This is a genomic window from Ochrobactrum sp. XJ1 (assembly GCF_024701725.1).
Lineage (GTDB): Bacteria > Pseudomonadota > Alphaproteobacteria > Rhizobiales > Rhizobiaceae > Brucella > Brucella anthropi.
The window spans coordinates 1-51,378 of record NZ_VDGD01000019.1; the positions used below are offsets into that span (position 1 = coordinate 1).

Here is a 51,378-nt window from a genome sequence, read left to right on the forward strand (position 1 = left end):
AATTTGATCCCGACCGCGACCTAAGAATCTCATCCAGATTGTCGCAAGCGTCTCATCCTGATTGTCGCGCTATAGCTCAGGAGTAAAAACAGGCCCAATTTTCCGTACATGATCGAAACCTCACTTCTGATGGTTACACGAATGTTTCAATTGCTGGGGGGCTAGGCTGGCGGTGTTTCAGCGCGCCGCCAGTGTGATGGAAAGTACCGCTTGCTGATGCTGCGCTATGAGCGCCGAGGGTGTTTCTTCCACATGGTCAATGGCAGCACAGGCCCGACGAATGGCGCTGGCGGTTTCTTCGCTGACGCCAACCAACGGCAGCCGTACATCTGGCGAGAAACCGCGCCGATGGTGCAAGGCGTACTTCACCGGAACGGGATTGATATCCTGTTCCATGGCAGTCAGAAGAGGCTTCAATTTGAAGCCGAGCGTTCTGGCAGCGCAGGCATCGGCTCGCTTACAGGCTTCGTAAAGTTCGACAGTGGTTGCTGGAAGCACATTCGATATGACTGAAATCATTCCGTCTCCCCCCTCAAGATTGAAGGAAACGGCGGTCGCGTCATGTCCTGATAGTTGTATCAGCCGATCGTCTATACGACGAACGATGCGTTTGGGCCGGTCGAGTTCACCAGTCGCGTCCTTGATACCAATGACGGTCGGGAGTTCACTCAGCCGTTCGATAGTTTCCAGAGAAAGATCGACGCCGGTTCGCTTCGGGACATTATAAAGGATGATTGGTATCTGAACATTGCGAGCCACGGCTTCGAAGTGGCGATACAAGCCTTCCTGAGACGGACAGTTATAGTATGGCGTCACAATCAGGGCGGCGTCAGCACCGCAGGCAGCTGCAGCGCTCGTCAATGCAATTGTCGATACAGTATCGTTGGTGCCTGTTCCTGCAACAATGGGTACACGTCCTGCAGAGACGTCAACACAGGTTTTGATGAGGCTGATCTTTTCCGCCGTATTGAGAGTTGGGGCCTCCCCGGTCGTGCCACAGGGAGAAAGAGCATGGATGCCTTCTCCAATCTGCCACTCCACCAACTCGGCGAAAGCCTTGTGCGCCACTTCTCCGTTTTCAAATGGGGTAACAAGAGCGGTTGTTACTCCGCGCAATCTGGTTCTGAGTTCGTCATAAGCCATTGTTCTGGATCTCCGTTACCCGAACCTTCGACCGCAAACGAACCTCGCATATGTCGCAGAAGCCATTCAGAACGCAGTCTTGCCGGGCGTGAACAAGCTATGAGTCCCGGCGTATAAATTCGAGATCGGGAACAGACCCGGAGTATTAGAAAGTCGTATATTGCCTCAGGGCATGATGTGACCGCGCTGGCCGTTATAGCGACTAACGTTTTTATTCTCAGGTCCTTGCCCGCTCAGACAGAGGAGTATCCGCAAAAAAGCCGGGCACTGGGCCCGGCTTCCAATAACTCTCTTTGCCTGCCGCTTATTCAGCAGCCTCTGAACTGCGCTTGGGGCGGCGTTCCAGCAGTTCCTTGAGGAAGTGGCCGGTGTAGGAGCGTTTCTCCTGCACGATGTCTTCCGGACGGCCCACGGCAACAATCTCGCCGCCGCCATCGCCACCTTCCGGTCCAAGGTCGATCACCCAGTCGGCAGTCTTGATGACTTCAAGATTATGCTCGATCACTACGACCGTGTTGCCCTGTTCGACCAGCTCGTGCAGCACTTCCAAAAGTTTCGCCACATCGTGGAAGTGCAGGCCGGTTGTCGGTTCGTCCAGAATATAGAGCGTGCGGCCCGTTGCGCGGCGTGACAGTTCCTTGGCAAGCTTCACACGCTGCGCTTCACCACCCGAAAGCGTCGTCGCCTGCTGGCCGACCTTAATATAGCCGAGACCCACCTTGACGAGCGTTTCCATCTTGTCGCGAACGGCAGGCACAGCTGAGAAAAACTCCGCGCCTTCCTCGACTGTCATATCCAGCACATCGGCGATGGACTTGCCCTTGAACAGGACTTCCAGCGTTTCGCGGTTGTAGCGTTTGCCGTGACAGACATCACAAGTCACATAGACATCCGGCAGGAAGTGCATCTCGATCTTGATGACGCCATCGCCCTGGCAAGCCTCGCAGCGTCCGCCCTTCACATTGAACGAGAAGCGCCCCGCCTGATAACCGCGCGCCTTGGCTTCCGGCAGACCCGCAAACCAGTCGCGGATCGGCGTGAAGGCGCCGGTATAGGTTGCCGGGTTGGAACGAGGCGTACGACCAATCGGCGACTGGTCGATATCGATCACCTTGTCGAGGAATTCCAGCCCCTCAATACGATCATGCTCCGCCGGATGCTCACGTGAACCCATGATGCGGCGCGAAGCGGCCTTGAACAGGGTTTCAATCAGAAAGGTGGACTTGCCGCCGCCTGAAACGCCGGTGACAGCGGTAAAGGTTCCAAGCGGAATATCCGCCGAGACATTTTTCAGATTGTTGCCGCGCGCGCCGACGACCTTGATGCGCTTGGACTTTGAAATCTTGCGGCGTTCCGCAGGAACGGCAACTTCCATCGCGCCTGACAGATATTTGCCGGTCAGCGAGTTCGCATTGGACATCACGTCCTGCGGCGACCCTTGAGCGATGATCTTGCCGCCATGGACACCTGCCGCAGGGCCGATATCGACCACATAGTCGGCAGTCAGGATCGCATCTTCGTCATGTTCGACCACGATGACCGTGTTGCCGAGATCGCGCAGATGGCGCAGCGTGTCGAGGAGACGCGCATTATCACGCTGATGCAGGCCGATGGATGGTTCATCCAGTACGTAAAGCACGCCGGTCAGGCCAGAGCCGATCTGCGAGGCAAGACGGATACGCTGGCTTTCACCGCCCGACAGCGTGCCGGAATTGCGCGCCAGCGTCAGATAGTCGAGGCCGACATCGTTGAGGAACTGCAGGCGCTCTCGGATTTCCTTGAGGATGCGGGCGGCAATCTCGCGCTGCTTGTCGTTAAAGCTGCTATCGATGTCGCGGAACCAGGCGTCGGCCTTGCGGATCGACATTTCCGTGATCTCGCCGACATGCTTCATGCCCACCTTGACCGCAAGCGCTTCCGGCTTCAGGCGGTAGCCGTTACAGGAAGGGCAGGGAGTCGAGGCCATGAAGCGCTCAATATCTTCGCGCGACCAGGCGGAATCGGTTTCCTTCCAGCGGCGTTCCAGATTGGGGATCACGCCCTCAAAAGGCTTCGTCGTCTGGTAGGAACGCAGGCCGTCATCATACTGGAAGGTGATTTCCTTGCCCTTGGTGCCATAGAGAATGGCCTGCTGGGCTTCTTCCGAAAGATCAACCCAGCGCGCACCGATCTTGAAGCCATAGGCTTTGCCAAGCGCTTCCAGCGTCTGATTGTAATAGGGCGACGAAGACCGCGCCCATGGGGCAATCGCGCCGTCCTTCAACACTGCCGTTTCGTCGGGAACGATCAGGTTCGGATCAATGGCCTGCTGCGTGCCGAGACCATCACAGGTTGGGCAGGCGCCGAACGGGTTGTTGAACGAGAACAGGCGCGGCTCGATTTCTGGAATGGTGAAACCGGAAACCGGGCAGGCAAACTTTTCCGAAAACAGAATGCGCTCATGCGTTTCGTTGGCCGACTTGTTGGCAGCACCACCTTCAGCCGTTTCTTCAGGTGGCAGCGGCTTGTCAGCAAACTCGGCGACGGCCAGACCTTCGGCAAGCTTGAGGCAGGTTTCAAGACTGTCGGCGAGGCGGGTCGACAGGTCAGGCCGCACCACGACACGGTCGACTACGACATCGATGTCGTGCTTGTACTTCTTGTCCAGCGCCGGAACATCGGCGATTTCATAGAAGGTACCGTCCACCTTGACGCGCTGAAAGCCCTTCTTCTGAAGCTCTGCCAGCTCCTTCTTGTACTCGCCCTTGCGGCCACGAACGATGGGCGCGAGGATATAAAGGCGCGTGCCTTCTTCCAGCGCCATGACCCGATCAACCATCTGACTGACGGTCTGGCTCTCGATGGGAAGGCCGGTTGCAGGCGAATAGGGTACGCCTACGCGCGCAAAGAGCAGGCGCATATAGTCGTAGATTTCGGTGACGGTGCCGACCGTCGAACGCGGATTGCGGCTCGTCGTCTTCTGCTCGATGGAAATGGCAGGAGAGAGGCCGTCGATCTGGTCGACATCCGGCTTCTGCATCATTTCGAGGAACTGGCGCGCATAGGCCGAAAGACTTTCGACATAACGGCGCTGGCCTTCCGCATAGATCGTATCAAAGGCAAGCGAGGATTTGCCCGAGCCGGAAAGCCCCGTCATCACGATCAGCTTGTCGCGAGGCAGATCGAGATCGACATTTTTCAGATTGTGTTCGCGCGCGCCACGTATGGAAATGAATTTCTGATCGCTCATTCCGCGTCCTGCCTGCTCATGATGCCATGGATAACGGGCGCCGAATGGTAAAACACGTCGCGCCGGTGTCTAATATGGGGTGAAACCCTCCAATAAGAAGGGGGCTCCGGTCATTCATCGGTGCACTCTTATCATTAGAACAAATATCGAACAACCAGCCTTCTGATAGGCGATACGAAATGTGAACGCAAGAGCGTTGACTGTCACTCCTGACAGGAGCAGACTACCCTTACTCGCTGATAGCGGAGAGGTGCCGCGGTGGGATGACACGGCATCGGCAAGAGGTCCGCAGGAGGCGGGGAGACCCAGTAGGGAGGTAAAGGAGCATGAGTCCACCTGACTACAGTGCCTAGCTTTCACAGAGATGAAAGCACAATCCGTTTCGGTTGCGGCAGCATCTTTTCGCAAGGAATGATGCCTCGTTGATCGAAAGTGTGATTGCCGACAATTTGAATTTGCGCGGAATGCAAATGGCCGTGCGCCTTTGTGATCCGAAAAGACCTGCCGACGAATTAATGTCGACACATGAGCATTGCTCAAACCCCAAGCCCTGCGCGCCAAAGATACAGTGAGCGGCAGGGCTTTTCCTTGGAAGCTGATCCCGTTTGCCAAGCGCAGGCAGCTATTGCTTTATGAAGGTTGTCGGCAAGGCTGTTTTGAAATTAAGGCAGATGCAGTTTCAGCCCCTGAAATGAGGCAAACTGCATTATCAGCGCGGTAAACGGTGCAGAAACCCACTGAAATTTATGGCGAACGCAAGGCTTTTTAATGTCGGAAGGTTGCATTTTGAACAAAACAAGAACATAAACTCTGTGGACATTGAAGAATTCACCGGCCCGGATTGAGCGCGCTTTGAGCCAGTCCTGTAAGGTGAACATATGAGTTTCTGGTGATGGCGCATTGTTGCGCCTGATCTTTCATTTGAAAAGTGCCTCTTGTCCGCGCGAAGCAGTGCGGAAAGAGTGTGCATGCAAGACCCGGAGTAATTTTCGATGGCTGGTAGTGTCAATAAAGTCATTCTGGTCGGCAATCTTGGTGCCGATCCGGAAATTCGTCGTCTGAATTCCGGCGACGTGGTTGCCAATCTGCGCATTGCAACGTCGGAAAGCTGGCGCGATCGCCAGAGCGGCGAACGCAAGGACCGCACCGAATGGCACAGCGTTGTCATCTTCAATGAGAACCTCGCCAAAGTGGCTGAACAGTATCTGAAGAAGGGCGCCAAGGTTTACATCGAAGGCGCGCTCCAGACCCGCAAGTGGCAGGATCAGAACGGCAATGACCGTTATTCAACGGAAGTTGTGCTGCAAAAGTTCCGTGGTGAATTGCAGATGCTTGATAGCCGTGGTGAAGGCGGCGGTGAAGGCCGTTCGTTCGGCGGCGGTGGCGGCAACCGTAACCAGATGTCTGATTATTCCGGTGGCGGCGGTGATTTCGGCTCGTCCGGCCCATCCAATCAGGGTGGCAGCAGCGGTGGCTTCTCGCGCGATCTGGACGACGAAATTCCGTTCTGAGAACGAATATAATCCAGTTTATAAGTGAATTACGATAAGGCGCTGTTTTACAGCGCCTTTTCTATTGGATCACACTTCCGATTCTCTAGGAAAAATGATGTCTGATCGCGAGCTCGTCAGCGCGACTTGCCCTCAGATTTAACCTGCTCACCGTCCTCTTTGGTGAATGATGCGACGGGGTTTTCCAGAAGCGGCAGAACCAGCTCAGAGGGACGGCAAAGCCTGGTGCCGCGCGGCGTTTCGACGATGGGCCGGTTGATCAGAATCGGATGAGCCATCATGAAATCGATCAGCTCGTCATCAGTCCATTTCGGATCGGACAGCCCGAGTTCGGTATAGGGTGTGCCTTTCTCGCGCAGTAGTTCGCGTGGTGTCATGTTCATTGCTGCCAGCAAACCGAGCAGACGTTCCCGCGTGGGTGGATTCTGCACATATTCGATGATGACGGGCTCTTCGCCACTGGCACGGATCATTGCCAGCGTGTTGCGCGAGGTGCCGCATTTCGGATTATGAAAAATGGTAATGTTCATCGGGATTCCCTGTCTGCATTGAAAGCACCATACGTGGTTGGCACCAGCACGATTCAGTTCATGTCGTTCATCTGCGGGTCACCGGGATACGTGTCGATAGAAAACTCCATATTATCCGCTGAAAACCGTGTCAGCGAATACTGGATCGGCACTCCATTGGTGTTCACATTGATTGCCTTGGCCGTCAGTACAATAGCGCCGGGCGAAAGCTTCAAATGTTTCAGATCATCCGAATCCGCATGGCGGGCGGATATGATTGTCGATTTACGGAAGTAATCGGCAATACCTGCTTTTCGGAAAGCCACGGTGATGGAACCGCTTTCCGCATAATCCTCGGCAATTTCCGGAAATTGTTCGGCACTGATCCAGAGCGTTGCGCGCGACACAGGGCGTCCGTCAGCGCTGTGCAAGGTTTCGAGCCGCAGGACCGGTGAACCAGGCTCGATCTCTAGCGCCTCGGCTATATCCGGAGAGGCAGGCGCTGTGCCGGAAGCGAGCAGCGCGCCCTTCATGTCGCGCACCTGCGAAGCGAGCGATTGCGAAATGCGGGTGCGACGTCCGATCTGGTAGGTGAGGCGCTTTGCATTGGCAACGAAGGTGCCGCGCCCTTGCTCGGCACGCAGTACGCCCTCCTGCGTCAGCGCGGCGATGGCGCTGCGCACCGTATGGCGATTGACTCCAAACCTGTCGGCAAGTTCCATCTCGGCGGGCATACGCGCACCGGACTGAAGCCTGCCAGCCCTGATCTCACCGCGTATCTCGTCGGCAATCTGCCTCCAGATCGCCACGCCGCTGTTTCTCTCAATTCGTCTGGTCTTTGTCATCAACTGTCATCGTCCTGTCATTGGCAGGGTGTATTCATTCTGGTATTGTATAGTTGTCTATATAACTAGACAATTTGAGAGATGAAGTCAACGGGAGCGCATCCCGAAAAACATGAAACGGTTTTCGGACAAGATGCGCCTCAAAACAAACTCCAGAGCATTGATCTGATGCAATCAGGTCAAAGCGCGCTCTGGAACTAACAGGGCAGGGAAGCTCATGTACGGTACGGAGCAAAGTGCGAAGGGAGGCGGAGCCGGTTCCGCCACTGAAAGCGGAACGGTGCCGGATGCAGTGCCAGATTCAGTTCAAGCCGCACGGCAGGCAAGCATGGCAGTTCTTGCACGTGCAAGCGGCGAAGAGCTGCAAGCTTTCTGGCAGGCATGGTCCAACAAGCCGGAATTTGAAGTTCTGCGCGGACCGGAAACCGGTCTCGTAATGCTGCGTGGCCGCATTGGCGGCGGCGGCGCACCCTTCAATGTCGGCGAGGCAACGGTGACGCGCGCTACGGTGCGGCTCTCCGACGGATCGGTCGGCCACTCTTATGCGCTCGGTCGCGATCAGGAAAAGGCGCGGCTTGCCGCTGTCTTTGATGCATTGTGGCTCAATGAAGGCCATCGCGATGCCGTGGAGGCACAAGTGCTGAATGTCTTGCGCAAGCGGCTGGACGATGCCGACGTCAAGCTGCGCGGCGAAGCCGCCGCTACCAAGGTCGATTTCTTCACAATGGTCCGGGGAGACAATTGATGCTTCCTTTTTCTCTCGAAAACAGCACTTCCTCTGCGTTTGAAGGTGGCTTTGACGATCCGGTGACGGATGCGCAGTCGGCTTTTCATGCCGTCATGCACGCCATGGCTAATCCCGGTCGCATTTATCCATTGGCGCGCACAGCCACGCCACCGCAGCCGCTGACGCCTGAACTGGGCGTTATTGCAGCAACCCTGCTCGATCACGATGCAACTGTCTGGTGCGATGCAGCGATAGCAGCTGATGAAAGCGCAACCGCCTGGCTTACTTTCCACACGGGCGCACCGCGTGTCGAAAGTGCGGATGCCGCACAATTCGCTCTGGCCAGCAATGTTTCGCTGCTGCCGTCTCTGGCAGGGTTTTCGCAGGGTGATGCCGAATTTCCCGACCGTTCGACAACCGTTGTTCTCGCTGTTGCGTCGCTGACAAGCGGACAGGGCTTTGTGCTGAAAGGCCCCGGTATTGATGGCGAACGTGCACTTCAGGTTGATGGCCTGCCGCAGGATTTCATCCAGCAATGGCGTGAGAACGGCGCACAATACCCGCTCGGCGTTGATCTTGTTCTGGTCAGCGACGGCGCTGTTGCAGCGCTTCCCCGCACAACCCGCGTTTCCGCTCTGGAGGGCTGAAAATGTATGTTGCCGTAAAGGGTGGCGAAACGGCCATCCATAATGCACACCGTCTTCTCGATGATCGTCGTCGCGGCGATCGTTCGGTTCCGGCTCTGCGTCTCGACCAGATTGCCGAACAGCTGGCGCTGGCGGTTGATCGCGTCATGGCCGAAGGTTCGCTCTATGACCGCGAACTGGCGGCACTTGCTGTGCGCCAGTCGCGCGGCGATCTGATCGAAGCGATCTTTCTGGTGCGCGCCTACCGCACCACCTTGCCGCGTTTTGGCTATTCGCGGCCGATGGAAACCGCTGAAATGCTGATCGAACGCCGCATTTCTGCGACCTACAAGGATTTGCCGGGCGGTCAGCTTTTGGGACCGACCTTCGATTACACGCACCGTCTGCTCGACCCAGATCTGGCCGGTGATGTTGCCGTTCCGGAACCCGAAATGCGGGAAGCCGTGAAGGAAGAGACGCCGCGTGTAACCGATATTCTTGGCGCGGTCGGCATGATTGAGGATGATGGTTCCCTGCCGGAAGGTCACGAACCGGGCGACCTGACCCGCGAACCGTGGACATTCCCGATGGAGCGCGATCTGCGCCTTCAGGCATTGGCACGCGGTGATGAAGGTTTCCTGCTGGCACTCGGCTATTCCACCCAGCGCGGCTATGGCAATAACCATCCTTTCGTCGGCGAAATCCGCATTGGCGAAGTGGATGTCGAGTTCGACGTGCCCGAACTTGGTTTTGCCGTCTCGCTCGGCCGCGTGCAGCTGACCGAATGCCAGATGGTCAACCAGTTCAAGGGATCGGCCAAGCAGCCGCCGCAATTCACGCGCGGCTACGGTCTGGTGTTCGGCCAGAGCGAACGCAAGGCCATGTCCATGTCGCTCTGCGACCGTGCGCTGCGCGTGCGGGAATTCGATGCGGATGTGACGGCACCTGCCGAGGACGAGGAATTCGTCATCTCGCATTCCGACAATGTGCAGGCGACGGGTTTCGTCGAGCATCTGAAACTGCCGCATTACGTGGATTTCCAGGCAGAACTCGACCTCATCCGCCGCATGCGTGCGGAATATGACCAAGCGCACAATGAGACTGAAGGCGTAACGAAGGAGGCCGCAGAATGAGCGATCTGGCCAATTATAACTTCGCCTATCTGGACGAACAGACCAAGCGGATGATCCGCCGCGCCATCCTGAAGGCCATCGCAATACCGGGCTATCAGGTGCCTTTTGCCAGCCGTGAAATGCCGATGCCTTATGGCTGGGGCACCGGCGGCGTGCAGGTGACGGCTGCCATTCTGGGGCCGGATGATGTGCTGAAGGTCATCGATCAGGGTGCCGATGACACGACCAATGCCGTTTCCATCCGCGCCTTCTTCCAGAAGACTGCCGATGTCGCTGTAACAACCCATACGGGCGAGGCGACCATCATCCAGACCCGCCACCGTATCCCGGAATATCCGCTGACAGAGGGGCAGGTGATTGTCTATCAGGTACCGATCCCCGAGCCACTGCGTTTTCTGGAGCCACGCGAAACCGAAACCCGCAAGATGCACGCGCTCGCTGAATATGGCCTCATGCATGTTAAGCTTTATGAAGACATTGCGCGTCACGGTCATATCGCCAAGACCTACGATTATCCGGTGATGATCGAAGGCCGCTATGTGATGGCGCCTTCGCCGACGCCGAAATTCGACAATCCGAAAATGCATATGTCTCCGGCATTGCAGCTGTTCGGTGCCGGTCGCGAAAAGCGCATCTATGCCGTCCCGCCCTATACGCAGGTGGTCAGCCTCGATTTCGAGGATCATCCGTTCGAAGTGCAAAAGTTCAAGGAACCCTGTGCGCTGTGCGGTGCCAAGGGTGTCTATCTGGATGAAGTCGTGCTCGATGATCGCGGCGGCTCGATGTTCGTCTGCTCCGACACTGATTTTTGCGAAGACCGTCAGGCCAACGGCCATTTCGGTCATCTGGCTGCAAACAAGGAGGCCGCGGCCAAGGAGACCGTAAAATGAACAGCGAACCCCTGCTGAGAGTAAACAGCCTGTCGAAGTTTTACGGCAATCGCCGTGGCTGTGCAGACATTTCCTTCAATCTGTGGCCAGGCGAAGTGCTGGCCATCGTCGGCGAATCCGGTTCGGGCAAGACGACGCTCCTGAACAGTCTGGCAACCCGTCTGGAGCCGACTTCCGGCACCGTCGAATACCGGATGCGTGACGGTGAATTCCGCGATCTCTACAAAATTGGCGAAGCGGAACGCCGTTTCCTGATGCGGACCGACTGGGGTTTTGTGCATCAGAACCCGGCAGACGGATTGCGCATGACGGTTTCGGCTGGCGCCAATGTCGGTGAACGTCTGATGGCTGTTGGTGAACGTCATTACGGTAATATCCGCTCGACGGCCACCGAATGGCTCGGTCGTGTCGAAATCGCTTCTGACCGTATCGACGATCAGCCGCGCGCCTTCTCTGGCGGCATGCGCCAGCGCTTGCAGATTGCCCGCAATCTGGTGACCGCTCCGCGACTGGTTTTCATGGATGAACCGACCGGCGGTCTTGATGTGTCTGTGCAGGCGCGTCTTCTCGATCTGTTGCGCGGCCTCGTCAGCGATCTTGGTCTGTCGGTGATCATCGTTACTCACGATCTTGCCGTAGCCCGGCTTCTGTCCCATCGCATCATGGTCATGAAAGACGGCCATATTGTCGAACAGGGCCTGACCGACCGCGTTCTGGATGACCCGCAAGCGCCTTATACGCAGCTGCTCGTGTCGTCTATTCTGCAGGTTTAGTAAATTAAAACAGATGTTTGCAGCGTGTTGTTCGTAAATTAGCGAAACTTCATGCGTGAGGTGAGAAATGACACAAGTTAGAACATCCTCTCCGCTGGCGGTGTCGGGTCTGGCGAAGACGTTCACGATGCACTTGCAGGGTGGCATTCAGTTGCCAGTCGTAAGTAACGTGGACTTCAATCTCGAAGCAGGTGAATGCGCCGTGCTTGGCGGACCTTCCGGTGCCGGTAAAAGCTCCATTCTCAAGATGGTCTATGGCAATTATGCCGTGAATGCAGGTTCGATCCTCATTCGTCACGAAGACCGTATGGTGGATCTGGCAACAGCCGATCCACGTGAAGTGCTGGCGGTACGGCGCGATACGATTGGCTATGTCAGCCAGTTTCTGCGCACATTGCCGCGCGTCGCGGCAATTGATGTAGTTGCCGAGCCTCTGGTTGCGCGTGGCGTCGATCGCGAAGTGGCGCTGAACCGCGCTCGCGAGCTTCTGTCACAGCTCAATCTGCCAGAAAGGCTTTGGGCCTTGCCGCCTGCGACTTTCTCGGGTGGCGAACAGCAGCGCGTGAACATCGCGCGCGGTTTCATCACGGATCATCCGGTGTTGCTGCTTGATGAGCCGACCGCCTCACTCGATGCGAAGAACCGTGCGGTCGTGGTTGATCTCATCAAGACCAAGAAGGAGCAGGGCGTCGCCATGCTAGGCATCTTCCACGATGAAGATGTGCGTACGGAGGTTGCGGACCGGATTATCGACGTGACAGCTTTCTCTCCGAGGGCCGCCGCATGACCAAGCTATCGGTAGAACCGCTGGTGCATGAAACCGCCATCGTCAGCGGTTGCACAATCGGTCGCTACACAGAGATAGGCGAGCGCAGCCGCGTTTCGGAGACTGTGCTCGATGACTATTCCTATCTCGGTGTCGATTGTGAAATCTGGTGTGCGGAAATCGGCAAGTTTTCCAATATCGCCAGCCATGTGCGCATCAACGCCACCAACCATCCGACATGGCGTCCGACGCTGCATCATTTCACCTACCGTGCCGGTGATTACTGGCCGGAAGAAAAGGATGAGACGGAGTTTTTCGAGTGGCGTCGCGGCAATGCCGTGAAAATCGGTCACGACACATGGCTCGGCCATGGCTCCACCATTTTGCCGGGTGTGACGGTTGGCAATGGTGCGGTTGTCGGGGCCGGAGCAGTGGTGAGCAAGGACGTGGCACCCTATACGATTGTGGGCGGTGTGCCTGCGCGTCTCATTCGCGAACGTTTCGATGCCGCGACCGGCAATCGTCTGGATCGGCTGGCCTGGTGGCACTGGAGCCATGATCGTCTGCATGAGGCGCTCGATGATTTCCGTGCGCTCGATATCGAAGCTTTCCTCTCAAAATATGAAACGGCCGCCAACACAAATGCGGTCATGAAAGAGCTATCCAATGGCTAATGAAATCGTTCTGAAAAATGCGCAGATCGTGCTCGCTGACGAGATTGTTTCCGGTTCTATCCTGATCCGTGACGGCAAAATTGCAGCCATCGATCAGGGCTATGCCAATGGCGGCGATGACATGGATGGCGATTATGTCATTCCGGGCCTCATCGAGCTGCACACCGACCAGCTCGAAAGCCATTACGCGCCGCGTCCGAAAGTGCGCTGGAATGTCGACGCTGCGGTTCAGGCCCATGATGCGCAGGTTGCAGCATCGGGCATCACGACGGTTTTCGATGCGATGCGTGTCGGCTCCGACTATGACCGCGACTTCGTTGGTAAGGATATGCGGATGCTTGCGGATGCCATTGAAAGCGGTGTTCGCGAAAATCGCCTGCGTGCAGACCACTTTCTGCATCTGCGCTGCGAAGTGTCATCTGCGGATTGCCTTGAAACATTCGAGCTTTTTGCGGGCGATGACCGCGTCAAACTCGCTTCGCTGATGGATCATGCGCCGGGACAGCGTCAATTCGTTGATCTTGAGACCTATCGCACTTATTACATGCGCAAGATGAAGCTCACGGATGAGGAGTTCCGGGTGCATTGTGAGAAGCGCATGGCGGATTCGGACGCCTATTCGGCCAATCATCGCCGCGCCATTGCCGAAATGGCTGCGACACGTGGCATCGTTCTGGCCAGCCATGACGATGCGACCAGTGAGCATGTCGATGAATCGCTCGACCATGGCGTGCGGATTGCCGAGTTTCCGACCACGATGGAAGCGGCCAATGCTTCGAAAGGCGCAGGCCTCTCGATCCTGATGGGCGCGCCGAACATCGTTCGCGGTGGCTCGCACTCCGGCAATATCGCCGCACGCGATCTCGTCGATAATGGCAGCCTCGACATCCTGTCTTCGGACTATATTCCGTTCAGCCTCATTCAGTCGGCTTTCGGCCTTGCTTCGGGCGAACGTCCGATTGCGCTGCCACAGGCTGTCCGCCTCGTGACCAAGAATCCTGCCGACGCCATGGCCATGGATGATCGCGGCGAAATCGCCATCGGCAAGCGCGCCGATCTCGTTCGCGTGCGCCCGAAAGGTGCAATCCCGGTTGTCCGCACGGTCTGGCGCGAAGGTGATCGGGTGCTTTGATGCAGATGCAATCCGATATGCCGAAAGGCCGTTTCGTCGCCGTCGTCGGCCCCAGCGGGGCCGGCAAGGATACGATCATGGATGCAGCGCGTGTGGCTCTTGCGGGCGACACGCGTTTTCATTTTGTGCGCCGCATCATCACCCGCCCGCAAATGCCGGGCACGGAAGATCATGACAGTCTGGATGAAGCATCTTTTGCAACAGCTGCAGGCGAGGGAGCCTTCGCCCTGCACTGGCAGGCACATGGCCTGAGCTATGGATTGCCGAAATCGCTTGAGGATGAAATCGCTGAGGGCACGGTGGTGATCGCCAACGTTTCACGGCGAGTGCTTGGCGATATTCGCAGGCTCTACAAATCACGTTCTGTGGTCGTGATAACAGCCCGACCGGACGTTCTGGCAGAACGGCTTGCGTCGCGTGGTCGTGAAAGCCGGGAAGAAATCACCGCGCGGCTTGCGCGTGAAGTGAGCTTCGATGACGATGCCGGAGATGTTGTCACAATAGACAATTCAGGTGATGTCAATGCATCCACAGAGACCTTCCTTCGTCATTTGAAGGAAATAACTGTTAAAACAATTGCTTAGGTGAAATCCCTATAGCGGTGTGTAAATTTACACAAACGTCATTATGCTTTCATTGCAGTGTCATGGAAGCAATTCAAAGTGAGCATGAATGGAGACGAATTCATGCTTCAACTGAACAACATAACGCGCCGCTATAATGACAAGGTGGCGGTTTCGGGCGTGGACCTCGAAATCGAGCCGGGCACGTTTGTGGGAATTATCGGGCGCTCAGGCGCAGGCAAGTCGACGCTTCTGCGTATGATCAATCGCCTTGTCGAGCCGTCCGAGGGAACAATTCACTGGGATGGTCGTGATGTTACGGGCCTTAAAGGCTCGGGATTGCGTGACTGGCGCGCGCAATGTGCGATGATTTTCCAGCATTTCAATCTGGTTGATCGTCTTGATGTTCTGACCAATGTTCTGATGGGGCGTCTCAACTATGTTTCGACGCCCAAGTCGCTCCTGCGTATCTGGAGCGACGAAGAACGCCTGATCGCGCTTTCCGCTCTGCAGCAGTTCGATATTGCGCATCTTGCGGCGCACCGCGCCGATGAACTTTCGGGTGGCCAGCAACAGCGCGTGGCGATTGCCCGCGCGCTCGTGCAGCAGCCACGCATTATTCTTGCCGACGAGCCTATTGCATCGCTCGATCCGCGCAACACCCGCAGCGTCATGGACGCCCTGCGCCGCATCAATCGCGAATATGGCATCACGGTCCTCTGCAATCTACACTCGCTCGATATTGCGCGCAGCTATTGCGACCGCCTCGTCGGCATGTCTGCCGGCAAGATCGTATTCCGTGGCACACCGTCGATGCTGACAGATATGGCATCACGCGACCTATACGGCATGGAAGCCGCTGACGTCATCGACGCCGATGAACAGGCTGAAACAATGCCAATGCCAGTTCCGCAGTCGGCTGAAGCCGTTCTGCGCCAGCTTTCCGCCTGAGCGCATAAAGCTCCGGAAAAAAAAACACGCTCCAAACTCAGGATTAACAGGAGATACCTATGCTTAACCGTAGAAACTTTCTGGCGGCTGCTGCGCTTACCGCAACGCTGACCATGCCAATGATGGCCTCCACCGCTCAGGCTGCTGACTGGAGCAAGGATTATCCGGAAATCGTTCTGGGCGTTATCCCGGCTGAAAACGCCTCGACCACTTCCGACCGTTATGCGCCTCTGGCCGCCTATCTCGGCAAGGAACTTGGCACCAAGGTCACGCTGCGCGTCGCCAACGACTATGCCGCTGTCATTGAAGGCCAGCGCGCCGGCAACATCCAGATCGCATTCTATGGCCCGGCTTCTTATGCCCGTGCCGTCATGACCGGCGTTGAAACCACACCGCTCGTCAACCAGCGCCATGACACCGGCGTCAACGGCTACTACTCGGTCGTTTATGTTCGCGCCGACAGCCCATACCAGAAAATGGATGACCTGAAGGGCAAGACCATTGCTCTCGTTGATCCGAACTCCACGTCGGGCAACAATGCTCCGCGCTTCTTCCTCAACCGCGAAGGCTATAGCGTCGATACGTTCTTCGGTAAGAACTTCTTTGCTGGCAGCCATGAAAATGCAGTTCTTGCTCTTGCGCAGGGCACCGCTGACGCCGCTGCCAACTCCTGGAACTCGGAAAACGATTCCAACCTGACCCGCATGGTCAGCCGCGGCGTGCTGAAGGATGCTGACGGCAAGGCAATGACGAAGGACGATTTCCGCGTCATCTTCAAGTCGGACTTCCTTCCAGAAGGTCCGTTCGCTGTTCTCAACACTCTGCCAGACCAGCTGAAGGCCGACATCAAGCAGGCTTTCCTCGACATGCCGAAGAAGGACAAGGCAGGTTTTGACGCCCTTTCCGATGGCAAGGATCAGGAATTCGTAGCGACCGAAGCCAAGGATTTCGAACCAATCATCGAGATGCTCAAGTTCAACGACAAGGCTCGCAAGTCCTAATCCGTAGAACAATTGAAGTGCCCGAAGCCGCAAAAGCTTCGGGCATTTTTTTAGAGCATGATCCCGAAAAGTGGGAACCGGTTTTCGGACAAGATCATGCTTGATTAAAGGAATCTCGCATGACGGTATCCTCACTCGACGACAACGGTGCAAAAACTCTGCTTGCCGATTATCGAAGAGAAGTCGGCAAACGGCGTCTCTACGGTATCGCGCTGCTCCTCGCGCTTGTCGTTGTCGCCATTGCTGCCTCCGTCGTTGCCGATGTTCGGCCGGGCACACTGGTCGAAAATCTCTTTCGCTTTACAAGCTACCTCGGTCGCATTCTGCCGGATCTGACCATCGCCAATTTCTGGGGCGACCTCGCTGCCTGGTACTGGAACCTCGGCGGCTGGCTCAAGATGCTGTTTGAGACGCTGTTGATCGCCTATCTGGCGACGTTGATCGGTGCTGTGGTCGCTTTTGCGGCTTCTTTCGCAGCATCATCCAACATGGCTCCCAATTCGACCGTGCGTTTCATCGTTCGTCGCGGGCTGGAGCTGTTGCGTACGGTTCCGGAAATCGTCTTCGCGCTGCTGTTCGTTATCGCCTTCGGTCTTGGGCCGATGGCCGGTGTGCTGGCACTGATGCTTCACACGACAGGGGCACTGGGCAAGCTGTTCTCCGAAGTCGTCGAGAATATCGACATGCGCCCGGTAGAAGGTATTCGCGCATCGGGCGGCTCCGGCCTGCAGGTCATCCGCTTTGCCGTGCTGCCACAAGTGGCCGCAAATTTTGCTTCCTATGGCCTGCTGCGTTTTGAAGTCAACGTGCGCGGTGCTTCCGTCATGGGTTTTGTGGGGGCAGGCGGTATCGGGCAGGAACTGCTCACCTCGATCCGCCAGTTCTATTACAGCGATGTCAGCGCCATTCTGCTTCTGATCATCGTGACGATCGTCGTGATCGATCTTGTCACCCAGCGCGTGCGTCACGCACTGCTTGGCCGTATTGGTTGAGGAGAGAATTATGACCGACATTGCACAAAGTCTCTCCCGCGAAGCACATGCGCACGAAAAGGAACTCAGAGCCGAATATGCCGATCTGTTCGGCAATGGGCGCACATGGCGCAATCTGGCGATTTTAACCGTAGCGCTTATCGCTTCGGTCTGGTTCGCCTTCTACTGGCTCGATTTTTCACTGCTGCGCATTCTAAACGGCCTCGGTCGCCTCGGTGATTTCGCCTTGATGATGATGCCGCCATCGTCCGGCGGTCGTTTCAGTCTTTATCTGTGGTCGATGATGGAAACGCTGGCGATTGCCTATCTCGGCACATTGCTGGCAGCGATCCTTGCCTTCCCATTCGGCTTTCTGGCTGCGAAGAACATCATTCCGAATGTATTCCTGCATTTTGGCATTCGCCGCTTCCTCGATACCATTCGCGGCGTCGATACGCTGATATGGGCACTGATCTGGGTGTCGGTTGTGGGGCTTGGACCTTTCGCCGGTATTCTCGCCATTGCCTGCTCGGATTTCGGCGCATTCGGCAAGCTGTTCTCGGAAGCCATTGAAGGGGCGGACAAGAAGCCGGTCGAAGGCGTGGTCTCATCAGGTGGCGGCAAGCTGCACGGCTATCGCTTCGGCGTGCTGCCACAGGTTCTGCCTCTGATCGGCAGTCAGGTGCTTTATTTCTTCGAGTCAAATACCCGTTCGGCGACGATCATTGGTATTGTCGGGGCAGGCGGTATCGGCGCGCATCTGGCGGAACAGATCAAGGTTCTCAATCTTCAGGACGTTTCATTCCTGATTCTGATGATCCTCGTGGCTGTTGCCGTGATCGACTGGTTCTCATCCAAGCTTCGTCACGCGATGATCGGCAAGAAGGCGCAGAAGTCTGCTTAACCACTGATAAGTGTCTTGATGCCATCGGCAACGAACTGAACCGCAAGCGCTGCCAGAATGACGCCGAGAAGGCGTGTCAGGATGGAACGGCCGGTTTCGCCGAGAAACCGGTCGACCCGCTCTGCCAGCAGCAGCACGAGATAGGTAATCAGCAGGCAGACGAAAATTACGCCAAGAAGGGCCAAACGCGGCCCGATGCCATGGAATGAGTCCGAGGTCAGAACGATAGCCGAAATTGCGCCCGGACCGGCAATCAGCGGAATGGCGAGCGGGAAGGCGGCTATATTGCGGATATGGTCCTTGGTGATGGCCACCTCGGCGCTCTTTTCCTTGCGCTCCGTCCGCTTCTCGAAAATCATCTCAAATGCGATCCAGAACAGCAGCAGGCCACCGGCGACGCGGAACGCGCCGATAGTAATGCCGAACATGCCGAGTATCTGTGCGCCTGCAATGGCAAAGAGCGCCATCACGATAAAACCGATGATGGAGGCGCGAAGCGCCACCTGTCCGCGGTGGTGCCGCTCCATGCCCGGCGTCAGTGCCAGAAACAATGGCGCCAGTCCGGGCGGATCGATTGTAACAAGCAGGGTGACGAACGCGCTGAAAACCGTATCGTAGAACCCCATACTGCACGCGCCCTTCTTGTTGGCATGTTATGCTCAATCGGATACATGGATTGTAGACGATCAGTGGCACATGGTCGACGCAAAGCGCCAGTACGGGCAACATCGTTGCTCAATCTTTATGTGAATATCTTTTAAGTCATTGAATTAACAGACGGAAATAGCCCGCCGAAACGGTCGTGAAATTGGCGTTTTTTGCTGGTTTCCGTTATAAAGTGACTTTATCGATTCTGTTGAGAAAGAAATCTGAATAGTGTCAGATCAAACGCCTCCACCCGGTTCCGACGATATGAATGGTGGCCCAAACGGCGGCCCTAGCGGTATCGAACCGATTTCCATTATCGAGGAGATGCAGCGCTCCTATCTCGATTACGCGATGAGCGTTATCGTGAGCCGTGCGCTGCCCGATGTGCGCGACGGCCTGAAGCCCGTACATCGCCGCATTCTCCACGCCATGAACGAGATGAACCTCGCCTATAACCGCCCGTACCGTAAGTCGGCGGGTGTGGTCGGTGAGGTCATGGGTAAGTATCACCCGCATGGCGACGCTTCTATTTATGACGCTCTCGTGCGTATGGCGCAGGATTTCTCCATGCGCGATCCGCTTGTCGACGGGCAGGGCAATTTCGGCTCCATCGACGGCGATCCGCCGGCAGCGATGCGTTACACCGAATGCCGTCTGGAAAAGCTTACCGAATCCATCCTGTCGGACATCGACAAGGACACGGTCGACTTCCAGGACAATTATGACGGCCGCGAGCAGGAACCTGTGGTTATGCCTGCACGCTTCCCGAACCTGCTCGTCAACGGTTCGGGCGGTATCGCTGTCGGCATGGCGACCAACATTCCGCCACACAATCTCGGTGAAGTCATTGACGGCTGCGTAGCGCTCATTGAGAATCCGGCTATTCAGCTGGAAGAAATGATTGAGATCATCCCTGGTCCGGATTTCCCGACCGGTGGCATCATCCTCGGACGCGCAGGCATCAATTCCGCCTACACGACTGGGCGCGGTTCGGTGATCATGCGCGGACGCGCCACCATTGAGCCGATGCGCAGTGACCGCGAAGCCATTATCATCACCGAGATCCCGTATCAGGTGAACAAGGCTTCGATGATCGAGAAAATGGCCGAACTGGTGCGCGACAAGCGCATCGAAGGTATTTCCGATCTGCGTGACGAATCCGACCGCGAAGGCTATCGCGTTGTGGTCGAACTCAAGCGCGACGCCGTTGCCGATGTCGTTCTGAACCAGCTCTATCGTTACACGCCGCTGCAGACCTCGTTCGGTTGCAACATGGTGGCGCTGAACGGCGGCAAGCCGGAACAGCTCAATCTGCTCGACATGCTGCGCGCTTTTGTTGCCTTCCGCGAGGAAGTCGTGACGCGCCGCACAAAGTTCTTGCTCAACAAGGCGCGCGACCGCGCGCATGTGTTGGTCGGCCTTGCAATTGCGGTCGCCAATATCGATGAGGTGATTGCACTCATCCGTCGTGCGCCCGATCCAACGACGGCCCGCGAGCAGTTGATGGAACGTCGTTGGCCTGCAGCCGATGTGGCTCCGCTGATCCGTCTCATCGACGATCCGCGCCATCGTATCAATGAAGACGACACCTATAACCTCTCCGAAGAACAGGCTCGTGCCATTCTCGATCTGCGTCTGCAGCGCCTGACCGCGCTCGGTCGCGACGAAGTGGCGGACGAACTGAACAAGATCGGCGAGGAAATCCGCGATTATCTCGACATTCTCTCGTCGCGCCTGCGCGTGATGACGATCGTCAAGGATGAGATGATTGCGGTTCGTGACGAGTTCGCCACACCACGCCGCACCGAAATCGGTTTCGGTGGCGCCGAAATGGATGACGAAGACCTGATCGCCCGTGAGGATATGGTCGTCACCGTCAGCCATGCAGGCTATATCAAGCGCGTTCCGCTGACGACCTATCGTGCGCAGCGCCGTGGCGGCAAGGGCCGCTCCGGCATGGCCACGAAGGACGAGGATTTCGTCACCCGCCTGTTCGTCGCCAATACGCATACGCCGGTTTTGTTCTTCTCCTCGCGTGGCATTGTCTACAAGGAGAAGGTCTGGCGTCTGCCCGTCGGCACGCCGCAGTCGCGCGGCAAGGCGCTCATCAACATGCTGCCGTTGCAGCAGGGCGAGCGCATCACCACAATCATGCCGTTGCCGGAGGATGAAGAATCCTGGGCAAATCTCGACGTCATGTTCTCAACCACGCGCGGTACGGTTCGCCGTAACAAGTTGTCCGACTTCGTTCAGGTCAACCGCAACGGCAAGATCGCGATGAAGCTCGAAGACGAGGGCGATGAAATCCTCTCGGTCGATACCTGTACGGAACTCGACGATGTGCTTCTGACCTGTGCCGGTGGCCAGTGCATTCGATTCCCGGTTACCGATGTGCGCGTCTTCGCAGGCCGCAACTCGATCGGCGTGCGCGGCATCAATCTGGCCGATGGCGACAAGGTCATCTCCATGGCGATCCTGCATCACGTCGATGCCGATGCATCAACCCGTTCTGCCTATCTCAAGCGTTCGATTACCGAGCGCCGGGCGCAGGGTGCGGACGACGCAGACGACATCGTGGTTGTCGGCGAGGAAGTCGGAACCGATGCGGAACTGACCGAAGAGCTCTATCAGGAGCTGAAGGCCCGCGAAGAAACCGTGCTGACTGTCAGCGAATACGGTTACGGCAAACGTTCCTCGTCCTACGAGTTCCGCGTTTCAGGCCGTGGCGGCAAGGGCATCCGCGCTACCGACACGTCGAAGACCGACGAAATCGGCAAGCTCGTTGCCCTGTTCCCGGTAGAGGCGAGCGACCAGATTCTGCTTGTTTCCGATGGCGGACAGCTCATTCGCGTACCGGTTGACGGTATCCGTATTGCCGGACGTTCCACCAAAGGCGTCACGATCTTCAACACGGCGGATGGCGAAAAGGTTGTCTCGGTCGAACGCATATCCGAAACGGATAGCGATGAAGAAAACGGCAGTGAGGGCGAGGCAGCTTCTGAAGGCGAAGCACCAATCGCGGACACCGAAGAATAATAAAGAAGCCCGGGTTAGAGCATTTTCGAGCCAAAAGTGTGAAACAGTTTTGCATCGGATAATGCGACAAACCAACGGACCCGGGCTTTTTATATAGATCAATGAAAAAGGCCGATGGCGGGAACCATCGGCCTTTTTCAGATGCCAAGACTGGAGGAATTGGCGATCACAGAAACTCTTTCACAGCAAGCTCCAACGCTATTGCGTGAACTCGGCTGCTAATACTTAGCGCGAACGCATGTTGCGCAAGCTGTTGATGTCAAATGTCACCTGACGCACGCGCTGACGTTTGGACTCGTTCTCTTCGAGAAGGAGTATGATTGCCGATGCAGCCATCGCGACCATCATGGATAATGCCAGAAGAAAGATCATCATCGTGTTATCCTTTCGACATACATACGCTTCAGAAGCGAAAAGGTTGCACCAAACTTGCACCTATCTTGGTAAATCGGTTGTGAACTTGTCGTGAAATCGCTGTTCATATCGCGTTCATCTGGTTTCTTGGTTTCTGTTTTCTTATCGCAGTGGTTCTTGTTGAAAATCCCGTCAGAAAAGGCTAGCTGGAAGAAATGACGATCGCGATTTATGCGGGCTCCTTCGACCCGGTGACAAACGGCCATATGGATGTCCTCAAAGGTGCCTTGCGCCTTGCCGACGAGGTTATTGTCGCGATCGGCGTTCATCCCGGCAAAAAACCTCTCTTCACCTTCGAGGAACGTGTGGCGCTCATCGGTGAAAGCTCCAAGGCCATATTGGGCAAGGATGCCGGCCGGGTTTCGGTCATGTCCTTCGACGGATTGGTCATCGATGCAGCACGCAAACATGCCGCACAATTGATGGTGCGTGGTTTGCGCGATGGCACCGATCTCGACTATGAAATGCAGATGGCGGGCATGAACGGCACTATGGCGCCGGAATTGCAGACCGTGTTCCTGCCGGCAGACCCGGCAGTACGCACAATTACCGCCACATTGGTCCGCCAGATTGCCTCCATGGGCGGCGATATAAAGCCCTTCGTTCCTGCGGCTGTTGCTGCCGCCTTGAACACCAAATTCAAATCCTGACTGCAGGGAGTTTTTCGATCATGTCTTTCATCCGTTCGGCGCTTGCCGCTGTTGCCTTTATCGCGCTGTCGCAAGGGGCGGTCCAGACGGCTTCCGCCGCCAAGGCCGAAAACACCGTCGTTCTCAAGCTGAAGGACGGCGACGTTGCCATCCAGCTTCGTCCCGACCTCGCGCCGAAGCATGTCGCCCAGATTGAAAAGCTGGTCGGGGAAGGCGCCTATAATGGCGTTGCATTTCACCGCGTCATTCCAGGTTTCATGGCCCAGACCGGCGATGTAAAGTTCGGTAACGTGGACAAGGGTTTCGATGCTTCGCGCGTCGGCACCGGCGGTTCCGACTATCCCGATATTCCGGCAGAGTTCTCGAAAGAACCCTTCGTGCGCGGCACGGTCGGCATGGCCCGCAGCCAGAATCCGAACTCAGCCAATTCGCAATTCTTCATCATGTTTGCGGACGGCGCATTCCTCAACGGCCAGTACACCGTGGTCGGCAAGGTTGTCAGCGGCATGGAGATCGTCGACAAGATAAAGAAGGGTAGCGAAGCCGATAATGGCGCCGTGGAAAACCCCGACAAGATCATCAAGGCCACGCTTCAGGCCGATAAAAAGTAAAATACGATAAGAAGTAAATACAAGGAGAGGCCCAATGGCTTACAAAGACCCTGAAAACACGCTCGTTCTGGAAACCACCAAGGGCAACGTCGTTCTTGAACTCTATCCAGACCTCGCGCCGGATCATGTTGCGCGCGTCAAGGAACTGGCTCGCGAAGGCGCTTATGACGGCGTTGTGTTCCACCGCGTAATCGACGGCTTCATGGCACAGACCGGCGACGTGAAGTTCGGCAAGACCGGCGGCGCGCATTTCAATGGCTCGCGTGCGGGCATGGGCGGTTCGGACAAGCCAGATCTGAAGGCTGAATTCTCCAACACGCCGCACAAGCGTGGCACTGCTTCGATGGCCCGTTCGGCCAACCCGAATTCGGCCAATTCGCAGTTCTTCATCTGCTTTGCCGACGCTCCGTGGCTCGACCGCCAGTACAGCGTCTGGGGCCAGGTCATTGAAGGCATGGACAATGTCGACAAGATCAAGCGCGGTGAGCCTGTTGCCGATCCGGACACGATCGTGACGGCCCGCATCGCTGCCGACATCTGATCCTACCGATTTCATTGAGAAATTACGGCTCCGGTTCATACCGGGGCCGTAGTCATGAGGTTCATAATGCGTGTTGATCTTTTCGATTTCGATTTGCCGGAAGAGAGCATTGCTCTGCGTCCAGCGGAGCCGCGTGATCACGCCAGATTGTTGCGTGTCCGTCCCGGCCAGCCATTCGAAGATCGACAGGTGTTCGAGCTGCCCGATCTGTTGCAACCCGGCGATGCGCTTGTTTTCAATGATACCAAGGTGATACCCGCGCAGCTTGAAGGCATGCGCGAGCGCGATGGCAATATTTCGCAGGTCAGCGCCACGTTGCATATGCGCACCGGTCCGGATCGCTGGAAAGCGTTTCTGCGTCCGGGCAAGCGCGTAAAGGAGGGCGACCGCATCCGTTTCGGCCATTCCGGTTCAAGCTGCTTCCTTGGTACACTTGATGCCACCGTGGCGGAAAAGGGCGATGCGGGCGAAGCGCTTCTCGTGTTCGACCTTTCCGGCGCCATGCTGGATGAGGCCATCGCATCGGTCGGGCATATTCCACTGCCACCCTATATCGCGTCGAAGCGCGCCGAAGACGAGCGCGACCGCAAGGACTATCAGACGGTCTATGCCCGCGAGGAGGGCGCTGTTGCCGCTCCCACTGCCGGATTGCATTTCACGCCGGATCTTCTGGAAAAGATCAAGGCCAAAGGCGTTGAAGAACATTTCGTAACGTTGCATGTGGGGGCGGGAACGTTCTTGCCGGTCAAGGCCGACGATACGACCGACCATAAGATGCATTCTGAAATCGGTTATGTGTCGCAGCGGACCGCCGATGCGCTCAATGCTGTGCACGAGCGGGGCGGCAAGATCATCTGCGTCGGTACGACGTCGCTGCGCCTGATCGAAAGTGCTGCGGGCGAAGATGGCATCATCCGTCCGTGGGCCGGTGCGACCGATATCTTCATCACGCCGGGCTACAAGTTCCGTGCAGTCGATCTGCTGATGACCAACTTCCATCTGCCGCGCTCGACGCTGTTCATGCTGGTATCGGCCTTCAGCGGCTTTGAGACGATGCACGCCGCCTATGAGCACGCCATCAGCAATGGCTATCGCTTTTATTCCTATGGTGACGGCAGCTTGCTTGAGCGGGCCGACAAAGCTAAAGACACCGCATGACTCTGGAAAATCTAAAGACAAGCGAAAACTTCGAATTCAAAGTGCTGGCAACCGACGGCGCTGCTCGTCAGGGCGAGATTTCCATGCCGCGCGGCGTGGTGCGCACACCTGCCTTCATGCCGGTCGGTACGGCTGGCACGGTCAAGGCCATGTATATGGACCAAGTGAAAGAACTTGGCGCCGATATCATCCTTGGCAATACCTATCACCTGATGCTGCGGCCGGGTGCCGAGCGCGTGGCGCGGCTGGGTGGCCTGCATGAGTTCGGCGGCTGGAAAGGCCCGATCCTGACCGATTCAGGTGGTTTTCAGGTCATGTCGCTCGCGCAACTGCGCAAGCTCGACGAGAACGGCGTGACATTCCGCTCGCATATCGACGGCAAGCCTTATGAAATGACGCCGGAGCGATCCATCGAGATTCAGGGGCTGCTGGATAGCGATATCCAGATGCAGCTTGATGAATGCGTGGCGCTGCCTTCACCGGAAAAGAACACCGAGCGCGCAATGGAATTGTCGCTGCGCTGGGCCGAGCGCTGCAAGGTCGCTTTCGGCAATCAGCCGGGCAAGGCCATGTTCGGCATCGTGCAGGGCGGCGATGTAGCGCGTCTGCGTGAGAAATCGGCGGAAGCGCTGAAGGCCATGGATCTCAAGGGCTATTCGGTCGGTGGACTTGCGGTCGGCGAGCCGCAGCAGGTCATGCTCGACATGCTGGAAGTGGTCTGCCCGATCCTGCCATCGGAAAAGCCGCGTTACCTGATGGGTGTCGGCACGCCGGACGATATTCTGAAGTCGGTGGCGCGCGGGATCGACATGTTCGATTGCGTGATGCCGACGCGCGCAGGCCGTCACGGCCTCGCATTTACGCGCTTTGGCAAAGTGAACCTGCGCAATGCGCGCCATGCAGACGATCATCGCCCGCTCGATCCGGAATCGGATTGTCCGGCATCTCGCGACTATAGCCGCGCCTATCTGCACCATCTGGTAAAATCCGGTGAAGCGCTCGGCGCCATGCTCCTGACCTGGAATAACCTGGCCTATTATCAGTATCTGATGAAGGGCATCCGCGCATCGATTGCCGACGAGCGTTTTGGCGATTTTTCCGCCGAAACTTCGGAAGGATGGGCGAGGGGTGATATTCCCGCGCTCTGATTCGAAACTTGCTAAAATTAAGGGCGCCCGGCGCCCTTTTTCTTTATAGCTGTCAGTTTTCTGTCAGCATGTTTTCCAAACGGACGAGAACGGCGCGCTGTTCCTCATCGTTCAGAATTTCACATTCCATCAGTTTGGAGCATTCGAGACCCGCGACGGCCAGGTAGACAATCAGCGCGGTATCGGAATCGGTCGTGTCCTTGATCATGCGGTCGAGAAATGCCCTGTGATATTGGCGAACCGGCACCATGAAACCCGGATCTTCAGCAAGCGCAGCAAGGACACCACAAGCCGGTGGCTCATCATCGGCCTGAACTCGGTAAACATCGAGAAAAGCCCGTGCCACGCGGTTTTTATCGCCTTTCTGGAGTGTTTCCTGAACCTCCATGGCGTGTTCGTGCTCTTTCATATATTCTTCGACCACCGCTTCGAGCAGTTTGGCCTTTGTCGGAAAAGAATAAAGTAATCCGCCTTTTGAAAGGCCCGCACGGGCTGCTACAGCATCGAGAGACAGGTGAGCGGGTCCGATCTCACGGGCAAGCTCAGTAGCAGCGCGCAAAATACGCTCGCGCGACGAGACCTTCTTTTTTGTTAGCAATTTACTGGTGTCTCCTGACAGTTCGTATGTTGACAATACCGTCCAGACGGTACAGTTATTCGCCACTTTCATTCAAGTAAAATACGCGCGACCTTTGCGTGACTGCGAAAGAAGGCGCCGCGGCCAATCCCCCAACCCTGATCGATCAGGGAGCCATCTGGAGTGCATCCGCAATGATCAAGCGCCTTATTCTGGCAATAATATTCCTCGTGATCGTCGTTGGAGGCCTCGTTGGCTTTAACCTGTTCCGATCACAGGCCATCAAAGACTTCTTCGCCAACATGCAGCAGCCCGCCCAGACGGTTTCGACCGTGACAGTAGAGCCGGGCGTATGGAAGCCTGGTGTGGAAGCCATCGGCACGGCCAATGCGCTCAACGGCGTCGATCTGACCGTACAGCTTGACGGCCTCGTGCAGAAGATCAACTTCAAGGCCAATCAGGAAGTCAAGGAAGGCGACCTGCTGCTTCAGCTGGAAGACAGCATTCAGAAGGCGGACCTCGCAGCCGCCGAAGCTGAAGCCGTTCTTGCCCAGCAGAACCTGAAACGCGCCGATACGCTGCGCACGCGCGGTGTCGGTGCTGTATCGAATGTCGATACGACCGCATCGGTCGCCAATGCCGCCGGTGCGGTGGTGGAAAAGATGCGTGCAACGCTGGCGCAGAAGTCGGTCAAGGCTCCGTTCTCAGGCGTTATCGGCATTTCCAAGGTCGATCTCGGCCAGTATCTGACGCCCGGCACGGTCATTGCCACGCTGCAGAACACCGACGTGATGCGCATCGACTTCACTGTCCCGGAACAGTCGCTTGCCTCCATCAAGCTTGGACAAACCGTCAAGGTCGGTTCGACTGCAGAAGCACTCAACTTCACCGGCACGATTATCGGTATCGATCCGAAAATCGACCCGACGACCCGTCTCGTTTCGGTGCGCGCGGAAGTACAGAATCCGGATCATGAACTGACACCGGGTCAGTTTGTGCAGGTTCGCGTCGAGTTGCCGGAAGAAGACAATGTCATTGCTCTGCCGCAGACCACGATCATCTCCAGCCTATACGGCGACTATGTCTATGCGGTCCGTCCGGAACAGAAGCAGGAAGGCGCGAAGGCTGCCGAAGGCGACAACACCGCCAAGGCTCCTGTTGCCGATGCCAAGCCGGAAGATGGCGAGAAGCAGTTCGCACAGCAGGTCTTCATCAAGCTTGGACGCCGCTATTCCGGCATTGTCGAAGTGACGAGCGGCCTCAAGGGTGGAGACATCATCATCACGGCAGGCCAGAACCGGCTCTCGCCCGGCGTACCGGTGAACATCGACAACACCGTCAATCCGATTCCGGCCGGCCAACCGGCTGACAAGCAATAGGCGATCCCGATGAGCTTTTCTGATATTTTCATCCGGCGACCCGTGCTTGCCACGGTAGTTGCCCTCATGATCATTCTGTTGGGCCTTCAGGGTATCGCGCAGCTGACGGTGCGCGAATATCCGAAGGTCGATGAAACCGTTATCACGGTCACAACAAACTATGCCGGCGCGAGTGCCGATCTCATTCAGGGTTTCATCACCGCGCCGATCGCCGAAGCGGTCGCTACGACTGAAAACATCGACTATGTGACGTCTTCGAGCCGTCCGTCGTCGAGCACGGTGACCGTGCAGATGAAGCTCGGCGCAAACCCCGACGCGGCGCTGACGGAAGTAATCGCCAAGGTCAATCAGGTTCGCGGCGACCTGCCGGACGAATCCGATGATCCCGTCATCGTCAAGGGAACGGGTCAAAACTTCGCTACCATGTATCTGGCAGCGCAGAACCCGAATATGACGAGCGAACAGATCACGGAATATCTGGAACGCGTTATCCAGCCGCGCATGTCCACCATTCAGGGTGTTGCAAAGGCTGAAATTCTGGGCGGTCAGGTCTATTCGATGCGTGTCTGGCTCGACCCGATCCAGCTTGCGGCACGTCAGATCACGGCACCGGAAGTTCTGGCGGCAATCAACGCTTCCAACTTCCTGTCGGCGCCCGGCACGACCAAGAACGAATATGTGTCGTCGTCGATCACATTGAAGTCGACCTTGCAGACACCGGAAGCCTTTGGCGCCATGCCGATCAAGGCTTCGGGTGACGACGTCGTTCGTCTGCGTGATGTTGCGCGGGTCGAACTGGCTGCGAAAAGCACGGACACCATCGTTTCGTTCAACGGCTCGGCTGGTACCTTCCTCGGCGTCTTCCCTACACCGGCGGCAAACCCCATCGACATGGCCGCTGCCGTCCGCAAGGAACTGCCGTCTATCCAGGCGTCGCTGCCGGAAGGCATGTCGCTTGTTCTCGTCTATGACGCGACCGAGCAGATCAGCTCTTCGATCAAGGAAGTCTTCACGACCATCGGCGAAGCTGTGGCTATCGTCATTCTGGTCATCATCGTCTTCCTCGGGTCGTTCCGCTCGGTGCTGATTCCGATTGTCACGATCCCAATCTCGTTGATCGGCGTGTGCTTCTTCCTTTATGCGCTCGGCTTCTCGATCAACCTGTTGTCACTGCTCGCGATGGTTCTCGCCATCGGCCTTGTGGTCGACGATGCCATCGTGGTTCTGGAGAACATACACCGGCATATCGAAGAGGGCCTCCGGCCCATGGACGCTGCCTTCAAGGGCATGAAGGAAATCACCGGCTCGATCATCGCCATGACGATCACGCTGGCGGCGGTGTTCGCACCACTCGGCTTCACGGGCGGCCTGACGGGTGCCCTGTTCCGCGAATTCGCCTTCACGCTGGCTGGCGCCGTTATCATTTCGGGCGTTGCCGCCTTGACGGTTTCGCCAATGATGTGTGCGCGTATGCTCAAGCATGGCGACCAGACCCGGTTCCAGAAGTTCATCGACCGGACCTTCTCGCGTTTCGAAAAGTGGTATCACCGTCGTGTCTCCAACTCGCTCAACTATCGCGGCATTACGCTCGCAATTGTCGTAGCGCTGATGGGATTGACGGGCTTCCTTTTCATGAACACGTCGAGCGAACTGGCACCGGAAGAAGATTCCGGCGCGCTGTTCTCGATGTTCCAGGCTCCGCAATATGCAACCTCGGCCTATACCAATCTCTATGCCGAACAGATCGACGAACTGACCAAGGATCTTCCGGAACTGAAGACCCGTTTCCAGATCGTCGGCATGGACGGTGGCACGACATCCGGTATCGCGCTGTGGGTTTTGAAGGACTGGAACGAGCGTACCCGTTCGCAGAAGCAGATTCAGGAAGACCTGACCGCACGTATTTCCAAGGTCGCAGGTGTTGAAGCATTCATCTTCGCGCCTCCGTCCCTGCCGGGAACGGGTGGCGGCCTGCCGATCTCGATTGCTATCCAATCGACTGGCCCAGCCGATCAGGTTTTCGCACTGGCTGAGGAAATCAAGAACGAAGCACAGGCTTCCGGCCAGTATATCATCGTGCAGAACTCGCTTTCCTTCAACGCACCGCAGGTCACGATCACCATCGATCGCGACCGCGCAGCAACGCTGGGTGTGCAGATCAGCGATATCGGTTCGACACTGGGTCTCCTGACCGGTGGCGCATCGGTGGCGAAGTTCGACCGCGATTCGAACAGCTATGACATCATCACGCAGGTGCCCGATGCATACCGTTCGAACCCGGAAAAGCTTGGCGACTTCTATGTGCGCAGTGTTTCCGGCTCGATGATCCCGCTGTCGTCGGTCATCACGATCAGCCAGAACGCATCGCCTGCAGCAATCGAGCAGTTCAACCAGCTGAATTCGGCCACGATTTCAGCTCTGCCGCTGCCTGGCGTTACAACCGGGCAGGGCCTGCAAACTCTGGTCGATCTGGCCAAATCCAAGATGCCGGAAGGCTTCTTCCTGGATTATTCCGGTCAGTCGCGTCTGGAAGTGGAGCAGGGCAACACGATCCTGATCGCCTTCGGCCTCGCCGTCATCGTGATCTATCTCGTGCTTGCGGCGCAGTTCGAAAGCTTCCGCGATCCGTTCATCATCATGATGTCGGTTCCGCTGTCGATTTTCGGTGCCATCGTGCCGCTGAACATCGGTCTCGGCACTCTCAACATCTACACGCAGGTCGGTCTGATCACCCTTGTCGGGCTGATTACCAAGCACGGTATTCTGATGGTGGAATTCGCCAACCAGCAACGCCGTCTGCATGGTCTTTCACGCCGGGATGCGATCATCGTCGCAGCTGAAACCCGCCTGCGTCCGATCCTGATGACCACTGCCGCCATGGCGCTTGGCGTTGTACCGCTCATCATCGCGACCGGTGCCGGTGCAGCCGCACGTTACTCGATGGGTCTGGTGATCTTCACTGGTATCGTGATCGGCACGATCTTCACGCTGTTCGTGGTGCCGATGTTCTACACCTTCATCGCCAAGAAGGATGTTGAAGGCGAATATGTTGCGTCATCGGATGAAGGCGGCGAACCGGCTCCAGCGCAACATCACTGAAACTTGCGTTGAACCAATGACAAAGGGCGGCCTAGAAATAGGTCGCCCTTTTGATTTTTGCTAACGTTGCAAACGCTGCGTTCCAACCCATATGAGCCAGTATGATACCCTTATCCGTTCTCGATCTTTCGCCCGTTCCCGAAGGTAGCGATGCAGCACAATCGCTGCATAATACGCTGGAGCTTGCGCAACATGCCGAACGGCTCGGCTTTCACCGTTACTGGCTTGCCGAACACCACAATATGCCGGGCATCGCCAGTGCCGCCACATCTGTGGTCATCGGTTACGTCGCCAACGGCACCTCAACCATTCGCGTCGGTGCTGGCGGCGTCATGCTGCCCAACCACGCACCTCTGGTGATTGCAGAACAGTTCGGCACGCTGGCTTCCCTGTTTCCGGGGCGTATCGATCTCGGTCTTGGGCGCGCTCCGGGCACTGACCAGATCACCGCTCATGCGCTTCGTCGCAATCTCGACAGTGACGCCAATGCGTTTCCGCAGGATGTGGTCGAGTTGCTCAACTATTTCAAACCTGCCGAACCGGGCCAGCGCGTGCGCGCCGTGCCGGGCGAGGGGTTGAATGTGCCTGTCTGGATTCTCGGTTCCAGCCTGTTCGGCGCGCAGCTTGCCGCAATGCTGGGGCTGCCTTACGCATTTGCCTCGCACTTCGCGCCTGCCGAAATGGAGCGCGCCATCGCTCTATATCGCGAGCGGTTCGAGCCATCGGAATATATGCAGAAGCCTTATGTGATGCTGGGCCTAAACGTGATCGCAGCCGACACGGACGAAGAGGCGAACCATCTTTTCACGTCGCAACTGCAGGCTTTCGTCAACCTGCGCAGCGGTCGCCCCGGCAAGCTTCCTGCACCGGTCGAAGGCTATGCGGAGCGGCTTGATCCGGCAGCGCAGGCGCTTGTTCGCCAGATGCTGTCATGCCGTGTGGTCGGTGGACCGGACACGGTAGCGAAAGGCATCAAGGCCTTTGCAGAAAGCACCGGCGCCGATGAACTGATGTTGACCGGCATGATACATGATCACAAGAAGCGTCTGCATTCATACGAGATCGCCAGCCGTTCAATCGGCCAATCAATCGCCTGAGCGGCTGTTTTCGCTTTTGACTTCCGCCAACAGCCAATCCCGGAAAGCCGACACCGCCGGAGTGCTCGAACGAGCCTTCGGCGTCACAAAATAATAGCTGCTCGGGCTTTTGACCGTATGCGGACAGGCAACCACAAGCTGGCCACTATCGATTTCGGCGCGAATGAGGAACAGCGGCATCAGCGCAACGCCAAGGCCTGCAATGCAAGCCTGCGAGACGTTCGAAAACTGTTCAAAGCGCATTCCCGGTGAAACCGGAGCCGCGATATCGAGGTTCTTGAACCAGTGGTCCCATGCACCGGGGCGTGAAGCCATATTGAACAGGGGAAGCGGCAACAGATCGGCAGGCGCATGAACCGGATTCTGCTGTAGAAATGCAGGGCTGCACACAGGCGCAACCGTTTCATCCATCAGGAAGACACTATCGGCGTTGGGCCAGTCCGGCTGGCCAATATGGATCGCTGCATCCAATCCTTCGCGATCAAAATCGAACTGCCCGATACGCGTCGCAAAATTGAGGATGATATCGGGATACTTTGCCACGAAACGCGGTATGCGCGGGATCAGCCAGCGTGTGCCGAATGTCGGCAGAAAAGCGAGATTGAGCGTGGTGCCACGCATATGCGACATGACTTGTAGCGAAGCGGCACGGATGGATGCCAGCGCTGGCCCCACCGCCTTCAGATAGACGCGCCCGGCATCGGATAGAACCACATTGCGGCTGGTGCGGTCGAAAAGCGCTGTTCCAAGCTGCTCTTCGAGTGTTGCAATCTGTCGGCTCACCGCGCCTTGCGTGAGCGACAGTTCCTCGGCTGCAGCCGAAAAGCTTTCATGCCGCGCAACCGCATCGAAGGCGGCAAGCGCACTGGTGGAGGGGAGCAAGCGGCGTGATATCGAAGTCATGATCCATTACTAAATGGAATAGATCGATGAGTAAACGTCGATTGCACCAGACCTCGGCACAGTTCATATTTCCTGTAAATTTTCATTGAGGAGAATACACTGATGTCACGTGCGGCTTTTAGCTGGGAAGACCCGTTTCTGCTGGATGACCAGCTGACCGAAGACGAGCGCATGATCCGCGACTCGGCCAAGGCTTTTGCGACGGACGTTCTGCTGCCCCGCGTTGAAAAGGCCTATCTGGATGAGACGACCGATCCGGAACTGTTCCGTCTGATGGGGCAGGCTGGTCTTCTGGGCGTGACGCTTCCTGAAGAATATGGCGCAGCCAATGCCGGCTATGTTGCCTACGGCCTGGTGGCGCGCGAAGTCGAGCGTGTCGATTCCGGTTATCGTTCGATGATGAGCGTGCAGTCGTCGCTCGTGATGTATCCGATCTATGCCTATGGCTCGGACGAGCAGCGCAAGAAATATCTTCCGGGCCTCGTCTCCGGCGAGCTGATCGGCTGCTTCGGCCTGACCGAGCCCGATGCAGGCTCCGATCCGGCAGGCATGAAGACCCGCGCCGAAAAGATCGACGGTGGCTATCGCCTCAGCGGCTCCAAGATGTGGATTTCGAACTCACCGATCGCCGATGTGTTCGTCGTCTGGGCAAAGTCCGCTGCGCATGACAACGCCATTCGTGGCTTCATCCTCGAAAAGGGCATGAAGGGGCTTTCCGCACCGAGGATCGGCGGCAAGCTCTCGCTGCGCGCATCGATCACCGGCGAAATCGTCATGGATGGTGTCGAGGTTTCGGAAGACGCACTTCTGCCGAATGTCTCCGGTCTCAAGGGTCCGTTCGGCTGCCTCAATCGCGCCCGCTACGGCATTTCCTGGGGCGTCCTCGGCGCTGCAGAGGATTGCTGGTTCCGTGCCCGTCAGTATGGTCTTGATCGCAAGCAATTCGACAAGCCGCTGGCTGGTACGCAGCTTTACCAGAAGAAGCTGGCTGACATGCAGACCGAAATTGCTCTTGGCCTTCAGGCAAGCTTGCGCGTCGGTCGTCTGTTCGACGACGGCAGGATGGCCCCGGAAATGATCTCCATCGTGAAGCGCAACAATTGCGGCAAGGCGCTCGATATTGCCCGTCAGGCCCGCGATATGCACGGCGGTAATGGTATCCAGATCGAATATCACGTCATGCGCCATGCGCAGAATCTGGAAACAGTGAACACCTATGAAGGCACGCATGACGTTCATGCGCTGATCCTGGGCCGCGCCCAGACCGGCATTCAGGCTTTCTTCTGATCGCTGTATCGCCAAGCCTTCCATTCGGGCCCGTTCGCAGTTCGCGGGCGGGCCTCTTTATTTTTGTACGGGATTGCTGAAAATGCAGAACACGCCGCTTGACGGTCTCAAGGTGGTAGAACTGGCGCGCATTCTTGCCGGACCATGGGTAGGGCAGACGCTCTCCGATCTTGGCGCCGACGTCATCAAGGTGGAAAGCCCTGAAGGTGACGATACGCGCAAATGGGGCCCGCCATTCATCGATGTGGACGGCGAAAGGTCCGCCGCCTATTTCCATGCTTGCAATCGCGGCAAGCGTTCGATCACTGCAGATTTCCGCACTGATGAGGGCAGGGAACTGGTGCGCCAGCTCGTGGCTGACGCCGATGTTGTCATCGAGAACTTCAAGCTGGGTGGGCTGGATAAGTACGGCCTCGACTATGAGAGCCTGAAGGCCATCAATCCACGCCTGATCTATTGCTCGATCACCGGTTTCGGCCATACCGGCCCATACGCCGAGCGTGCAGGCTATGATTTCATGATCCAGGGTATGGGCGGCATCATGGATCTGACCGGCGAACCTGACGGTGAGCCGCAGAAAATTGGCGTGGCTTTCGCCGACATTTTCACCGGGCTTTACAGCGTGATTGCGATCCAGTCCGCACTCATTATGCGCGAGCGCACCGGCATCGGCCAGCATATCGATATGGCGCTATTCGACTGTATGTCAGCGGTTTTGGCCAATCAGGCGATGAATTTTCTGGCGTCCGGTGTTTCACCAAAGCGCATGGGCAATGCCCATCCGAATATTGCGCCCTATCAGACGCTGCCTGTTTCCGACGGCTATTTCATCATCGCCTGCGGCAATGACGGACAGTTCGGAAAACTGACCTCATTGCTTGGCATTGGTGACATCGCAGGAGACGAGCGTTTCGTCAGCAATTCGGCGCGTGTAGCCAATCGGGCGGCTCTCACGGCACTTCTGGAAGAAAAGACTCGGGCATGGAAGCGCGACGATCTTCTGGCTGAGCTTGCCAGAATTGGCGTGCCTGCCGGTCCGATCAACACGGTGGCCGATGTATTCGCAGACCCGCAATTCGAGGCGAGGGCGATGAAGATCGACCCGCAAGGCGTTCCCGGTCTGCGGACGCCTATTCGCTTCTCCGATGCCGAATTAAAGCTCGACAAGCGTTCGCCGAAGCTGGGAGAACACAGCAACATCATTCTTTCGGAAATCGGCAAAAGCTGAACGAGAATAGTGTCATCAACCAGACGCGCTCTTCATCGAAGGGCGCGTTTTTGTTTGTATTGCATCGATGAAAAGTGAAAGCCTCTAATCAAGAAACAACTTTAACCCCTTGCGGGGAAAGCATTTTAAATTGTTCTTGAGAGAAGATGGTGCGGTCGAGAAGACTCGAACTTCCACGGGTTGCCCCACAGCGACCTCAACGCTGCGCGTCTACCAATTCCGCCACGACCGCCCGTGGTAGGAGCCGAACTCCGTCGGCGAGTGGGCATTTAGCAAATCACTTTGGGGTGCACAAGCCCCATCTGCATCTTCCGGCAATCTTTTTGAAAAAGAATGTGAAAAAGGCGGCACGCAATCATCGAAGACATCGTTGAAACCCCGAATTTCCGGGCTTTTTCAAAGGCTTCCGTAAATCAAAAAAAATTCCGAAAAACGTCACCGAACGAGAGTGTAGCGGTGGAACAAAGGGCTGCCAGGGGCAACAAGAGCGAATCCGACGAATCCGATTCATTCGGATTCGCCTCAATCGCCAAAAAATTATCTGGCGATGCCCTGCAAGCGCTTGATATCCTCAAGACGCTTCAGCGTTTCCGTGTATCCGGCGTCGATTGCCTCGGATGCGCGATGGAAATCGGCAAGCCCGATCTGTCCCACAATCGGCATAAGCGTGACATCCGGTGGATCGCCCGCCATGCGGGCTCGCGAGATGCGGTCCTGAATGATGTTGAAAGCTTCCATCATCACGCCTGTAATGCCAAGGCGCGCTTCCTTCTCACCATGAATTGCCTCGGCCAGACCTTCCTGGCGTGATTGCGCATGTTTGATGACTGCAGCGCGACCATACTGGTCGTAATGCAGGTTCACCGCAAGGACGAGGCGCTGCTCGTAAGCACGGCACACAGATACGGGAACAGGGTTGACCAACGCGCCATCGACCAGAACACGCTCCTGCCAGCGCACGGGCTCGAAAACACCGGGCAGGGCATAGGAAGCACGCATGGCATCAATAAGCGGGCCAGATGACAGCCAGATTTCGTGACCGGTGCGTAATTCGGTGCAGATGGCAACGAAGGGACGGTCCAGTTCCTCGATGCGCAGCCCGTCCAGATGCTCGCGCAGGCGACCATCGAGTTTCATTCCGCCGAACAGCCCGCTACCGCGAAAGGTGATATCGAGAAGATTGAACATGCGCCGCCGTGTGAGGCTGCGGGCGAAATCTTCCAGTTCATCGAGCTTTCCGGCCAGATAACAGCCACCGACAAGCGCGCCGATGGAAGTTCCGGCAATCATCTCGATATCGATATTGGCTTCGTCCAGCGCGCGCAGAACGCCGATATGCGCCCAGCCACGCGCAGCTCCGCCGCCCAGCGCCAAGGCTATCCGGCGCGGCTCACGCTTGATTTCAGATTTTTCAACGATTTCTTCTGTCGGCGGTGCAAGGTCGTTATTCGCAGCCTTCCGCCTCTGCCCCCATGCAAGCATCACGATGGATACCTCTTCGTCTCGATTTGGAGCATTTCCGACAAAAGACTCAAGCGGTTTGCGTCAGGAAATGCACAGACAAATGGCTAAAACGATTCCGACAACTCCGTTTGAATGGAACCGCTTCAGATTAGCGAAACATAGTATCCAAAGAATAAATGCTGCGAATTGATGGCGCGACTCATATTCGCGCCATCACATCCTTTTGACCAAGATTAATGCTCGTGATCGCAAGCGCCTTCAATAGCCAGCGATATATCGCCGTTCTCGGCAACAACCTGCCGATAGAAGCAGGAGCGGCGGCCTGTATGGCAGGTCGGCCCGTCACCGGCGACGCGCACTTTCAGCCAAAGCGCATCCTGGTCGCAATCCGTTCGCAACTCGACAACGCTTTGCAGATTGCCCGACGTCTCGCCCTTCTTCCAGAGCTTGCCGCGCGAACGGGACCAGTAATGCGCAACTCCCGTTTCGAGGGTAAGGCGCAAGGCTTCCTCATTCATATGGGCGACCATCAGTAACTCGCCGTCACGCGCATCGGTTACAACGGCTGTGATGAGACCCGATGCATCAAAGCGCGGCATGAATGCCGCACCTTCTTCGATGGCCTTCTTGTCGGAAGGCTGGACAGGAAAGAAGCTCATAGTCTGCCGCTTATCTGCGGGTCAGGGTCATGAAGCGAACCTGTTCCTCCGCATTCACCTGCATTTCGCCGGTAAAAGTGGTGGTGATGGTCGTCGAACCCTGCTTGCGGATGCCGCGCATGGCCATGCACATGTGCTCGGCCTCGATCATGACGGCGACGCCACGCGGCTTCAAAATGCGCTGGATGCTATCGGCGATTTGTGCGGTGATGCTTTCCTGTGTCTGCAGGCGGCGCGCGAAAATATCCACGACGCGGGCAATCTTGGAAAGGCCAACCACCTTGTGATCAGGCAGATAGGCGACGTGCGCCTTGCCAATGATCGGCACCATATGGTGCTCGCAATGCGAATGGAACGAAATGTCCTTCACGAGGACAAGATCGTTATAGCCGCCGACTTCCTCGAACACCGTGCCGAGGACTTCTTCCGGGCTTTCCGTATAGCCTGCGAACAGTTCCTTATAGGCCTTGGCAACGCGCTTCGGCGTTTCCAGAAGACCTTCACGCTCCGGGTCGTCTCCGGCCCAAAGCAAAAGCGTGCGTACGGCTGCTTCTGCATCGGCCTGCGTCGGCTTGCCATGCAAAAGAGTTACATCTGCCTGCTTGTTCGGCAGGCCGGATTCGTCATCTTCTTTGAGGATGCGAGCGTCCATCAGTATTCTCCAGTAGTCTCCTTCAAGGAGGAGACGAGTTAAACGGACAATACAACGATGCGCTTTGCGAGCGGGCGATGTATTGATCCGGCGCTTGAGGCCACCGGACAGGTTTTCGTGCGACTGCCCCCGGGTCTGTGCTAATGTTACCCATAGCGCAGACGCTACCTGCCTATTATATAGACATTAAATTGCAACTTCAAACCGCAGTCGGACGACAAAATTATGTTTTTCTCCGGCACTGCGGAAGGTTCGCCTCCATGATCGATGATATTTATAACAAACGTATTCTGGAATTCGCTGGAAACATGGAGCGTCTGGGACGCCTTCCTGAGCCCGATGCCGTCGCCAAAGTGCATTCCAAACTGTGCGGATCGACCGTTACCGTCTACCTGAAAATGGCTGACGGCATTGTGACGGATTTCGCACATGAGGTGAAAGCCTGCGCACTTGGGCAGGCTTCTTCGTCCGTGATGGCGCGCAATATTATCGGCGCTTCCGCAGAGGAACTGAAAGCCGTCCGCGATGAAATGTACAAGATGCTGAAGGAAGAAGGTCCGGCGCCGGAAGGGCGTTTTGCCGACCTGAAATATTTCGAACCTGTCCGCGAATACAGGGCTCGCCACGCCTCCACGCTGCTTACATTCGATGCGGTTGTCGATTGCATCCGGCAAATCGAGGAAAAGGCCAAAGCTGCCTGATGTGCTCTTGCGACAAGAATCACGCAGGCGAGGGCGCACCAAAGCGCTATAGCCGGAATTTTACAGATCCGTGGCGCAAGACACCCGGAAGAGTGATCGGCACTTCGTTCGTGCGCTTCTATCAGGTGACATTGTCGTCTCTCATCGGCAATTCCTGCCGCCATCTGCCGACCTGTTCCGAATATGCCTATGAAGCCATTGCTCGCCACGGCCTGTGGAGCGGCGGATGGATGGGGCTTTTTCGCGTCGTGCGTTGCGGGCCGTTCGGAACCCACGGTTTCGATCCGGTGCCGCGTGCACTCTCCAGCGATCTCAAATGGTATCTGCCCTGGCGGTATTGGCGCTGCTCGGCATCTTAGGGCGCGATGCGCTTTATCAGAGCCGTCTCCCAGTTTCCCCGAATTACCCCCAGCTGTGAATTCTGACAGTTTTTTGTTAGCTGATTATAATTCATTAAGGATATCAACGTTTCATTGAGAATTGGAATTTAAGGCAGTCCTGTGGTCTTTTTCGGGCCGCAATTTGCCTGCATGTCCCCCCGGCGTCCCTATTCCTGTGAGCTGTTATGCTGAAATCATCGTCCCCTCTTTCACGTCTCATTGCATCCTTAGCGCTCGGTGCGAGTGTGCTTTGTACGTCTGCGGCGATGGCGAATACGTCCTGGGTTGTTTTCGACGCCGATAGCGGGCGAATCCTTGGGCAGGACGATGCGAATGTGCAGCGTGCACCAGCTTCACTGGCCAAGATGATGACGCTCTATCTCGCCTTTGAAGGTCTCAAGACCGGCACGCTGCATTGGGACGATGCAATGCCTGTGTCGAAAAATGCGGCTGCAAAGGTTCGCATGAAGCTCTGGCTGAAGCCGGGTGAGACGATTACCGTCCGCGATGCGATCAATGGCATGATTATCGTGTCGGCCAATGATGCGGCGACGGTCATGGGCGAATATATCGCCGGATCGGAAGCGGCTTTTGGCCGGTTGATGACGCAGCGTGCGCGCCAGATCGGCATGAAGAGCACTTTCTTCGTCAATCCGTCGGGACTAACGGCGAAGTCAACCCAGCTGACCACAGCGCGGGATATGGCCGTGCTTGGCATGTCGCTCCGCCGTGACTTTCCGGAACAATATGAGCTGTTCTCGCAGCGCTCCTTCACTTTCCGCGACCGTGTTCGCAACGGCCACAACAATCTGATGTATCGCTATCAGGGCGTCGATGGCATCAAGACCGGCTATACGGATGTATCCGGCTACAACCTCGTTTCCTCAGCCGTCATCAACGACAAGCACCTTGTCGGTGTCGTGCTGGGGGCAGGATCGGCGCGGCAGCGCGACGACCAGATGGCGAAACTGCTCACCCGGTTCGGCACGGAAGGCACTGAGGCCACGGGGCGGCTCGTTGCAATGGCAAAGCCGCAGCCTGTCGCCAAACAGGCAGCTCCGGCCCAGCCGAAAGCAGACGCAGTAGCAGACCTGATCGACGATTCCCGTATCGAGCAGGGCGACGGTGGCTTCCTGATCGCCTCAGCCGCTGGAGCATCGGCCTGGACGATTCAGCTCGGCGCTCCACCGACACTTTCCGGTGCCAAGGAGCTGCTGGACAAATATCGTCCGGCGGTCGACAAAGTCGCACCGGGCCTGAAAGCTGAAATTTCGCCTGCCGAAAAGCGCCGCAAGGTCTATCGCGCGCGTTTTTCCGGTTTCAGGGACTCTACATCCGCCGAAAAGGCATGCTCGCAGTTGAAGCAGCAGAAGATCGACTGCCTCCCGATTCGGAACTGATTTCATTTCAATTGCACAGATGAGCGCGACCTGACGCTGTCAGTCTGTCGCGCTTTACTGGCTGGGCAAAAAAGACTAGAACCCAACCTTCATTTTCATACGCATGAACCCACCCGCAATCGTTGGCGGGACTGGATAAGGATGATCAGAATGTCGAATACCGTTTCCATGCAATTTCCCGATGGCTCTGTGCGTGAATACGATGCGTCGATGACCGGCGCGGGCCTCGCGGAATCGATTTCCAAATCTCTCGCCAAAAAAGCTGTTGCCTATGCCGTCGATGGCACCGTGCGCGATCTTTCCGATCCTCTCGGCGCTTCCGGCAAGATTGAGATTCTGACCCGCGAAGACCCGCGCGCGCTCGAACTCATTCGTCACGACACGGCGCACGTACTGGCAGAAGCCGTGCAGGAGCTTTTTCCGGGCACGCAGGTTACCATTGGCCCCGTTATCGAGAACGGCTTCTACTACGACTTTGCGCGTAATGAACCGTTCACGCCCGACGATCTTCCCGTGATCGAAAAGAAGATGCGCGAGATCATTCAGCGCAACAAACCGTTCACCAAGGAAGTCTGGTCGCGTGAAAAAGCCAAGCAGGTTTTTGCCGACAAGGGCGAGAACTACAAGGTCGAGCTGGTGGAAGCCATTCCTGCCGGGCAGGACCTCAAGATTTATTATCAGGGCGACTGGTTCGACCTCTGCCGTGGCCCGCACATGGCTTCAACCGGCCAGATCGGCAATTCCTTCAAGCTCATGAAGGTCGCCGGGGCTTACTGGCGCGGTGATTCCAACAATCCGATGCTGACCCGCATCTACGGCACGGCTTTCGCCAACGACAACGATCTTCAGGCCTATCTCCATATGCTTGAAGAAGCCGAAAAGCGCGATCATCGCCGCCTTGGCCGTGAAATGGACCTGTTCCATTTCCAGGAAGAGGGACCGGGCGTTGTGTTCTGGCACGCCAAGGGCTGGAAGATGTTCCAGAATCTGGTGAGCTATATGCGTCGCCGCCTCGACAGCCATGGCTATCAGGAAGTGAACGCGCCGCAGGTGCTCGACAAGTCGCTTTGGGAAACCTCGGGCCACTGGGGCTGGTATCGCGACAACATGTTCAAGGTAACCGTTGCCGGTGACGAAACCGATGACGATCGTGTCTTTGCGCTGAAGCCGATGAACTGTCCCGGCCATGTCATGATCTTCAAGCATGGCCTCAAGTCCTATCGCGACCTGCCGATCAAGCTTGCGGAATTCGGTAATGTGCACCGCTACGAGCCGTCAGGCGCGTTGCATGGCCTGATGCGCGTGCGCGGCTTTACGCAGGACGATGCGCACATCTTCTGCACGGAAGAGCAGATGGCTGCCGAATGCCTGCGCATCAATGACCTGATCCTGTCAGTCTACAAGGACTTCGGTTTCGAAGAGATCACCATCAAGCTGTCGACCCGTCCTGAAAAGCGCGTCGGCTCGGATGAGCTCTGGGATCGTGCCGAAAGCGTGATGATGTCGGTGCTGGAAAAGATCCAGCAGCAGTCCAACAACATCAAGACCGGCATTCTGCCGGGCGAGGGCGCGTTCTACGGTCCTAAGTTCGAATATACGCTGAAGGATGCTATCGGCCGTGAATGGCAGTGCGGCACCACGCAGGTGGACTTCAACCTGCCGGAACGCTTTGGCGCCTTCTATATCGACAAGGATTCTGAAAAGCGCCAACCGGTCATGATCCACCGCGCGATCTGCGGCTCGATGGAGCGCTTTCTAGGCATTCTGATCGAGAACTTCGCCGGTCACATGCCGCTGTGGTTTGCGCCGGTGCAGGTTGTTGTTGCCACGATCACCTCGGATGCCGACGAATATGCGGCGCAGGCTGCGGCAAAGCTGAAAGCCGCCGGACTGCAGGTCTCGACCGATCTGCGCAACGAGAAGATCAACTATAAGGTTCGTGAGCATTCCTTGCAGAAGGTTCCGGTGATCCTCGTCTGCGGCAAGCGCGAAGCCGAAGAAAACACGGTTAATATGCGCCGTCTCGGTTCGCGCGATCAGGAATCCATGACGCTCGATGAAGCCATTGCACGGCTGGTGGAAGAGGCGACCCCGCCCGATCTGCTCCGCCTCAAGAATGGTGGCTAACAATAAAAAGGCCGCGCATTGCGCGGCCTTTTGCTTTTGAAGATAGTTTAAACTCAATCCATGCTGTCTTGAACGGATTCGGATTCGCCATTGGCGACGACTTCGACTTCCTCGTTCTTGCCGGATGAAACCTTGAAATCGCGCTGATAAATGCGGTCCTTGTTCTTGGCGACGGCGACATAATCGCCTTCGATAAGAACCATCGAAGAATAAGCACCAGCACTTTCGCGTACCACATCGCCGGAAGCGTTCAGGATTGACCATGACGTATCGGCAAGCGCTTCGCCGCCGCGCTCGCGCACAAGCTTCAACGTCACTTCCGCGGCCCGATGCTGAACGGTCGCTTCCGTCAGTTTTCCGGCTTCCACGCGAATATCGGCCCGAATGGTGGCATTGGCCGTGCCATAGTTGGAAACAACATGATAAGTGCCGCTGTTGAGGCGAATGATCGCGTTCGGCTTGACGTCGGGCACAATCAGCGAACGATCATTATTGTCTTCGTCCGCATAGATCGAGAAACGCAGGAGATCGTCATTAATCTTGCCGCCATCCGGCAGAATCGCACTGAGCTTCATCCCGCCTGCATCGAGCATCATCACTTCATGACGGGTCGCGTTGCCGACCGTGATCCGCTTGGTAGCACCGGCGCGCCCATAGGCGACATGCACCAGATAGCTGCCCTCGGGCAGATTGAAAACAGCGCTGCCGCCCTTTGCACTTGCGATCAACGGCAGTTGACCATCCGCTCCGACATCCGGCGAGAACACGCGCCATACAAGCCCCGCCGGAATATCACCGCCACCTTCACTCAACCGCGCCTTGAGATCGAGTTCACGCGTCTGGACGAGCGGATTGTTCTCCGGGCTGGATGGGGCGGCATAAGTGTTCAGTGTCGGAAGATCGAGCGCTGGCTGCGGCAAGTCTGGCAGGCCAGTCGTGGTGGTCTGCAACTGTGGAATATTTGTCTGCGGATCTAGGCTCTGAGCCAACGATGGCATTGCACTGACGGCAAACGCGAACGCCGTAAAAAACGATCCTCCGCGCAGGGCAATTTTTCTCTTTGGGTAAAACAGGTTCAAGCGATCCGACATGTTGTATTTTTGAGCCCATGCGGGTGGCGAATTCAAGGCCAAATCGCTTCCGGCACCCGCATTTTTCCAACTTCTGTTGATTAATCGTTTCTGGAATTTTGACTTTACAGTACGGATGCAACGGGCGAGAAGAAGCAGCCCCGAATAAGTGGAGCAATATAAGCAGCATTTTAGTGACGAGGTTATCCGTGGCCCATCCGATCTTCGATTTTCTGGCACAGCGCAGTTCCACCCCGATTTCGGCAATTTCCGGACCAGCACCCGAGGGCGAGGAACTTGCAGCCTTGCTGAAAGTTGCCGCACGCGTGCCTGACCACGGACGCCTGACACCCTGGCGTTTCATCCTTTATCGCGGCGATGCGCGTCTCAAAGTCGGCGAGTATCTGGCCCAACGTGCCGAAGAAATTGAGGGTCCGATGCCAGAAGGGCGGAAGGAAAAAGAGCTGACACGTTTTTCGCGCGCGCCGCTCGTTGTTGGCGTGGTGTCATCGCCCGTCGCACATGAACGCATTCCGGAATGGGAGCAGTTCCTTTCGGCGGGCGCTGTCGCGATGAACCTTTGCACGGCTGCGAACGCGCTTGGTTATGCCAGCAACTGGATTACAAACTGGTATTCGGACGACGCTTACGCCCGCGCTTTTCTGGGACTGGCACCCAATGAACGTGTTGCCGGATTCGTCCATATCGGAACGGCGGCAAACAAGATGCCCGAACGCCCGAGAGCCGACATGGACAAGATCGTTACCGAATATTCCGGCCCATGGACGCAAGCTTAGAACTGACTTCAACAAGACTTTCTAATCAGCGGATAAACATATGTTTTATGAACCGAGGGAAGGGCACCCGCTGCCCCATAATCCGTTCAAGGCAATCGTTGCACCACGCCCCATAGGCTGGATCGGGACGAAATCGAAGGAGGGCGCCGTCAACCTCGCGCCCTACTCCTTCTTCAACGCGATCTGTGACACGCCGCCTATGGTCATGTTCTCATCGAGTGGTGTGAAGGACAGCGTTTCATTCATCGAAGAAACCGGCGAGTTCACCGCAAATCTGGTGAGCGATCATTTGAGAACCCAGATGAATGCATCATCTGTCGACGCGCCTCGCGGTATCAGCGAGTTCGAATATGCCGGACTAACCCAGACGTCGAGCAGGCTTATCGCAGCCCCACGCGTCAAGGAGGCCTATGCAGCGCTTGAATGTGTCGCGGTGGAAATCAAACGATTGCAGGACAAAGAGGGCAGGCCGACCGACAATTACATGGTGATCGGCGAGGTTGTCGGCGTGCATATCGATGAACAGGTCCTGACCAACGGTCTCATCGATATCGCGAAAGCCAGACCTGTCAGCAGGCTTGGCTATATGGATTTTGCCACGACGGAAAGCGTCTATCAGATGTTCCGTCCAAAATGGGAAAACGAAAAACAGGCCGATTGAGCATTCCAGCGAAAGTGTGAAACGGTTTTGCGCCCGGAAATGCTTAAAAACAAATAGTTAGAGGCCTTTTTTCTTGGCTTCGCCCCAGATTGCTTCCATTTCATCGAGAGTAGCGGCGTCAAGGTCGCTTCCGGTTTCACCGAGCGTTTTTTCGATGAAATGGAACCGCCGCTTGAACTTCTCATTGGCTGCGACGAGCGCGGTTTCCGCATCGATCTCAAGATGGCGGCCCAAATTGACCATAGCAAACAGCAGGTCACCATATTCCTCTTCGATATCCGCGCGCTCCTTCGCCGCCATAGCTTCCTTCAGCTCTGCGGTTTCTTCGGCGATCTTGTCGAGGATCGGTGCTGCCTCAGACCAGTCGAAGCCGACTTTCGCGGCTTTCTGCTGAAGTTTCAAAGCACGAAGTAGGGCAGGGAAGGCGTGTGGAATATCGTCCAGAAAACCGTTCTTCTCGGCCGTTTCAAGTCCAAGTTTCTCACGCCGTTCGGCCCGCTCGGCTTTTTCCTCAGCCTTGATGCGATTCCACGAGCCCTTGGCCATGCCTGCATTTCTGGCTTCAGCGTCACCGAAAACATGCGGATGCCGACGTATCATCTTGTGCGTGATAGCTTCGACAACATCGCCAAATGCAAAGCTGCCCTGTTCTTCGGCCATGCGCGAATGGAACACCACTTGCAACAACAGATCGCCAAGTTCTTCGCGCAGATCGTCCATATCATTGCGCTCTATGGCATCGAGGACTTCATAAGTTTCCTCAAGCGTATAGGGCATGATGGATTCGAAACTCTGCTCCACATCCCATGGACAGCCGGTTTCGGGGTCACGGAGCGCTGCCATGATTTCCAGAAGGCGATCGATATTGCGGGATGGTTTCATCATCGCTCCGTCAAACTTGGCTGATCTATTGCAACCATTCAAGAGAATCGCACCGGATGGCTTGAAGTCTGTTACTGATTTTGCATAGTCAGCCGGGGATCGCACATCGGGGCGGTATGTTCAACAAGCGGATACATAAACGATGACAATTCTTGTGACTGGCGGCGCTGGTTATATCGGCTCGCACACCTGTGTTCAGCTCATCGAGGCAGGCCACGACGTCGTTGTGGTCGACAATTTTGACAACAGCCACCCGGAAGCCCTGCATCGCATCGAAAAGATTACCGGGCGCACGCCGCGCCGGGAAGCAGGTGATATTCGAGATCGCGCTTTTTTGGAACAAGTGATCCGGCATCACAAATGCACTGCCGTCATTCACTTTGCCGGTCTGAAGGCCGTCGGTGAATCGAGCGAAAAGCCGATGCTCTATTATGATTGCAATGTGGTGGGCACGCTCCGCCTGTTGCAGGCCATGGAAGCAACCGGCGTCAAGACACTGGTTTTCAGCTCATCAGCCACGGTCTATGGCGATCCGCAGAAATTGCCAATCACGGAAGACCAGCCGCTATCGGCAACCAATCCCTATGGTCGGACCAAGCTCGTCATCGAAGACATGCTTCGCGATATTTATAACGGCGACAACAGCTGGAAGATCGCCATCCTGCGTTATTTCAACCCGGTTGGCGCACATGAGAGCGGCCTGATCGGCGAAGATCCAAAGGGCATTCCGAATAATCTGATGCCGATCATCGCGCAGGTCGCGACCGGTCGTCGCGAAAAACTGAATGTCTGGGGCAATGATTATTCAACGCCCGATGGCACCGGCGTTCGCGACTACATTCACGTAGTGGATCTGGCCGCCGGCCACTTGAAGGCACTCAAGAAGCTGGATGAGCCGCAGTGTTTCGAGGTGAATCTCGGCACGGGGCAGGGCTATAGCGTTCTGGACGTCGTGAAGGCCTTCGAGCATGTTTCGAACCGCGAGATCAAATACGAGATTGCGCCGCGCCGTCCAGGCGACGTTGCTGAATGTTACGCTGATCCAACCTTTGCCCGCGATTTCCTTGGCTGGTCTGCAGAGAAGAACCTCCGCGAAATGTGCCAGGATATGTGGCACTGGCAGTCGAAGAACCCTAACGGTTACGAATGAACCAGCTTGGATTGTAAATTGGAGGCCACATTTCAAAAGTGTGAGCTATCGCGCCATATCGGGAGGATTGAAACTCCTCCCGAGAGGTTTATGAACGAATGTGAGTTTTGAATGAAGCGGGCGTCGCGCTCCGCGATGCCTGCAAGATTGGACGATATGATGCGCTTCCTGCCTGACAAATTCACCAGCATGCTGATCGTGACCATTCTGCTTGCGTCCGTGCTCCCCGTGCACGGTGATTTTGCAGACTGGTTTGCGCTGGCGACGAAATTTGCTGTCGGGCTTCTGTTCTTTCTGCATGGTGCGAGGCTCTCGCGTGAGGCCGTCGTTGCAGGCATAACGCACTGGAGACTGCATCTGGCAGTCCTGTCATCGACGTTCATCCTGTTTCCGATCCTCGGTCTGGCGGCAGGTTGGACCATTCCCGGCTTGTCGCAATCAGCTTTCTACACAGGTATCCTCTTTCTCTGCGTTCTGCCTTCGACGGTCCAGTCGTCCATAGCCTTCACCTCAATTGCGGGCGGCAATGTTTCAGCGGCAATCGTATCAGCATCTGCATCGAACATTTTCGGCATGTTTCTCACGCCCTTGCTGGTCGGCTTGTTGTTCGCAGTCAAAGGCGGTGGTGGAATATCGGTCGATGCGCTCGAATCCATTCTGTTGCAGCTGCTCGCACCCTTCGTGCTCGGACAAATTCTGCAGCCATGGATCGGCAGTTTCATGCGGCGGCACAGCAAAGCACTCGGCTTTGTTGACCGAGGCTCGATCCTGATGGTCGTTTATCTGGCTTTCAGCGAGGCTGTGGTTGAAGGTCTTTGGCGTACCGTTTCGTGGCACGATCTCGGCATGATGGTGGGCGTCAACATCGTTCTGCTGGTCGTTGTGCTGCTGGCCACCTGGTACGGCAGCAAGTTGCTCGGCTTCAATCGTCCCGACCGCATCACGATCATGTTCTGCGGATCAAAGAAGAGCCTCGCCAGCGGAGCTCCAATGGCAAGCGCAATTTTCGCCGGTGCAAATGTCGGCAGCATTGTTCTGCCCTTGATGCTCTTTCACCAGATCCAGCTTATGGCCTGTGCTGTGATTGCACGAAAGCTGGCGGACCATAAAGGACAAGACGAGCGCGTCACAGCAGCTGCCGAGTAGGGAACCATCTGATTGCAGCGACCCCGCTTGCGAGATTTTCCAGATAAGCGTAGGAAGCGGGGAGGGATACTCTTGCTCTACGCGCTCGAATGTCCACCAAAGTAAGAAATTACAGATTTTACAAACACTTACATACCGCATCTAACAGATGCCAAGAACAGAAGAAGGGCCGATCTTTATGGCTGAGAATGACCAACCAGCTTTTGATCAGGAAGCGCTTGCAGAAGCCTATGAGCGGGCGCTTGCACTGGAAAAAGCTGGCGATTTCGATGCCGCTGCCAAGGCCTATGAAGATGTGCTGCGGATCGATCCTGATGACCATGGCGGCGCAGCCGTGCGGCTTGCGAGCATGGGACGCGGCGCGGTACCTCTAAAGGCACCGGATGCCTATGTGTCGACACTCTTCGATCAACATGCCGAAATGTTCGACACGATCCTTGTTGACCAGCTCGGTTATGACGTTCCGCTGCAGCTGCGGGAAATGCTCCTCGACATGAACGACGAGTTTTTCGCTGAACGCATGCTCGATCTGGGCTGCGGCACTGGCTTGTCAGCTGATGCGCTCGATGACATGGCCGGACATAAGACCGGCGTCGATATCTCGGAGAACATGATCGAAGTCGCTTACGAGAAAGGCGACTATCAGGTGCTGTTCGTCGGCGAAGCCGTTCGTTTTCTCGAAACCACGAGCGAACAGGATTGGGATCTGATCGTGGCTACCGATGTTTTGCCATATATGGGCGAACTCGACAAATTCTTCACGGGCGTTGCCGCGCATCTGCTGCCGGGCGGATATTTCGGCTTCTCCAGCGAGACGCTGGACGATACAAGGCTTGCCGGGCGTGCATTCATGGTCGGAGACTATCAGCGCTTTGCACACGCACAAACCTATGTGCGTGCAATGCTCGACAACCACGGAATGGATTGTGTGCGTTGCGAAGATATCGTCGTGCGCAGCGAACAAGGAGCGCCAGTTCCAGGCCATCTCTATATCGCTCAGCGTCGCTAGTACTCTGGGCTGATATTCAGGGTTCACATCTAAGAGCCTGAATCATAATGAATGTAACGATATCAGGCTCTTGCGATGCGCCGGGTGAGCAGGCGGATGTTTGCGATGTAGACCCAGGCTTCAGCAGACGCGACGGTTTTTTCGAAATCTTTGGCCAATCTACGGCAACGTCCGAGCCATGCAAACGTTCGCTCGACCACCCATCGGCGTGGTAAGAGTTTGAAGCCCTCAGCGTGATCGGATCGTTTGACGATTTCCAGCGTAAATTTTCCGACCGTTTCCAACCTGTCTTTGAGCTTGGGTCCCGCGTATCCACCATCAGCAAAGATATGCCGTAACCACGGCCAGCGTTTGAGGATGGTTTTCAAGACATCAGGTGCACTATCTCTGTCTTGAATACCCGCAGAATGGATCACCAGACCAACCATCAAGCCGAGGGTATCAACCACAATATGACGCTTGCGACCGTTGATCTTTTTTCCCGCGTCAAAGCCCCGTATTCCGCCACTTTCCGTGGTTTTTATTGACTGGCTATCGATCACGCCAGCGGTAGGGCTGGGCTGCTTTCCGGTCAACTCGCGTGCTGTCATCACGAGCGCGTTGTTGATCGTGCGCAGCATCCCTTCATCTCGCCATCGATAGAAATACTTTTGCACCGTGGAAAATGGTGGGAAGTCCGTGGGCAAAAGCCGCCATGCGCCACCTGATGAAGCAATATAAAGCAGCGCATTTACCACCTCTCGCAAATCCGTCTTGCGAGGGCGTCCGAGACGGCTCGGTGCAGGCATCATCGGTTCGATGACAGTCCATTCCGCATCCGTTAAATCGCTTGCATAACGCGCGTTGCGTCGTCCATATTGTTGCCGAGCGGTTGCAGTCCAGGCCATCATGATCTCCATCGAATGTAAGCTATCCGATTGAATCATAACCTACTGAAATCGCTCAATCCTTTTTGGAACAGGCTCTAAGTCTCGAAGGAGCTCAGATGTCGACAGCGCCGCAAGCGAGTCGCGATGTTTCAAGACAGATGGATATGAGTTGGTTCCATAATCTATCTTATGTGATCGATGTATATAACAGGGTACATTCTATTTTAAACTGCAACATGCCAATGAATTCATGTGGTTAGCCATGGAGGAAATTGGATGTCGAATTG

48 protein-coding genes and 1 tRNA gene are annotated in these 51,378 nt (G+C 56.4%); 34 read left to right on the plus strand and 15 right to left on the minus strand.

The window, feature by feature from the left end; all coding sequences use genetic code 11:
- Positions 1-177 precede the first annotated feature (177 nt).
- Positions 178-1,143 (minus strand): 4-hydroxy-tetrahydrodipicolinate synthase, encoded by a 966-nt coding sequence (gene dapA, locus FG152_RS23960; protein WP_498988808.1) that lies wholly within the window; start codon positions 1,141-1,143, stop codon positions 178-180.
- 304 nt (positions 1,144-1,447) lie between these two features.
- Entirely contained in the window at positions 1,448-4,372 is a 2,925-nt protein-coding gene (uvrA, locus tag FG152_RS23965; protein ID WP_010660138.1) for an excinuclease ABC subunit UvrA, read from the minus strand.
- Positions 4,373-5,364: 992 nt separating this feature from the next.
- Here uvrA and ssb point away from each other — a divergent pair.
- Positions 5,365-5,883, plus strand: a complete 519-nt coding sequence (gene ssb, locus FG152_RS23970; protein ID WP_029924876.1) for a single-stranded DNA-binding protein — start codon at positions 5,365-5,367, stop codon at positions 5,881-5,883.
- Positions 5,884-5,999: 116 nt separating this feature from the next.
- Here the strand turns inward: ssb and arsC are convergent, their stop codons facing one another.
- Complete coding sequence (arsC, locus tag FG152_RS23975) at positions 6,000-6,413, minus strand: arsenate reductase (glutaredoxin) (protein WP_029924874.1); 414 nt, start codon at positions 6,411-6,413, stop codon at positions 6,000-6,002.
- A gap of 53 nt (positions 6,414-6,466) precedes the next feature.
- A complete protein-coding gene (gene phnF / locus FG152_RS23980; RefSeq protein WP_197027388.1) occupies positions 6,467-7,240 on the minus strand; it encodes a phosphonate metabolism transcriptional regulator PhnF in 774 nt (257 codons plus the stop codon).
- Positions 7,241-7,454: 214 nt separating this feature from the next.
- On the opposite strand from phnF, the gene phnG reads away from it, so the two are divergent.
- The 13 genes from phnG (at position 7,455) to phnE (FG152_RS24045) (ending at position 18,348) form a co-directional block, all read left to right on the plus strand.
- On the plus strand, positions 7,455-7,982 hold the full coding sequence (gene phnG / locus FG152_RS23985; RefSeq protein ID WP_081861770.1) for a phosphonate C-P lyase system protein PhnG: 528 nt from the start codon (positions 7,455-7,457) through the stop codon (positions 7,980-7,982).
- Positions 7,982-8,611 carry a phosphonate C-P lyase system protein PhnH gene (gene phnH / locus FG152_RS23990; protein WP_029924869.1) on the plus strand — a complete coding sequence of 210 codons (630 nt, stop codon included), beginning with the start codon at positions 7,982-7,984 and terminating at the stop codon, positions 8,609-8,611. The genes phnG and phnH overlap by 1 nt, the downstream gene beginning before the upstream one ends.
- Positions 8,612-8,613: 2 nt before the next feature.
- The gene (locus FG152_RS23995) at positions 8,614-9,723 is read left to right on the plus strand and encodes a carbon-phosphorus lyase complex subunit (RefSeq protein WP_010660131.1); all 1,110 of its coding nucleotides are present in this window, start codon (positions 8,614-8,616) and stop codon (positions 9,721-9,723) included.
- A complete protein-coding gene (locus FG152_RS24000; RefSeq protein ID WP_012092082.1) occupies positions 9,720-10,613 on the plus strand; it encodes an alpha-D-ribose 1-methylphosphonate 5-phosphate C-P-lyase PhnJ in 894 nt (297 codons plus the stop codon). Before FG152_RS23995 ends, FG152_RS24000 begins: the two co-directional genes overlap by 4 nt.
- On the plus strand, positions 10,610-11,386 hold the full coding sequence (gene phnK / locus FG152_RS24005; protein ID WP_010660129.1) for a phosphonate C-P lyase system protein PhnK: 777 nt from the start codon (positions 10,610-10,612) through the stop codon (positions 11,384-11,386). The genes FG152_RS24000 and phnK overlap by 4 nt, the downstream gene beginning before the upstream one ends.
- 67 nt (positions 11,387-11,453) lie before the next feature.
- The gene (gene phnL, locus FG152_RS24010; protein WP_012092081.1) at positions 11,454-12,173 is read left to right on the plus strand and encodes a phosphonate C-P lyase system protein PhnL; all 720 of its coding nucleotides are present in this window, start codon (positions 11,454-11,456) and stop codon (positions 12,171-12,173) included.
- Positions 12,170-12,826, plus strand: a complete 657-nt coding sequence (locus FG152_RS24015) for a DapH/DapD/GlmU-related protein (protein ID WP_029924867.1) — start codon at positions 12,170-12,172, stop codon at positions 12,824-12,826. Before phnL ends, FG152_RS24015 begins: the two co-directional genes overlap by 4 nt.
- The gene (locus FG152_RS24020) at positions 12,819-13,958 is read left to right on the plus strand and encodes an alpha-D-ribose 1-methylphosphonate 5-triphosphate diphosphatase (protein ID WP_454502787.1); all 1,140 of its coding nucleotides are present in this window, start codon (positions 12,819-12,821) and stop codon (positions 13,956-13,958) included. The genes FG152_RS24015 and FG152_RS24020 overlap by 8 nt, the downstream gene beginning before the upstream one ends.
- A 5-nt stretch (positions 13,959-13,963) precedes the next feature.
- Positions 13,964-14,542, plus strand: coding sequence for a phosphonate metabolism protein/1,5-bisphosphokinase (PRPP-forming) PhnN (phnN, locus tag FG152_RS24025; protein ID WP_498988842.1), 579 nt, complete (start codon positions 13,964-13,966; stop codon positions 14,540-14,542).
- A 102-nt stretch (positions 14,543-14,644) separates the two neighbouring features.
- Entirely contained in the window at positions 14,645-15,472 is an 828-nt protein-coding gene (gene phnC / locus FG152_RS24030; protein WP_012092077.1) for a phosphonate ABC transporter ATP-binding protein, read from the plus strand.
- Between the two features lie 59 nt (positions 15,473-15,531).
- The gene (gene phnD, locus FG152_RS24035; RefSeq protein WP_010660123.1) at positions 15,532-16,473 is read left to right on the plus strand and encodes a phosphonate ABC transporter substrate-binding protein; all 942 of its coding nucleotides are present in this window, start codon (positions 15,532-15,534) and stop codon (positions 16,471-16,473) included.
- A gap of 119 nt (positions 16,474-16,592) precedes the next feature.
- Positions 16,593-17,465 (plus strand): phosphonate ABC transporter, permease protein PhnE, encoded by an 873-nt coding sequence (phnE, locus tag FG152_RS24040; protein ID WP_029924861.1) that lies wholly within the window; start codon positions 16,593-16,595, stop codon positions 17,463-17,465.
- 10 nt (positions 17,466-17,475) lie between these two features.
- Entirely contained in the window at positions 17,476-18,348 is an 873-nt protein-coding gene (gene phnE / locus FG152_RS24045; protein ID WP_029924860.1) for a phosphonate ABC transporter, permease protein PhnE, read from the plus strand.
- On the opposite strand, the gene FG152_RS24050 is transcribed toward phnE (FG152_RS24045), so the two are convergent.
- Entirely contained in the window at positions 18,345-18,974 is a 630-nt protein-coding gene (locus FG152_RS24050) for a MarC family protein (protein WP_029924858.1), read from the minus strand. The genes phnE (FG152_RS24045) and FG152_RS24050 overlap by 4 nt on opposite strands.
- A 286-nt stretch (positions 18,975-19,260) precedes the next feature.
- On the opposite strand from FG152_RS24050, the gene gyrA reads away from it, so the two are divergent.
- A complete protein-coding gene (gene gyrA / locus FG152_RS24055) occupies positions 19,261-22,032 on the plus strand; it encodes a DNA gyrase subunit A (RefSeq protein WP_498988845.1) in 2,772 nt (923 codons plus the stop codon).
- Positions 22,033-22,257: 225 nt separating this feature from the next.
- On the opposite strand, the gene FG152_RS24060 is transcribed toward gyrA, so the two are convergent.
- On the minus strand, positions 22,258-22,407 hold the full coding sequence (locus tag FG152_RS24060; RefSeq protein ID WP_010660118.1) for a hypothetical protein: 150 nt from the start codon (positions 22,405-22,407) through the stop codon (positions 22,258-22,260).
- Positions 22,408-22,601: 194 nt separating this feature from the next.
- Between FG152_RS24060 and coaD the strand changes: the two genes are divergently transcribed.
- The 5 genes from coaD (at position 22,602) to tgt (ending at position 26,554) form a co-directional block, all read left to right on the plus strand.
- Positions 22,602-23,096, plus strand: a complete 495-nt coding sequence (coaD, locus tag FG152_RS24065; protein WP_029924854.1) for a pantetheine-phosphate adenylyltransferase — start codon at positions 22,602-22,604, stop codon at positions 23,094-23,096.
- Between the two features lie 20 nt (positions 23,097-23,116).
- On the plus strand, positions 23,117-23,707 hold the full coding sequence (locus tag FG152_RS24070; RefSeq protein ID WP_029924852.1) for a peptidylprolyl isomerase: 591 nt from the start codon (positions 23,117-23,119) through the stop codon (positions 23,705-23,707).
- A gap of 34 nt (positions 23,708-23,741) precedes the next feature.
- The gene (locus FG152_RS24075) at positions 23,742-24,248 is read left to right on the plus strand and encodes a peptidylprolyl isomerase (protein ID WP_012092069.1); all 507 of its coding nucleotides are present in this window, start codon (positions 23,742-23,744) and stop codon (positions 24,246-24,248) included.
- A gap of 66 nt (positions 24,249-24,314) precedes the next feature.
- The gene (queA, locus tag FG152_RS24080; protein ID WP_029924850.1) at positions 24,315-25,406 is read left to right on the plus strand and encodes a tRNA preQ1(34) S-adenosylmethionine ribosyltransferase-isomerase QueA; all 1,092 of its coding nucleotides are present in this window, start codon (positions 24,315-24,317) and stop codon (positions 25,404-25,406) included.
- Complete coding sequence (tgt, locus tag FG152_RS24085; RefSeq protein WP_029924848.1) at positions 25,403-26,554, plus strand: tRNA guanosine(34) transglycosylase Tgt; 1,152 nt, start codon at positions 25,403-25,405, stop codon at positions 26,552-26,554. Before queA ends, tgt begins: the two co-directional genes overlap by 4 nt.
- A gap of 52 nt (positions 26,555-26,606) precedes the next feature.
- Here tgt and FG152_RS24090 read toward each other — a convergent pair whose 3' ends face one another.
- Entirely contained in the window at positions 26,607-27,224 is a 618-nt protein-coding gene (locus FG152_RS24090) for a TetR/AcrR family transcriptional regulator (RefSeq protein WP_373418770.1), read from the minus strand.
- A gap of 101 nt (positions 27,225-27,325) precedes the next feature.
- Here FG152_RS24090 and FG152_RS24095 point away from each other — a divergent pair, with 101 nt between their 5' ends.
- From FG152_RS24095 to FG152_RS24105, 3 genes are all read left to right on the plus strand, one after another.
- Positions 27,326-28,510, plus strand: coding sequence for an efflux RND transporter periplasmic adaptor subunit (locus tag FG152_RS24095; protein WP_498988848.1), 1,185 nt, complete (start codon positions 27,326-27,328; stop codon positions 28,508-28,510).
- Between the two features lie 9 nt (positions 28,511-28,519).
- The gene (locus tag FG152_RS24100; RefSeq protein ID WP_010660110.1) at positions 28,520-31,609 is read left to right on the plus strand and encodes an efflux RND transporter permease subunit; all 3,090 of its coding nucleotides are present in this window, start codon (positions 28,520-28,522) and stop codon (positions 31,607-31,609) included.
- A 101-nt stretch (positions 31,610-31,710) separates the two neighbouring features.
- Complete coding sequence (locus tag FG152_RS24105) at positions 31,711-32,706, plus strand: LLM class flavin-dependent oxidoreductase (protein WP_029924843.1); 996 nt, start codon at positions 31,711-31,713, stop codon at positions 32,704-32,706.
- On the opposite strand, the gene FG152_RS24110 is transcribed toward FG152_RS24105, so the two are convergent.
- Positions 32,695-33,609: a LysR family transcriptional regulator gene (locus tag FG152_RS24110; RefSeq protein ID WP_036581796.1), complete on the minus strand. Its 915-nt coding sequence runs from the start codon at positions 33,607-33,609 to the stop codon at positions 32,695-32,697. The two genes, FG152_RS24105 and FG152_RS24110, sit on opposite strands and share 12 nt — an antisense overlap.
- 102 nt (positions 33,610-33,711) lie before the next feature.
- Here FG152_RS24110 and FG152_RS24115 point away from each other — a divergent pair, with 102 nt between their 5' ends.
- The gene (locus FG152_RS24115) at positions 33,712-34,896 is read left to right on the plus strand and encodes an acyl-CoA dehydrogenase (RefSeq protein WP_498988824.1); all 1,185 of its coding nucleotides are present in this window, start codon (positions 33,712-33,714) and stop codon (positions 34,894-34,896) included.
- 82 nt (positions 34,897-34,978) lie between these two features.
- Positions 34,979-36,124 carry a CaiB/BaiF CoA transferase family protein gene (locus tag FG152_RS24120; protein ID WP_498988826.1) on the plus strand — a complete coding sequence of 382 codons (1,146 nt, stop codon included), beginning with the start codon at positions 34,979-34,981 and terminating at the stop codon, positions 36,122-36,124.
- A 147-nt stretch (positions 36,125-36,271) separates the two neighbouring features.
- Here FG152_RS24120 and FG152_RS24125 read toward each other — a convergent pair.
- The 4 genes from FG152_RS24125 to folE form a co-directional block, all read right to left on the minus strand.
- Positions 36,272-36,356 (minus strand) — tRNA-Leu (locus FG152_RS24125).
- A 305-nt stretch (positions 36,357-36,661) separates the two neighbouring features.
- Positions 36,662-37,609: a patatin family protein gene (locus FG152_RS24130; RefSeq protein ID WP_278525954.1), complete on the minus strand. Its 948-nt coding sequence runs from the start codon at positions 37,607-37,609 to the stop codon at positions 36,662-36,664.
- Between the two features lie 212 nt (positions 37,610-37,821).
- On the minus strand, positions 37,822-38,247 hold the full coding sequence (hisI, locus tag FG152_RS24135) for a phosphoribosyl-AMP cyclohydrolase (RefSeq protein WP_454502790.1): 426 nt from the start codon (positions 38,245-38,247) through the stop codon (positions 37,822-37,824).
- A gap of 10 nt (positions 38,248-38,257) precedes the next feature.
- Complete coding sequence (gene folE, locus FG152_RS24140; protein ID WP_006466810.1) at positions 38,258-38,899, minus strand: GTP cyclohydrolase I FolE; 642 nt, start codon at positions 38,897-38,899, stop codon at positions 38,258-38,260.
- Positions 38,900-39,159: 260 nt separating this feature from the next.
- On the opposite strand from folE, the gene FG152_RS24145 reads away from it, so the two are divergent.
- The 4 genes from FG152_RS24145 to thrS all read left to right on the plus strand — a co-directional run bounded on the left by FG152_RS24145 (position 39,160) and on the right by thrS (position 43,507).
- On the plus strand, positions 39,160-39,600 hold the full coding sequence (locus FG152_RS24145; protein ID WP_010660103.1) for an iron-sulfur cluster assembly scaffold protein: 441 nt from the start codon (positions 39,160-39,162) through the stop codon (positions 39,598-39,600).
- Complete coding sequence (gene yidD / locus FG152_RS24150; RefSeq protein WP_498988830.1) at positions 39,600-39,959, plus strand: membrane protein insertion efficiency factor YidD; 360 nt, start codon at positions 39,600-39,602, stop codon at positions 39,957-39,959. The genes FG152_RS24145 and yidD overlap by 1 nt, the downstream gene beginning before the upstream one ends.
- A gap of 206 nt (positions 39,960-40,165) precedes the next feature.
- The gene (locus FG152_RS24155; protein WP_498988833.1) at positions 40,166-41,380 is read left to right on the plus strand and encodes a serine hydrolase; all 1,215 of its coding nucleotides are present in this window, start codon (positions 40,166-40,168) and stop codon (positions 41,378-41,380) included.
- A gap of 150 nt (positions 41,381-41,530) precedes the next feature.
- Positions 41,531-43,507, plus strand: coding sequence for a threonine--tRNA ligase (gene thrS, locus FG152_RS24160; protein ID WP_029924832.1), 1,977 nt, complete (start codon positions 41,531-41,533; stop codon positions 43,505-43,507).
- Positions 43,508-43,560: 53 nt separating this feature from the next.
- Here thrS and FG152_RS24165 read toward each other — a convergent pair whose 3' ends face one another.
- Positions 43,561-44,505, minus strand: a complete 945-nt coding sequence (locus FG152_RS24165) for an RgsD C-terminal domain-containing protein (RefSeq protein WP_373366444.1) — start codon at positions 44,503-44,505, stop codon at positions 43,561-43,563.
- Positions 44,506-44,786: 281 nt separating this feature from the next.
- On the opposite strand from FG152_RS24165, the gene FG152_RS24170 reads away from it, so the two are divergent.
- Positions 44,787-45,374, plus strand: a complete 588-nt coding sequence (locus tag FG152_RS24170) for a nitroreductase family protein (RefSeq protein ID WP_029924828.1) — start codon at positions 44,787-44,789, stop codon at positions 45,372-45,374.
- Positions 45,375-45,414: 40 nt separating this feature from the next.
- Positions 45,415-46,035: a flavin reductase family protein gene (locus FG152_RS24175; RefSeq protein WP_036581770.1), complete on the plus strand. Its 621-nt coding sequence runs from the start codon at positions 45,415-45,417 to the stop codon at positions 46,033-46,035.
- A 57-nt stretch (positions 46,036-46,092) separates the two neighbouring features.
- Here FG152_RS24175 and mazG read toward each other — a convergent pair whose 3' ends face one another.
- Complete coding sequence (gene mazG / locus FG152_RS24180) at positions 46,093-46,917, minus strand: nucleoside triphosphate pyrophosphohydrolase (protein WP_029924824.1); 825 nt, start codon at positions 46,915-46,917, stop codon at positions 46,093-46,095.
- 142 nt (positions 46,918-47,059) lie between these two features.
- On the opposite strand from mazG, the gene galE reads away from it, so the two are divergent.
- The 3 genes from galE to FG152_RS24195 all read left to right on the plus strand — a co-directional run bounded on the left by galE (position 47,060) and on the right by FG152_RS24195 (position 50,222).
- Positions 47,060-48,067, plus strand: a complete 1,008-nt coding sequence (gene galE / locus FG152_RS24185; protein ID WP_010660095.1) for a UDP-glucose 4-epimerase GalE — start codon at positions 47,060-47,062, stop codon at positions 48,065-48,067.
- Between the two features lie 159 nt (positions 48,068-48,226).
- Positions 48,227-49,213: a bile acid:sodium symporter family protein gene (locus FG152_RS24190; protein ID WP_036563726.1), complete on the plus strand. Its 987-nt coding sequence runs from the start codon at positions 48,227-48,229 to the stop codon at positions 49,211-49,213.
- A 178-nt stretch (positions 49,214-49,391) separates the two neighbouring features.
- Complete coding sequence (locus FG152_RS24195) at positions 49,392-50,222, plus strand: class I SAM-dependent methyltransferase (RefSeq protein WP_036581764.1); 831 nt, start codon at positions 49,392-49,394, stop codon at positions 50,220-50,222.
- Positions 50,223-50,284: 62 nt separating this feature from the next.
- Here FG152_RS24195 and FG152_RS24200 read toward each other — a convergent pair whose 3' ends face one another.
- Positions 50,285-51,109 (minus strand): IS5 family transposase, encoded by an 825-nt coding sequence (locus FG152_RS24200; protein ID WP_498988839.1) that lies wholly within the window; start codon positions 51,107-51,109, stop codon positions 50,285-50,287.
- Positions 51,110-51,378 lie beyond the last annotated feature (269 nt).

Coding starts and splice junctions, on each gene's coding strand:
- dapA (WP_498988808.1), bottom strand. CDS start 1,143: ATGGCTTATGACGAACTCAGAACCAGATTGCGCGGAGTAACAACCGCT.
- uvrA (WP_010660138.1), bottom strand. CDS start 4,372: ATGAGCGATCAGAAATTCATTTCCATACGTGGCGCGCGCGAACACAAT.
- ssb (WP_029924876.1), top strand. CDS start 5,365: ATGGCTGGTAGTGTCAATAAAGTCATTCTGGTCGGCAATCTTGGTGCC.
- arsC (WP_029924874.1), bottom strand. CDS start 6,413: ATGAACATTACCATTTTTCATAATCCGAAATGCGGCACCTCGCGCAAC.
- phnG (WP_081861770.1), top strand. CDS start 7,455: ATGTACGGTACGGAGCAAAGTGCGAAGGGAGGCGGAGCCGGTTCCGCC.
- phnH (WP_029924869.1), top strand. CDS start 7,982: ATGCTTCCTTTTTCTCTCGAAAACAGCACTTCCTCTGCGTTTGAAGGT.
- FG152_RS23995 (WP_010660131.1), top strand. CDS start 8,614: ATGTATGTTGCCGTAAAGGGTGGCGAAACGGCCATCCATAATGCACAC.
- FG152_RS24000 (WP_012092082.1), top strand. CDS start 9,720: ATGAGCGATCTGGCCAATTATAACTTCGCCTATCTGGACGAACAGACC.
- phnK (WP_010660129.1), top strand. CDS start 10,610: ATGAACAGCGAACCCCTGCTGAGAGTAAACAGCCTGTCGAAGTTTTAC.
- phnL (WP_012092081.1), top strand. CDS start 11,454: ATGACACAAGTTAGAACATCCTCTCCGCTGGCGGTGTCGGGTCTGGCG.
- FG152_RS24015 (WP_029924867.1), top strand. CDS start 12,170: ATGACCAAGCTATCGGTAGAACCGCTGGTGCATGAAACCGCCATCGTC.
- FG152_RS24020 (WP_454502787.1), top strand. CDS start 12,819: ATGGCTAATGAAATCGTTCTGAAAAATGCGCAGATCGTGCTCGCTGAC.
- phnN (WP_498988842.1), top strand. CDS start 13,964: ATGCAATCCGATATGCCGAAAGGCCGTTTCGTCGCCGTCGTCGGCCCC.
- phnC (WP_012092077.1), top strand. CDS start 14,645: ATGCTTCAACTGAACAACATAACGCGCCGCTATAATGACAAGGTGGCG.
- phnD (WP_010660123.1), top strand. CDS start 15,532: ATGCTTAACCGTAGAAACTTTCTGGCGGCTGCTGCGCTTACCGCAACG.
- phnE (WP_029924861.1), top strand. CDS start 16,593: ATGACGGTATCCTCACTCGACGACAACGGTGCAAAAACTCTGCTTGCC.
- phnE (WP_029924860.1), top strand. CDS start 17,476: ATGACCGACATTGCACAAAGTCTCTCCCGCGAAGCACATGCGCACGAA.
- FG152_RS24050 (WP_029924858.1), bottom strand. CDS start 18,974: ATGGGGTTCTACGATACGGTTTTCAGCGCGTTCGTCACCCTGCTTGTT.
- gyrA (WP_498988845.1), top strand. CDS start 19,261: ATGAATGGTGGCCCAAACGGCGGCCCTAGCGGTATCGAACCGATTTCC.
- FG152_RS24060 (WP_010660118.1), bottom strand. CDS start 22,407: ATGATGATCTTTCTTCTGGCATTATCCATGATGGTCGCGATGGCTGCA.
- coaD (WP_029924854.1), top strand. CDS start 22,602: ATGACGATCGCGATTTATGCGGGCTCCTTCGACCCGGTGACAAACGGC.
- FG152_RS24070 (WP_029924852.1), top strand. CDS start 23,117: ATGTCTTTCATCCGTTCGGCGCTTGCCGCTGTTGCCTTTATCGCGCTG.
- FG152_RS24075 (WP_012092069.1), top strand. CDS start 23,742: ATGGCTTACAAAGACCCTGAAAACACGCTCGTTCTGGAAACCACCAAG.
- queA (WP_029924850.1), top strand. CDS start 24,315: ATGCGTGTTGATCTTTTCGATTTCGATTTGCCGGAAGAGAGCATTGCT.
- tgt (WP_029924848.1), top strand. CDS start 25,403: ATGACTCTGGAAAATCTAAAGACAAGCGAAAACTTCGAATTCAAAGTG.
- FG152_RS24090 (WP_373418770.1), bottom strand. CDS start 27,224: ATGAAAGTGGCGAATAACTGTACCGTCTGGACGGTATTGTCAACATAC.
- FG152_RS24095 (WP_498988848.1), top strand. CDS start 27,326: ATGATCAAGCGCCTTATTCTGGCAATAATATTCCTCGTGATCGTCGTT.
- FG152_RS24100 (WP_010660110.1), top strand. CDS start 28,520: ATGAGCTTTTCTGATATTTTCATCCGGCGACCCGTGCTTGCCACGGTA.
- FG152_RS24105 (WP_029924843.1), top strand. CDS start 31,711: ATGATACCCTTATCCGTTCTCGATCTTTCGCCCGTTCCCGAAGGTAGC.
- FG152_RS24110 (WP_036581796.1), bottom strand. CDS start 33,609: ATGACTTCGATATCACGCCGCTTGCTCCCCTCCACCAGTGCGCTTGCC.
- FG152_RS24115 (WP_498988824.1), top strand. CDS start 33,712: ATGTCACGTGCGGCTTTTAGCTGGGAAGACCCGTTTCTGCTGGATGAC.
- FG152_RS24120 (WP_498988826.1), top strand. CDS start 34,979: ATGCAGAACACGCCGCTTGACGGTCTCAAGGTGGTAGAACTGGCGCGC.
- hisI (WP_454502790.1), bottom strand. CDS start 38,247: ATGAGCTTCTTTCCTGTCCAGCCTTCCGACAAGAAGGCCATCGAAGAA.
- folE (WP_006466810.1), bottom strand. CDS start 38,899: ATGGACGCTCGCATCCTCAAAGAAGATGACGAATCCGGCCTGCCGAAC.
- FG152_RS24145 (WP_010660103.1), top strand. CDS start 39,160: ATGATCGATGATATTTATAACAAACGTATTCTGGAATTCGCTGGAAAC.
- yidD (WP_498988830.1), top strand. CDS start 39,600: ATGTGCTCTTGCGACAAGAATCACGCAGGCGAGGGCGCACCAAAGCGC.
- FG152_RS24155 (WP_498988833.1), top strand. CDS start 40,166: ATGCTGAAATCATCGTCCCCTCTTTCACGTCTCATTGCATCCTTAGCG.
- thrS (WP_029924832.1), top strand. CDS start 41,531: ATGTCGAATACCGTTTCCATGCAATTTCCCGATGGCTCTGTGCGTGAA.
- FG152_RS24165 (WP_373366444.1), bottom strand. CDS start 44,505: ATGCCATCGTTGGCTCAGAGCCTAGATCCGCAGACAAATATTCCACAG.
- FG152_RS24175 (WP_036581770.1), top strand. CDS start 45,415: ATGTTTTATGAACCGAGGGAAGGGCACCCGCTGCCCCATAATCCGTTC.
- mazG (WP_029924824.1), bottom strand. CDS start 46,917: ATGAAACCATCCCGCAATATCGATCGCCTTCTGGAAATCATGGCAGCG.
- galE (WP_010660095.1), top strand. CDS start 47,060: ATGACAATTCTTGTGACTGGCGGCGCTGGTTATATCGGCTCGCACACC.
- FG152_RS24190 (WP_036563726.1), top strand. CDS start 48,227: ATGCGCTTCCTGCCTGACAAATTCACCAGCATGCTGATCGTGACCATT.
- FG152_RS24195 (WP_036581764.1), top strand. CDS start 49,392: ATGGCTGAGAATGACCAACCAGCTTTTGATCAGGAAGCGCTTGCAGAA.
- FG152_RS24200 (WP_498988839.1), bottom strand. CDS start 51,109: ATGGCCTGGACTGCAACCGCTCGGCAACAATATGGACGACGCAACGCG.